The following is a 57,671-nucleotide window of genomic DNA, read 5'->3' as shown; positions in this document are numbered from 1 at the left end:
TAATGATTGATACAAGCCAAAGGTGTACGCATTCATAAGTAGCTGAACTATGGTCACAAAGCCTGCAATAATCATTACAAATACCGGAATACGAATGTCTTTAGGCACCCAATTACGCACAACTGAAACAGTAATATTAGAGCCTACTAAAACTAATAAAGTGGCTAACCCTAGGCCGAGCGCGTTGGTTACAGTTGATGTTACAGCTAAAAGCGGGCATAAACCGAGTAGCTGCACTAGCGCGGGGTTATTAGCCCATACGCCTTCTTTGTATAAGGTTTTTAACTCACTCATTGTGTTACCTCTTGGCAAGCATTAGGCTGTTTAAAAATGGCGTCAAAGTTAGTTTTTGCAAATAATACGGCATTTTTTACCGAGCCTACCACGGCGCGAGGGGTAATTGTTGCGCCGGTAAATTGGTCAAACTGGCCGCCATCCTTTTTTACCGCCCAACGGGCATCGTCTTCACTTTGAACCGTTAAATCGTTAAATGTAGTGATCCACAGCGACTTTTTAACTTCTACTTTATCGCCTAAGCCGGGCGTTTCTTCGTGCTTAGTAGTACGAACGCCGGCAATGGTGCCATCAGCAAGTACGGCGGTTAATAAGTTAATATCGCCACTGTAACCACTAGGTGTTACGTGTCTTATTACAAGTGCAACAGGTTGCTGATTTTTATAAGCGCGGTAAATAACTTGCTCGGGGTATGGACCAAGTTGTTCGTCGCTCATACTTACGCAATTTGTATTGAGCTGATTATCGTAGCTGCTTGGGTTTAATACCTCTTGTAATTGTGAGGTTAATTGCAAGCGTTCTTGCTCGGCAATTTTATCGGCGGTAAAGGCATCAATTGAGGCAACTAAGCCTGTTGTTATCAGTGCAAAGGCGGTTAATATCGCGCCATTTTTAGCCATTGATGAAATAATCATTTTACTGCTCCGTGGCCATAAGTGCGTGGTTGGGTGTAGTAATCAATCAGCGGTACAGCAATATTAATTAATAATACACTAAAGGCTACCGCATCAGGGAAGCCACCAAAGGTGCGAATTAAATACACCAACAAGCCAATTAACGCGCCATAAATTAAGCGCCCTTTATTGGTAGTTGCAGCCGAGACAGGATCGGTGGCGATAAAAAATGCGCCCATCATGGTCGCGCCACTTAATAAGTGAAATACCATACCCGGCTCGATACCCGGTGCGGCAATATAGCCAATGGCACTGCACAGCGCTAGTGAGCCTATAAAGCTTACTGGAATATGCCAGTTTATAATTTTAGCTTTTAAAAGGTATAAACCACCGGCTAAAAAGCCTAGGTTAACCCATAGCCAACCAAGCCCAGCCCATTGAGAAAAAATCGGTTTTTGCATGCTTTCGCTAACAGTTAGACCATGTGCTACATCGGTTTTAACTGTATCAAGCGGTGTGGCCATGGTGAGGCCATCAACGCCGGCACGGACTTGATCAACACTAAAGCCCAGAGCGGTAAAATCGGTAAATATAAGGCGTAATTGGTCAATAAAGCCAATTGGGGCATTAAGTAAATCGGTAACGGGTAACCAAGCGGTCATTTGCACCGGAAACGAGACTAAAAGTAGTACGTATGCGGCCATTGCTGGGTTAAATAAGTTAAAGCCAAGCCCACCATAAAGTTGCTTTACAATCACAATGGCAAATAAACAGCCAATAATAATGACCCACCAAGGCGCCAGCGGCGGAATACTCAGTGCTAACAGCACACCAGTAAGCCAAGCACTACCATCACTCAATGCAGGCCAAACAGGGCGTTTACGCATTAACATAATGGCTGCTTCAAATATGCTTACAGCAACAAGTGCCAGTACTAACTGAATAAGTACGCCAGTCCCAAAAAATACCACTTGCGCTATTAGCCCAGGAATACACGCAGCAATTACGGTTAGCATTAATCGCGTTAACGACTTATGGCTATGGTTGTGCGGCGAACTGGCCATGCTTAATTTCATGACTGATCATTTCCTTCTTTTTGTAACTTTTTAGCTTTGGCGCGCGCTATTGCGGCGGCCACGGCGGCTTTTTTCTTCTCTGCTGCAGTTTGCTCAGAGGCCGTTTTCTCAGAGTTTGAACCGCTGCTGGTTTGTGGCTCATTGCTGTGTTCAGCTGTGCTGTGTTCACTTGCTGCTGATTGCTCTGCTTCTTTAGCGGCTTTTTTTGCTTTAGCACGGGCAATAGCAGCAGCTACGGCCGCTTTTTTGTCATCAGCAGGAGAGCGTGTTTGTGAGTTTTCAGGCTCAACTTCACCTGTTTGCTCAGCAGCACTTGGTTCATCTGATTGCTGGGCTTGCGCAGCCGCTTTAGCGGTTTTTTTAGCTTTAGCACGCGCAATAGCAGCAGCTACCGCTGCTTTTTTATCATCTGCGGGCGCGGGGGCTTCATTGCTTTGTGGCTCTGCATTTTGCTCAGCTTGCGCCGCTTTTTTAGCTTTAGCACGCGCAATAGCAGCAGCTACTGCTGCTTTTTTGTCATCAGCTGGGGTGGGAGCTTCATCGCTTTGTGGCTCTGCACTTTGCTCAGCTTGCGCCGCTTTTTTAGCTTTAGCGCGAGCAATAGCAGCAGCTACCGCAGCTTTTTTATCATCAGCTGGGGCGGTTGCTTCATCGTTTTGTGGCTCAGCATTTTGCTCAGCTTGCGCCGCTTTTTTCGCTTTAGCGCGGGCAATAGCAGCAGCTACGGCTGACTTTTTATCATCAGGTGCTGGTGATGACTCGCCCTCGGCAGCTTTTTGTTCTTTATATTTACGTGCTTTTTCTTTACGTAGTGCACGCTCTTTAGCTACTTCACTGTTATCTGGCTCTAGCTCTTCACCTTGCTGTTTTTTTGCTTTGGCGCGGGCAATTGCAGCGGCTACAGCTGATTTTTCATCGCCATCCGATGATTTGCTCTTAACGCGGGCAAGGGCATCCGCTACTTTTTGCTTTTCATCTGATGTTTTTGCCGCTGGTTTACGTTTATGGCGGTTTTGACGTTCTTGTTGCTCGCGCTCTAGGCGTTCTTTACGGGCGTCAAAGCGCTCTTTTGCTCTATCGGCTTTAATTTTTTCGGCTTGTTGCTCTTTTATTTCTACTTTTGCTACGCGGTAATACTGCACCAGTGGAATTTCGCTTGGGCATACATACGCACACGCACCACATTCAATACAATCAAATAAGTTGTGCTCTTGTAATTTGTCGTATTCTTTTGATTTTGCAAACCATTGTAATTGCTGTGGTAATAACGAAGCAGGGCAGGCATCTGCACAGGCACTACAACGTATACAGGCTTTTTCAGGCCCAGGCTCAGCCAGCTCTTTATGATCGGGAGCTAAAATACAGTTGGTGGTTTTAATTACCCCAATACGCACAGTCGGTAAGGTAAAGCCCATCATCGGCCCGCCCATTACAACGCGCTGCTGGGGTACGGGTGAAAAACCTTGGCAATCAAGCAGGTGCTTAACTTCGGTGCCTAATAATGCCCATACATTACCCGCATTATGAATGGTGTTACCTGTTACTGTAACAACGCGTTCAATAAGCGGTTTACCTTCGTACACTGCCTGCTGCACAGCAAACAAAGTTCCTGTGTTGTGTACTAAAATACCAATATCGGCAGGAATACCGCCACTGGGTACTTCACGGTTTGTAAGTAATTTAATTAATTGTTTTTCGCCACCCGATGGATAAACAGTAGGCACCGTTTGAATAACAATATTGGCGTTGTGCTCTGCGGCACTTTTCATAGCCGCTATGGCTTCGGGCTTATTATCTTCAATGCCAACAATACACAGTGTCGGATTTAAAATTTGTTGCATTAACTCAATGCCTTGCACTACTTGCTTGGCATGTTCACGCATTAACACATCGTCGGCTGTTATGTATGGTTCGCACTCAACAGCATTAACAATTAAAAACTCAATAGGTTGTTTAATATCGGCTTTTACATAAGTAGGAAAGCCTGCTCCACCCATACCACTTATACCTGCTTGATGAATTATATCGACTAATTCATCGTGGCTAAGCTCACTTGGGTTAGGTGTTGGGGTTAGTTCGCACCATTGATCTTTGCCATCAGGCTCAATAATAATACTTAGCTCAGGTAAAGCCGATGGATGCGCCGAAGGCATAGAGGCAATGTCTGTTATGGTGCCAGAGCTGGGCGCATGTACAGGCACAGACCAATTCGCAACGGGCACGGTAAGTGCTTGGCCTTTTAATACCTGTTGGCCTTTTTCTACAATTAATTTACCGTTAGCACCAATGTGCTGTTTAATTGGTACAACTAACTTATCAGGTAGAGGAAGCCTAGCAATACGCGCACTGTTAGAGAGTGTTTTTTGTTGTGGTGGATGCACGCCGCCCGGGAATGCCCAAACAGTGCCTTTTTTAATTTGTTCAAGTAACTTTTCCACTCAAACCTCTAATCTATTTGCGTGACAGGAATAGCATCAAGTTGCCATTTCCAGTTTTGTTTTGTTTCGGCTACAGGCAGCATATCAATGCAATCTACAGGGCAGGGCTCTACACATAAATCGCAGCCGGTACATTCTTCTATTAGTACAGTGTGCATTTGGCGTGTAGCACCGACAATGGCATCCACAGGGCATGCCTGAATACACTTAGTACAGCCTATGCACTCGTCTTCGCGAATATAGGCCACTGTTTTTATCGGCTCTGCTTGTTCGCCACCGGCAAGCGGTTTAGGCTCTACGCCCATTAAATCGGCCAGCTTTTTAACCGTTGCTTCACCGCCTGGTGGGCATTTATTAATTTCATCCCCGTTGGCAATTGCCTCAGCGTAGGGGCGACAGCCCGGATAGCCACACTGGCCACACTGGGTTTGCGGTAAAATGGTATCTATTTGCTCAACAATTGGGTCGCCTTCTACACGAAAGCGAATAGCTGCAAAGCCTAAAATAAGTCCAAAAACAAGCGCTAGCGAGCCAAGCGCTATCAAGGCATACATTAAGGTCATATTAAAACTTCACTAATCCGGTAAAACCCATAAACGCCATCGACATTAAGCCGGCGGTGATCATGGCTATTGAGGCGCCTTTAAACGGGGTAGGAACATCTGCAGCAGCAAGGCGTTCGCGCAGCGCTGCAAATAATACAAGTACTAATGAAAAGCCAACGGCTGCGCCAAAACCATACACGGCCGATTGTAAAAAGGTGTGATCTTCTTTTATGTTAAGAAGCGCAACACCTAATACCGCACAGTTAGTGGTGATCAGCGGTAAAAATATACCCAGTAAACGGTATAGAGTCGGGCTAGTTTTACGCACAACCATTTCGGTAAATTGCACCACAACGGCAATCACTAAAATAAAGCTCATGGTGCGTAAAAATTCGATATCTAGCGGCGCTAAAATATATTGATTAACTAAATAGCTTGTAACAGAGGCAAGAGTAAGCACAAACGTGGTTGCTAAAGACATACCAATAGCGGTATCAAGCTTGCCTGATACACCCATAAATGGACATAAGCCTAAAAATTGTACTAATACAAAGTTATTAACTAGAACTGTTCCAATCAATAACAAGACATATTCTGTCATGTGTGCCTCGCGCTATTAAAATCCTGTGTATTATCCTTTTTTCTGCCCCGATAAACAACATATGCGAGTCGTTATCAGTTAAATAAACACAGTAAAATAATTAAGCGATCACAAAGCTGTAAAATTTATGTGATTTTAAAGTAAGCGAAAAATTAAACAGTTAAATGCAAAAAAGAGCACATGTGCTCTTTTTTACTTTCATTAAGGGGAGGTGCTAAATATCTTTAGGTTTTTCTATGTAATAACCTTGTACGCCGTCTAGGCAAAGCGTTTCTACTATGTGTTTTTCTTCTTGGCTTTCAACGCCCTCTGCAAACACACTCACACCAATGCGGTGGGCTAAATCAACCATTAGGCGCATAAAGTATTGATTGTTTTTATCATCCTCGAGGCCGCGGGTGTAACTGGCATCCATTTTAATAAAGTCTGGTTTTAAATCACGGAAAAACTTAAACGACGTTAGTCCTACACCAAAACGTTCAACCGTTACGCGGGAACCTACGCGATGCACCATATCAATAAAACGTTTACTTGCTTTAATATTTTGCTGTAGGCCAAACTCACTTACTTCAAATACTAATTTAGAGGCTATATGTGTATCTTTTAATAAGCGGCGTTCTAACCAAATAACAAATTGATCGTTATGTGCACTTGAGGCGGTTACATTCAGGCCAAAAAACTTTTCAGAGAGGTTACGGCTTTTAATTTTTTCAAGTGACGAGTCAATAATTAAGCGGTCAATTTCTATGGCCATATCGAGTTTTTCAGCCATGGCTAAAAACGAGGCCGTAGGGAGCACTTGGTTATCTTCGGTTTTAAAGCGCACTTGTATCTCTGCATACGCCTTAATGCTTTTACCCAGCGGCATAATATTTTGCATTACTAAGTGAACACGTTTTGATTCAATCACTTCGTTAATCACTTTACGCCAGTTTTGGTTACCAAACCCAGCACTTACATTATTAACTAAATCGGTTTCACGCTGCACATGCCATGCATTTACTTGCTTAGATTGCGCCATGCTCATTGCGTTATCGACAACCGATAATAACTCACCCAGCGGTTTGCCTTTTTCGTAGCCCACAATACCTGTGTTAGCCACAGAGCTTAGCTCTTGATTTTGTTGGTATTGAGTAAAGCGCGATTGCAGGTTTTCACCAAAACGCTCTGCTTCTTTAAGTGGGGTATTGGGTAGTACAATGGCAAAGTCTGAGCTATTTAGCCTAAATACTTGGCTGCCAGTGTAAGTGCCGCTTATATGCTTAATTATATCCGCCACACCTTTAACGTAGTCATCACCTTTTTGGTAGCCACGGCTTTGGTTTATAGTTTGCAGCTCACTACAGCGTACAAGCGCTAACGAACCAAACGTACTGCGCTCACTGTTTTCGATGTGTTTTTCGTAATATTCAACAAACATATTACGGTTACCTAATTCGGTAATTACATCTTTATAGGCTTCTTGTTTGATACTTAGGGCAGCGTTTTGAATATCATCATTTTTATTTTTTAAAAAATGAGAAAGGCGATTAAAGCTCGGGACTAAATCTTTTCCAAGCTTTTTCATTTTACTGGCATCAAGTGCGGTGTCTAAGTCGTCGCCAATTTGATTTTGGTTAATATAAATGTCTATTACATCGGCAACGGTCATGCTGATATTTTTATTTAAGCTATGAAAAATAGACTTCATTAATATGATAGGAATAATCACTAAAAAAGCAGAAATAAATATAACTATAAATAAAGAGGTTTGTAGCTGCTGCGCTAAACGTTTAATGTTGAGGGTAAATTCTACTTTTATATCTGCAGCGTCGTTAACGGCAAACTGTGGGCGAACCGAATTAAAGCTAGATTGAATAAATTCAGCAAACATGGGCAGCTGGGTAGGGGAGTTAACTGAAAATACCTCAGCCCCTTGGTAATCTCTTAGTATAAAGCTTGAAAACGTTTTACCATCGCCAATCGCTTTTTTTATACTTTCAGGCGAAAGCTCATCACTTGTTAAGCTGTTAATGTAACGTGTTACGCTGGTTTGCGCTGAAGTTTGTGCTTCACTTACCGCATTATTAAAGCTTACAGATATGAAGTAGCTTCCAGCCGCAACACATACAAGCCAAGACAGGATTTGTATAAAAATAAGTTTTTTAAAGCCAGCCATGTTATCAATCTTTTAATAGTTCTAAAGGAAAGGAATCAGGTCCTTGATCATTCAACTAATAGCAACACATTAGAATAGATATATGTTTTAGTTATAAAGCAGAAGAGTAGTGGAAAATTACTGAAATGTCTATGAAATTCTTATGATTGGCTCCCCCTCCCCGACTCGAACGGGGGACCTGCGGATTAACAGTCCGTCGCTCTAACCAACTGAGCTAAGGGGGAACAAATAGAGATGTAATTTTATGATTTGGCTCCCCCTCCCCGACTCGAACGGGGGACCTGCGGATTAACAGTCCGTCGCTCTAACCAACTGAGCTAAGGGGGAACTACATCATAAACATAAACTTGGCTCCCCCTCCCCGACTCGAACGGGGGACCTGCGGATTAACAGTCCGTCGCTCTAACCAACTGAGCTAAGGGGGAATCGTTTATGATTGAAAAACTTGGCTCCCCCTCCCCGACTCGAACGGGGGACCTGCGGATTAACAGTCCGTCGCTCTAACCAACTGAGCTAAGGGGGAAGCGTCATGCCTTTCAACGGGGCGAAATATTAATGATGGAGCCGCAAAGTGTCAACATATAAAAGTCATAAATTTAAAAAAGAAGTTTATTCGTTGTTTTTATGTTCGATCTGCGCATTTTATAACTCTATTTATGCAAAACACGGCGGTAAATCTCTATTTAGACTCACACCAATGTGAAAAAAACAGCGCCGATAAAATAGCCATTGTTTAATTTATGTGTAAAAAATGCCGCTGAGACAAAATTTATCGCGGCAAATCAGTAAATTTGTATTTAACCTGGTTGTCATAAAACCGAGTATAAATTTAGCTAGCAGATCTTTTTAAAAAATCCAGCAGGGTAGTTTTTTCGTATTACGGTATTTAAGAGGGGTTAAACTAATAAAGCCGTGGCTGAAAACTTTATTTTAAAAAGCTGTACAAAAACAAAACAATCAATAAGTTGCTAAATATTTCCGTTAACTAATTAAGTCACTTATAGCTGTATTAGGCACAAAGATTTGGCTTAGCTTAATTTTTTGTTTGCAAGCATTGATAAGTTTTTAACTTTAACTTTGAGTAAAGGTTGGACCTGAGCTGAATTTTAGCCAGCGCGCAAGCCTTTATAAATGCGGGCTGAGCTGAGTTATCCACGGTTTCTGTGGATAACTCTGTTTATGAAACTTTAAGAACACTGTCCCGACCAGAGTTTTAGGGCGCTACAACGATTTCAAGCTTTTAAAACGATTTTTTTATTACTATAAAAAACATAGGGTTATAAATGCATGCTGAATTACCATGCAACGATGAGTAAATTAATTCGTTACGATAAAGATTAATACCGCGCTGTGTAAAAATTCAGCGAATTTGCAGGGGTTAAATGTTAAAAAAGTAATAAAAATGTTCACTTATTGTTTTTTGGCGCTCTAAGGGCGTATTTGTGCACAAATGCTTAAAAATTCAACTTTAGCTATTTTTTTAATTGTTGCTTTATTATTAGTATGAAATCCATTGATAAATCCGTGGCTTGAATTGCTATGATGCTTTAAAATGGCTCGCTCAGTAAAAGAGGCTTATTTATTCCATGCGCGAAACTTCACATTCTCAATCACGCCCAGATTTACTTAACGATCCCATCTTGCCTACATTGAAAAAAATGACCATCCCGATGATATTTGGCATGGTCACGCTAATGATGTTCAATATAGTCGATACATTTTTTATCAGTATGTTGGGCACAGAGCCCCTTGCGGCGGTAAGCTTTACGTTTCCGGTAACCTTTACGGTAATAAGCCTAGCCATAGGTTTAGGTATTGGTACATCAGCGGTGATAGCGAAAGCCTTAGGCAGTAATAAAATAGAAGAGGCGCGTTTTGATGCCAGTGTGTCGCTTATTGTGGCGCTACTATTAGTTATTTTACTTTCGTTTATTGGATATTTACTAATCGACCCAATATTCACTTTATTAGGGGCCGGACAATTAGTGCTGCCACTTATTCATGAGTATATGAATATTTGGTTTATTGGTAGCGTATTTTTAATTACCCCCATGATAGGTAATTCGGTATTACGAGCCAGTGGCGATACTAAAACACCCAGCATAGTAATGGGTGGGGCAGGGCTTATTAATGCCATACTCGATCCTATTTTAATATTTGGCTGGGGCCCAGTACCGGCATTAGGCATTCAAGGTGCCGCTATTGCCAGTGTTATTGCCTGGGGCGTAGCGGTTATTATTATTTTATATGTGCTGGGCGTTAAAAAGCGGCTATTAAGCTTAAAAGCCGGTAATCAAACTGCGGCAAGTGCAATTAAAAAAGTACTTAAAATAGGTTTACCCGCAGCGGGGGCTAACATGCTTACCCCAGTAGCAATGGCTGTGATGACCGCACTCGTTGCCAATCATGGACCCGAAGCGGTTGCCGCTTTTGGTGTGGGCAGCCGTATTGAATCAATTGCCAGTATTTTAGTGCTGGCCTTGTCGATGACATTGCCTCCTTTTGTTAGCCAAAACTTTGGGGCGGGTAAATTAGGCCGCGTAAAAGAGGCGTACATTGGTACGCTTAAATTTGTGATGATATGGCAATTTGCTATTTATATTTTACTCATTGCGCTGTCAGGGGTAATAAGCCAATTATTTGGTAAAGAACAAGCTGTAATCGATGTTATAAAGCTCTTTATATACACCATACCGCTAAGTTATGGTTTTCAAGGGGTGATCATTTTATCAAATTCATCGTTTAATGCTTTACACAAACCGATGAATGCATTGTTTTTAAGTATTATTCGTTTGTTTGTGTTTTATCTGCCTTTTGCTTATGTAGGCAGTATGCTAGGTGGCTTGATTGGTTTATTTATAGGCGCTGCAATCGGTAATGTATTCACAGGGTTAGTCGCGTACAAATGGTTTGTAAAAGAGCTAGATGCAATATGCAGTAACACGGTAACGGAGTAAATGAATGAGTGATCACTTTGAGCTAAAGTCACAATTTAAACCCGCGGGCGACCAACCCACAGCGATTAAACAGCTTGAAGAAGGCTTAGAAGCCGGGCTTGCGCATCAAACCTTACTCGGTGCCACAGGTACAGGTAAAACGTTTACCATGGCCAATATTATTAGCGATTTAAATCGCCCAACAATAATAATGGCGCATAATAAAACACTTGCCGCGCAGTTATATGGAGAAATGAAAGAGTTTTTTCCTAATAATGCAGTTGAGTATTTTGTATCTTACTACGATTACTACCAGCCAGAAGCCTACGTGGTTGCCAGCGATACGTTTATAGAAAAAGATGCCTCTATTAATGAGCACATAGAGCAAATGCGTTTAAGTGCTACTAAGGCATTGCTTGAGCGCCGCGATACCATAATAGTGGCTTCTGTGTCGGCTATTTATGGTTTGGGCGACCCCGACTCATACATGAAAATGATGCTGCTTTTAAAAGTAGGCGAACAGGTCGACCAACGCGATATGCTGCGCCGCTTAGCGGAGCTGCAATATACCCGTAACGACATTGACTTTAGCCGTGGTACTTACCGTGTACGTGGCGAAGTTGTTGATATATTTCCTGCCGAGTCAGACACCTATGCAGTACGCGTAGAAATGTTTGATGACGAAATAGAGCGCCTTAGTATTTTTGATCCCCTTACTGGTGCGGTAGAAAAACACATAGTTCGTGCCACTATTTACCCTAAAACGCACTATGTAACGCCACGCGAAAAAATTCTTGATGCCATAGAAAAAATAAAAGCCGAGCTTAAAGAACGCAGAGCGCAATTATTAAGTGCCAATAAATTAGTAGAAGAGCAGCGCATAGCGCAGCGTACTCAATACGACATAGAAATGATGACCGAGCTTGGTTATTGCTCGGGCATAGAAAACTACAGCCGTTATTTGTCGGGGCGTACACCGGGCGATCCACCACCCACATTACTCGATTATCTTCCTGATGATGCATTGATGATCATCGATGAATCGCACGTAACCGTATCGCAAATTGGTGCCATGTATAAAGGCGATAGAAGCCGTAAAGAAAACCTAGTTGAATATGGCTTTAGAATGCCATCGGCGATGGATAACCGCCCATTGCGCTTTGAAGAATTTGAAGCCATAGCACCGCAAACGATTTATGTATCGGCAACGCCGGGTGATTTTGAGTTAGAGCGCAGCGCAGGCGAAGTAGCAGAGCAAGTTATACGCCCAACTGGCCTGTTAGACCCAGAAATAGAAATACGCCCAGTAGGCACTCAAGTAGATGATTTACTCTCAGAAATTTATAAATGTGTAGAAAAAGGTGAGCGAGTACTGGTTACTACGCTTACCAAGCGCATGTCTGAGGATTTAACCGATTACTTAAGCGAGCACAATGTAAAAGTACGTTACCTGCACTCAGACATAGACACAGTAGAACGCGTTGAAATAATTCGTGATTTACGCGCCGGTGTGTTTGATGTGTTAGTGGGTATTAACTTATTGCGAGAAGGCTTAGATATGCCAGAAGTGGCGCTAGTTGCCATTTTAGATGCCGATAAAGAAGGCTTTTTACGATCAGCACGTTCGCTTATTCAAACCATTGGCCGAGCTGCTCGCCACCTCGATGGGCGCGCCATTTTATATGCCGATAAAGTAACTAAATCGATGGAAAAAGCGATTAGCGAAACCCAGCGCCGCCGCGAAATACAACACGCCTTTAATATAGATCACGGCATTGAGCCGCAAGCCTTGGTTAAAAAGATCACCGATATTATGGATGTGGGCGAAGAAGCAGCACCACAAGATAACCTTAAGCTGGTACGTAAAGAGTCTAAAAAAATACTCAGTGCGAAAGAAATTGCCACACAAATTAAACAGCTTGAAAGCAAAATGCATGCTTATGCTAGCGATCTTGAATTTGAAAAAGCCGCGTCTGTACGCGACGAAATACACGAACTACAACAACAGTTGATTAACTAAATGACACCCGATTTTTCGCCCCTAATAAGCGCGCTTGAAGATGCGCCATTACTACAAAACGAACTATGCCGCGTATTTCATGGCCGCGGCCATAGCGTGGCATCGCTAAGCCATATTAATTTAGACTTTTATCCGCCAAGCTTGTTTTTAATTTCGTACGATGAAATTGACGAAGCCACGTTAAATACACTGACCAGTACCCTTTGGGCGTGGGCGCAGCAGCATCACCCTGAATTAATATCTGCATTGGTGTATCAACAGCGCGCGGGTGTACAAAGCAGTAATCGTTTAGTGCATGGTAATCTTCCCTCGCCACATGTGGTAAAAGAAAACGGCATTGGTTTTTTAGTGGATTTAACAAGCCGCCAAAACACCGGAATATTCCCCGATATGCGAAGTGGGCGTGAGTTTGTCTCTGCCAATAGTAAACATGCAAAAGTACTTAATTTGTTTTCATACACGTGTGGTTTTTCGCTTGCGGCAATGCAAGGCGGGGCTGATCACGTTATGAACATGGATATGAGCAAAGGCGTACTTAAAGTAGGTAAGCAAAACCACCAACTTAATGGTTTTGAGCGCGGAGTGAGTTTTTTACCGCACGATATTTTAAAGTCGTTTGGTAAATTAAAAAAAGCAGCGCCGTTTGATTTAATTATTGTAGACCCGCCAAGCTTTCAAAAGGGCAGCTTTATTCTAACTAAAGATTATCAAAAGGTGCTGCGCAGATTGCCCGAACTACTGTGCGATACCACACAGCTTTTATTATGCGCTAATAGCCCAGAGCTTAGCGAAGATGCGTTTAAAGCTTTAATAAACGAGCACACCCAAGGAGCAATAGAATTTGTTGAGCGCCTTGCACCAACGGCCCGTTTTGTAGAAGTAGACAGCAATAAAAGCTTAAAAGCGTTAGTGTATAAAACGGCGCATACCGCAACTTATACCAATTCGCAATAATACTTAATCATTTTAAGGGGCTAAACGTGTCGCTATGTGTTAAAAAACTCTCATTTAGAACAACTAAATAGCGACTTTTTTGCCTAGCTATCAACACGTTTTTCCAGCCTCAAAATAGATCACTTAATTAAGCTAATTGGTATTAAATGAAACTGAGTAAGCGTTTAAACGCAATTAATGCGTTAATTACTGACCCCGTTGATGTTATTTGGGATTGCTGCTGCGATCATGGTTACTTAGGCATTGCACTATTAAAGCGCCGCGCTGCAAAACAGGTTAATTTTGTAGATGTGGTAGATAAAATAATGACCGAGCTGAGCGAGCACCTTACAAATATTAGCCAAACACTGCCAAGTAATGCGCAATATAAAGTACATTGCCAAGATGTAAGAGAAATAAAGCTCGTTCCAAATGCGTTAAATACTGTAGTTATTGCAGGTGTTGGCGGCGAGCTGTTACTAAAACTTGTTACTGGCATTATTAAAAACAATTGCGCTGCATCTGTAGCAAGCACCCGCTTTATAGTTTGCTCTATACACCATACTTATCATTTGCGCAGTGGTTTAGCCAAATTAGGCTTAGGCCTTGAAAGCGAGCAATTAATCACTGAAAATAACCGCTATTATGAGCTTATAGAGGTAAGTCAACGTAGCACGGCGTTGCTCACATCTACCGGTAACAGCATGTGGGATTTAAATAATGCATCGCACAAGCAATACCTTAAACAGTTACTCACTCATTATAATAAAATGCTTAATAAAGATGAGCTTTATTATCAAAAAGTTATAACAGATTATAAAAAACTCAGCGACGCTTAAAAATGGCTTAATTAGCGCTGATAGTGTGATCTAATGCAAGGCGCAAAAACGTAACATCAACATAGATTATATCGCCTTGCGCGAGTTTATTTGGTTTATGTATGTCAGATAAAAAAAGTCGCATTGAGCCGCTGCTCAGTGCAGAGCAAAAATGGCAAAATAGCTACGAGCAGCCAATTTCGTATGCTCCATTAGTGCAACTTGCTAATAACAGCTGGATAGTTCCACAGCACTTTTTACGCTATAAACACACCTTACAAAGCGTTAATCAAGTGCTTCAAAATATTAATTTTTCAGCGCACTTTAGAGTGCTTGCTGCACAAAAAGATGAGCAACTTTATTTACAAGTTGCCGTACTCAGCCCCGATAATTACAAAACCAGTAGTTACGCGGGTGAGGGCACAGCAAAAAAATTACTGTTTGGCAGACGCTGGATAGTAGAGGAAAACTTACCAACCTCCGAGCTTATTCAAACAGCGTTTTTAGCGCTTAAAATAGCGCGAGAGCACGAGGTAAGAGAGCTGTTTCAACTTACTCACAGCAATAATACAACCAGCACGCCATTTAATAATCATCATGATTTACCGGTTATGGCACAAAATGCAGAGCTTGTTATTGCACACGCGGCGCAGGGCAATGAGGAGCGTCATACTATTGAGCAGTTATTAAAACGGGTGGTATTTGCAGGTGCTAAGGTATCGCTAAGTGCTATGCAGCAAATAAGCTCGCAGCAGTGGTTATACACCTTAAAATTACACTGCAATACTTGCCAGCTTACAGAATTTAATAATAAAACCTTTGCATTTTTAACCAGTGATAGCAGCGCAAATAGCTTTTTACATGGCTTTATTAATGCCCTGGTTGATATTAGTAATGAGTATGTGAGTGAGCAATTTAAATACCAAGGGTTTGCCCGATTTAGTAAACACAATTGCGTAGAAAAAATAGGTGCACTTAGTGTAGCAATGCGCTCGCCAAAAGTATTGGAGCTGTGCTCACTTGGCAAGCAACATGCAAATAAGCTTAATTTTGAAATTGATAGTTCGCGTGCGCCACAAGGTTGCGGCCAAGCTATAGATGGGTTTTTAGCTGCCCACGGTATAGAGCAGCCAGAAAATGCACATTTATATCGTTTTTAAAGGCGGTTAATTTCTTCTTTTGTGGTGTAGCTTGAGTCTGTCACTATGGCCTCAAGCGTTTGCACGCGCTCTTTTAAAGCAACCACTTGGGCACTTACCTCGGCCAGTTGTTTATTTGCATCTTGGTTGCTATCTTGCATTTTGTGTTTAAATTCAAGGTGCTTTTTGTACATATCGTAAATAACCCCAGAGCCAACCGATATAAGCACAATAAGTACTATCATTGTAGTGCCTGACATAACCACTTCCTTTTTATATTTTTAACTGTTGCATAAAGTATAACCATATTTAGCAGCGGTTAAACCTGACAATTGTAACTTTATTTGTCGATTGCAGCGTGGAGTTGTGTTCATCATTGATACACCTGCGTTATTGTTTAATAACTAATGGCATAATTAATAAGTCTATTTGAGATTAAACCGTGTGACTTTAAAGCCAACATTTTTATTGTGTTGCTTTAATCAGCAGTTTTAACGTGCTCTATGCCAGCGTTAACTTTGTATTTAATTGTGTATTAATGCAAACGGGTATAGTGTTTACAGACTTATAGAACTTTATTTTATAATCAATACAGTGAGTTGCTATGTTAAATAATAAAATACCTCCGGTTATTGTCGTGCTCGTTTTTGCAGGCATTATGGCGTTAATAGCGCATTACAGTGTGATTGATTTTACAGCGTTTATTGCCTACTTAGCAGCAAGCTTAGTCATTATAGGGTGCGCATTTTGTATAGCCGCAGTGGTAAGCTTTAAACTTGCACGTACCACAGTTAATCCAAATAAGCCTGAGCAAGCATCAAAGTTGGTAACCAGTGGCGTATATAAAATTTCACGTAACCCTATGTATGTGGGCTTTGCGTTTATTTTAGCAGGCTGGGGTATTTGGCTTAGTTCGTTGTGGGCACTTTTATGTGTTGTTGGGTTTATTGCTTATTTAACGTTTTTTCAAATAATTCCTGAGGAGCGGGCGCTTAGCAAATTATTTGGCCAAGAATTCACAGAGTATAAAAACAAAGTAAAACGCTGGTTGTAATTTACAAGCAAATACAAAAAAGGCTATCGAGATGATAGCCTTTTTGCGTTTAGCGCTAATAAATTAACCGTGTTTTCACTGAAAACCCCGCAACTAGCGGTTATTCGTATTCGATTGGATCAGTGACGTTATTAAGCGAAAATGCCTCTAAACGTTCTTGGCAGGCGCCACATTTACCACAGGCTTTTTCGCGTCCGTTATAACAAGTCCATGTTTGGCTGTAGTCTAAGCCCATTTTTATGCCATCGGTTAAAATATCAATTTTGGTGTTATTTAGGTACGGGCTAAAAATTTCTACAGCGTCGTAATTAGCAATACGACATACATCATCCATTTTTTGCACAAACTCAGGACGGCAATCAGGGTAAATAGCATGATCGCCCGAATGCGCGCCATAATATACTTTGCTCGCTTTTAAAGACACAGCGTAACCAACCGCCAGCGAAAGCAAAATCATATTACGATTAGGCACTATGGTGCTTTTCATGCTTTCTTCTTCGTAATGACCTTCTGGTACATCAATATCATCAGTCAGTGATGAGCCACCAATAAGCTGGTTAATAGCTGATATATCTACAATTTTATGTGGAACATTAAGTTTTTCACACACGTTTGCAGCCACTTCAAGCTCTTTAACATGACGCTGACCATAGTCAAATGAAAGGGCATAAACATCATGGCCTTGTTGTAAGGCTTTATTTAATACGGTAAACGAATCCATACCGCCGGAATAAATAACAACTACTTTTTGCGTCATATCTGGATTGCTCTTTAGTTTTAATAGAGGTTTATATCAGGGCGCGATATACTACACGGCCGCAGCTTAAATAACAATTTTTGGGCAGCGCTTTTTCGTCTTTTATAGTAGCAATTTTGCAGCTAGGCAGTAAGTGAGATCTCTTTTGTACAAAATTAATGAAGTGTTTGAAACCATCCAAGGTGAAGCAAGTTTTACCGGCACACCCTCAATATTTTTGCGTTTGCAAGGCTGCCCAGTGGGCTGCGCATGGTGTGATACTAAACAAACTTGGGAAGTCGATAACGTGTACAAAGTATCGCTTGATGAAACGGTAGAAAAAAAAGCCGATTCAGATCATTGGGCCGATGCCAGCGCCGAGCAAGTACTTGAGCTGTTTAAATCACGTGGCTATACAGCAAAGCATGTTGTAATTACCGGCGGCGAGCCGTGTATGTACGATTTAAACCCAGTGTGTAAGCTATTGCACGATAACGGCTTTACAACACAAATAGAAACCAGCGGCACCTTTGAAATACTTGCCCCTGAGCAAACCTGGGTTACCGTATCGCCTAAAATTAACATGCGCGGCGGCTACGAAGTACTTACCAGCGCTATGAAGCGCGCCAACGAGATAAAGCACCCCGTAGCGATGCAAAAGCACGTAGAAGAGCTAGAAGCGCTATTTGCCAAAACAGGTGTTAATCCTAAGCTTGTTTACTTACAGCCAATCAGCCAAAAAGTGTCAGCCACCAAATTAGCCATCGACACTTGTATTGCCAAAAACTGGCGCTTATCGGTGCAAGTACATAAGTATTTAGGGATTAGCTAAAGCGAAAGAGCAGCTGTAAGTGCTTAGCTGTAAGCGATAAGCTGCTCGGCGTTAAGTTATATTACGTAGATACAAGGTTGGGTTGAGTGAAACGAAACCCAACACCATAACCCCATTACTCACTCTTTATATAAACCACCACACCAGCTTATTTAAACACGTAGGTCGGATAAGCGAAGCGCCATCCGACACAGTAACTTATTTAAGTTTCGGCGAATATAAATGGCTAATTAATTTATGATGTATGAAGTCAAGATTTGACCCCTCAGGTTCTCTATAACCCCATTACTCACTCTTTATGTAAACCACCACAACAGCTTATTTAAACACGTAGGTCGGATAAGCGAAGCGCCATCCGACACCGTAACTTATTTAAGTTTCGGCGAATATCAATAGCTAATTAATTTATGATGTATGAAGTCAAGGTTTGACCCCTCTAGCTCCAGTTCTCTCTAGTTCTGCGCGCTTATAACGTTGGTAGTGAATCACTAGAATTTGGAACAAACATGGAGTACAGGCTATTCATCAATTTGGTAGTAAAAGCGATATGCCCCTGTTTAGCCGCAATAACTGTACGGCTATTTTAGGATTATCAAGCGATGACGAGAAAGAAGTGGTTGAGATATTGAGTGACTTTTTAGTTTAATCTATAAGAAGTTATGTAGAATAGATGTAAACTTACAATAAAAATAATCAGGAATGGACTCATGCTAGTAAAAGAAATTTTTGAAATAGTAAATTCAATTAATAATGACTTTACCGAAATTAAAAAATATATAAATAAAACAAACTCATATTCTAAAATTAGCAGCGTAGTTAAGCAACTGACTATTATTGATAATGATCTTCAGAATATTACCGGTGAACTTTCCGAGTTAGCAAATGTTGCGGACGATAATTTCTTAAGTAAATTTGAAGTGGGTTCATATCGCATACAGGGCTATATAAGTAAACCCGAGTTACTATTAGCTACTATTTCAAATCACCTACACAGTTTAGATGTTAACTTTGATAATTTTTTACAGACAGCTCAGGAGCTCTCAGAAGTTAATGATCACGTATCATTATTGATACAAACTGTATCTAAAAAAGTAAATCAGCTCATACAAGCTTTTAATGCTACTAAAGTTGGAACACTAGAGCTAGAGGACGCTAGGTCGTTTGACTACTCTAAAGTTCAAAAGAAAATTATCGATGAGTCCTTAAAGGTTATAGGTAAAGAATTAGATTCTCAATTAAGTGATCATAAACAGCAAACAGACAAAATGGTTCAAAAACTCCAAAGTAAAACAAATGAGATTGAAATTGCAACAGACAATAATCTCGAGGTATTACGGACTAAGGCTAATGTAATTGAAGAACTATTCGAAACCACTTTAGCTGAGCTGGAAGAGAAAAAAGAGCAAATGGATGAAGTTCTAGGGCAGACTGCTAATAGGGTAATGGCACAAGATTATGACTATAGTGCAGCAGACGAGAAAAAAGCGGCTAATTGGTTAAGAGTTGGGTCAATATCTTGTATGGCGATTATTATATATATCGTCTGCTATTCATTTTATGATTCAACTCATTCAGGTTTTAGCTGGGAAAGTTCTATTTTTCGAACTGTATTAGTTTTTATTCTATCAATCCCAGCTGCTTATTTGTCTAGAGAATCAACAAAGCACCGCGAGCAACAATATAATTACCACCATACAGCATTAGATTTAAAAGCAATTACACCTTATATTGCTTCACTCCCAGAAGCAGATCAAAATAGAATTAAAATTTCAATTGCTGAACGGATCTTTGCTTCTAGGCAAACAAATGTAGCTCAACAAGACAGTTTCCCTTTAAATACACAAGAACTGATGATGGAGCTTATTAAAAAAGTAAATATTAGTAGTAAGAAGGAAGAACAATCAAAATCAAAGGATGCGAACTAAAATGTTAAGGAAAATAGGTAAATATTTAGATGATGTAGTCTCTCCATACTGGGAGGTTCTTATGTATTTTTTGCTAGGACTTTTCATGTTGACGGGGCTAATTGTTACTTTTTTTTGTGATGAATCGTTAGCTGGTAAGTTTTCTAGTTTCGGAAGTTTTGCTAGCTTTTTAATAGCAACTGCTGCTTTCATGTATGCAAGGAGGGAGTACTTAAGGCAGAGAGGCTTGAATGAACGAATTGGAATGCAAGTAGTGACGTTACCGAAGTTAAGGAATTACTTAGCAAGTAACGTTGTTATGATTGCTTCAAACTACCACTCAGTCACAACAGGGTTTAAGAACAAAGATGGAGAGCAGGCGGGAGGTTTTAATGAATTGGATGATGAAGATAAGGATGATATAAGATTTGAAAATAATAGATTAGAAAAAGAATTGCATGAAATCTGGCAGGAGTTTATGGCTCAAAGAGAAAAAGCCTTTTTCCATGAAGCTAAATTCAGATATAGTTTCACAGATAAATATAAAGAACTAGAAAAATTGATATTAAGCCTCCAAGACGTCCTATTTCTAATTTCCATTAAACTCGAAAAATTACAATTTCGTAGCAATCAATCTAAACTGCTAGCAGAACGCATAACTGAAAATACGTATTATAAGCTGTTTATCGAAGGTAAGTTCGACACTTGGGATCAGCTAGATAAAGTAGATTATTATGAATTACAGAAAAAGCTACGCCTGATTGTTGATGAGGTTATAGGGTCTCTTAAGTTTTAGTTACCCTTTTGCTGCTAAACTTGTGAAAAGCCTTAACAGCTCTTTTTAAAGAGCCTTTAAACAGGGTTGTATTAGTAATGACGACCCCTGTTTTAACCGGGTAGACTAAATTATCTTATTAGTCCGTTAGATTCCCGAAACACCGCATGGCCAACCAATTTAATTCTAAACCCATACTGAGCACAGATTTTTCAAACTGTGCTTTGTCATGCCAAAACCATCAAACACATTTATCTTCCTTGAACTAAAGGGTCTGAACTAAAGGGTCAAATCTTGACTTCATACATCAAAACTATTGACTGCCTATTCATACCTTGAGCATACTTTACTTAAACAAAGTATATAGCAGTTAACACAAAAAAAGCGTTGCCCTAGAGCAACGCTTTTGTATATTTTTTACAGCTTACAGCTTACAGCTTACAGCTTACAGCTTACAGCTTACAGCTTACAGCTTACAGCTTACAGCTTACAGCTTACAGCTTACAGCTAACTTATTCCGCCGCTAAGTAATCTAAAACCACTTGGTGGTGATCTTTGGTTTTAAACTTATCAAATAAGTGTTTAATTTTACCGTCTTGGCCTACTAAAAAGGTTAAGCGGTGAATACCGTCATACTCTTTACCCATAAACTTTTTGTAGCCCCATACGCCAAATGCTTCAGCAATGGCGTGATCTTCATCGGCGAGTAAATCAAAGTTAAGCTCTTTTTTAGTTTCAAAGTTTTTAAGGCGCTTAATAGGATCTGGGCTAATACCTACAACACGGGTGTTAAATTGAGCAAGCTGCGCTTGTTGGTCACGTAAGTTTTCGGCTTGAACCGTACAACCCGGTGTAGAGGCTTTAGGGTAAAAGTACACCAGTACTTGTTGCTCTTTTAACAGCTCACTTAGGGTGACTGTTTCGTCGTTTTGATTTTGTAAGCTAAATTCTGGTGCTGTATTACCGGCTTGTAATGGACTAATTTTGTTCATGCTGTGCTCCTTAGCGAATACGTTTAAAAATATAATCTACGTTAAGACTGTGCGAAAGGTTTTCAAAGGTCACTTTAAATTGGTCTATATCAACCTCTACTGGGATATTAAACTCAATTTCGCAGCGCATTTTAGTGTCGGTTTCTTCATCGTAAGTGTCTGACTTTAATGAGCAGATACTAATGTGGTGATCGGCAAAAAAACGCGTTACTTTACTCAGTGTACCTGGGGTGTCTATCCCTGTGTATTCAAGGGTATAGCCTGCGCAAAATTCACTTTCGGTGTGGCGAGTGGTGCTGCGCTTCATCATGGTGAGTAGGCCTAGCTCCATGCCTTTAGTAGGCAAGGTGTGCTCTATGCGGCTAATGGCCGACATATCGCCACTTAGCAGCATGGTAAAGGTAAATTCGCTGCCTAAAATAGCTATTCGGCTATCTATAATGTTGCAATGACAATCACTTACAAGCTGTGTAAGTTCGCTTACAATTCCCGGTCTATCTTCGCCAATAGCGGTTAAAACAATTTGATGATTTGAAAATGCAGTCATGAAGTTTAATACCTACGTTTTTTGAAATATAACAACCGAGTTGGTATAGCCCGCTGCGCATACACTACGTTGCACGGCGGCGAAGTTTAACACAAAAAGCACCCTAAACTACATAGGCGCTTAATTAAAGGCGCTTTAAAGCGTTGTGTTCCTTGTTTTTACTGGCACAGGAAAGTACCATAGCTAAAATTTGTCTTTTTGTTGTGATTGATTTTATAACACTTAGGTGTGAACTTTATTGCAATTAGACAGCCAAATAATAAATGTAAAGTTAATGTTGATTTTACACTGAACCAAATTCGGTATTACCCACTCATATACGTGTAAAACAATTAAAGGGTATGCTAAGGAGAAATATCTGTGCAGTATTGGATCCCAAAAGCACTTGCAGTGAGTGTATTGGTAAGTTTATCAGGGTGTAATGTTTTTATTAATGAAGCGCACAACGAACGCAATTATCGTACGCATGAAGGTGTTAAAACCCCGCCATCGTTATCTCAACCAGCGCAAGATCCGGTTTATAAAATGGATGTGGGCCAATACGATAACAACCCTGAGGCAACAAACTATCGTCCACCAGCACAGGTTTTAACTGTTGCTAAAGGTAGCTGGGTAGAAGAGGGCGATAAACAAGCGCGTATTTACTTTGATAAAAACGATGGCATTGTTGATTTAGATGAATTTGTTTGGGACTCAATTAAAGCGGTTATTGCCGAAAATAATGCAACAACCACAAAAGAAGATAAGCTACTTGGTATTATCGAAACCGACTGGTACTCAATAATTAAAGCTGAAGAGAGCTGGTTATGGGGCGATGAGGTAAGCGAAAACCAAGAGCGCTTTAGATTCACAATTGAAGAAAAATCGCATCAGCGTACTGCTTCGTTACGCGCTGAACTTATTGACTTTAAAGGTGATGATACGTTAACCGATTTACTTAAGCAGCAATTAGAAGTACGCGCGCTTAACCAAGTTGTGGCTGAATTTGATTATCGCTATCGTCAGTTAGAAGTAGAAAACCGCAAGCGCCAAGGTATTATTTCTTTAGAAATGGGCTTTGATAACAAAGGCAATGCTGCACTTGTTACTGAGCAATCATACGATGCAGTATTCGATCGCTTCTCGGGCTTTTTAGAGCGCCTATCGTTTACCATTGTTGAGATTAAAACCGATACCGGCTTAATAACTGCCGACTACAACAAGCCAGAAAGCAGTGTATGGGATTCTATTTGGGGCGACGAAGTTGCGCAGCTTCCAATTGAAGAAGGCCAATACCAAATTTTAGTGAGCAAAACTAAAGAAGGCGGTACAAGCTTAACCTGGATGGATGACAAAGGTGAAACACTTGAGCCTGGCACCATGAATGGTTTACAACAAGCGTTAGAAGCAGCACTTATTCAGCGCGGCATCAAAATTTAATAATTAATAATAAGTTTTTACTACAAAAAGAGCGCTTTGCTCTTTTTGTAGTTTTTATGGATTAAAAAATATGTCTCAGTTACCTCCTCGCGGGCACTATACGTGGCGCACTTGGTTTACTTTTTTAGTACCGTCGTTAATTGGTGTGTTTTTATTTATGACACCCATTCCTACCGCAGACGGGATGACCATTCCTATTGCGTTAATGGCTAAAGGCGTGCAAGCGTTGATGTCTGGCTCTGCGCAAGCAATTATTACCCTTATTATTTGTATTACTGGCGTTATGTCGGTGATCACCAAAGTATTTAAACCCGCCGCTATTTGCCAATCACCCCTGTTAAAGCATTTATTTGATGTAAGTGTAGTGTGGTTAGTGGTGCGTTTATTTGGTATGGCGTTTGTGCTAATGACCCATTTAGGGTTAGGTAGCGAGGCAATTACCTCTGCAAACACAGGCGCTTTGGTATTAAACGACTTATTACCTGTTTTGTTTTCGGTATTTATACTGGCCGGTTTATTACTGCCTTTACTAATTAACTTTGGGTTATTAGAGCTTGCAGGCACTATGCTAACCAAGGTAATGCGCCCTGTATTTGGCGTACCTGGGCGAAGTGCAGTTGACTGTACTGCGTCGTGGTTAGGTGATGGCAGTGTTGGTATTTTAATGACCGCAAGGCAGTACGACCAAAAGCACTACACGCAGCGCGAAGCCGCTATTATTGGTACTACGTTTTCGGCGGTTTCTATTACCTTTAGCTTGGTGGTTTTAGGCCAAGTGAAATTAGAGCACTTATTTGCCCCATTTTATGCCACCGTATGTTTAGCCGGTGTGGTTGCCGCTATTATTGTGCCGCGCTTACCGCCACTTCGCTTTAAAAAAGATTTGCTTATTGATGGCAGTGAGCCAAATCGCGATGCTGAGGCTATCCCAACGGGTAAAAGCTTAGTAGGGCACTCACTTGATGTAGCATTAGCTAAAGCCAATAACTCGTCGGGCTTTAAAGGTACCTTAAAAGAGGGTGTACACAATGCGCTTGATATGGTGTTTGGTGTACTACCTGTTGTAATGGCCGTAGGAACATTTGCACTTATTATTGCTGAGCACACGCCGGTATTTCAATATTTAGGTATGCCGTTTGTGCCATTTTTAGAGTGGTTACAAGTACCCGAAGCACAGGCCGCGGCACAAACTATTATGGTGGGATTTGCCGATATGTTTATTCCGTCAATTTTAGCTGCGGGCACCATTGAAAGTGATGTAACTCGCTTTATTATTGCCGCAATGAGCGTAACTCAGCTAATTTACATGTCTGAGGTTGGCGCACTTTTACTGGGTAGTAAAATACCGGTAAACATTGTTGAGCTGTTCGTTATATTTATTTTACGTACACTTATTACGCTGCCGGTTATTGCCTTAATGGCGCACTGGTTAGTTGGCTAGTAGTGTATTTTAATTATAAAAAAGCCCTGATTTATCAGGGCTTTTTTGTGACTAGTTATTTCAATTTACCCTGATGCTTAACATTCTTAAGTGGCAAATTGATACTAAATACGAATGAAGATTAAAAACGCCTTGCCACTGAAAGAGTTAAAAAGTTTAAACCTGGGTTAGGCTCTTTAAATCCAGCGTTTGAGTAATGAATAACTCTTAACGCTACGTTAGTGTGGCCAAAGTCTGCAACTAGGCCGATACGGTCTTCAAATTGGTAGTGAGTACTAATATTTTTGCCCGCAAATTTAGTTTCATCAATAAGCGATACGCCAATACCTGCTTCAATATAAAACGGGGTATTATGAAAACTAAAAGCAGGAAACTGCAGTACGGGCGACATAGCCAAAACAAGATTAGATTGCGAGTTGTCACCATGGCGGTATTCCCACATATTAACGCTGGTTTCAAAATAAAAGCGCGCATCGCCCACTAAGTTTTGTAAGCTAGGGGCATGATATTGATAAGCCAGCTTAACGCCATTCACGTTGCCTTCGCCTTTGAGAACATCTACGGCGTAACCATGATTAGACTGCGCAAACGCCGTGTTACCCCATACAGAAATAACTAAAAATAGAATAAGTGTGAAAGTTTTATATACCGTTTTCATAACTGCCAAATTGATGTGTGAGTCGAATGAGTAAATAAATGATAAGGGCGGGCCATTCACATTTTCAATGAGGACAAAATGCCGCTTGTTTATGGGGTGTTAACAGGGAAGGCTTAACTAATTGAAAATAAATAGTTTATTTAATTGGTGCTGTTTTGGCATTAATAAGGTGCATTTTTGTGTCTGTTTTTGTGGCTTAAAATCGCGTAATTTAGCCACATCTTAATCACACACATGGTCACGCTCATGAAACTTTTTAACACTATTTTTATTGCTGCTGCCTTTTTTAGCAGCGCGTTATTTGCGCAAACGGCGCAGTCGCCTCAAAATATGCTTGAGGGCGTTGCCGATACGCTTTTTAGCGATATTGCAAAAGTAAATGCACAAGGCGATGCAAGCAAAGCCGATATGGCGCGCATTGTAGAGACGCGTTTAATGCCAAACATAGATATTAAGTTTGTGTCGTTTAAATTGCTAGGTAAGCACATTAAAGGCATTGAGCGCGAGCAAGCTGTACGTTTTATTGATGCTGTAGAGCATTATTTAACAGGTACTTACGCAGGTGCGCTAATGAAATACACCGGCCAGCAAGTAGTATTTGAACAAGATACCGCTAAAAGCGACTCTGAGTACGCGACGGTTAAAACGCAAATTATTGAGCCAAACGCGCCCGTCATTGATCTGCATTTTAAGCTGCGCCAAGGTAAAGACCAGCAATGGAAAGTATACGACATTGTTGCCGAAGGTATTTCGCTTTTAAGCGCTAAGCAAAAAGAGATCATTCAACGTATTTCTGATGTAGGCTTAGAGCAAGTAATTACCGAACTAAAAAATAAATAGTTCACTTCCTGATTAAGACCCTCTCCAACCACAAAAGCAGCCGCACTAAAGTGTATTGGCTGCTTTTATATTTTCTTAATATTCATCTACTTTAAGCTCGCAGCAAAAAAAAGGTGTGATAGAATATCAGCACGTCGATTAAGCGTGGTGTCAGCTAAAAACTGCTATAACTGACGCCTCATCAAGCTACACTGGAGTTGTGCTGTTTTAATGGAAAATGTACTGATTTGGCCAAAGGAATACCCATTACTTATTAAAGGACTTGTAGAACAAAACGGTGCCTTTATTTTAGATGCTTTAGAAGCTTGGCCTGCATGTCGTTCTACTATTGAAGATGACGGTGTATGCACCACTGTGCTACCACCCATTTACTATTTGATATGGTTAACCCCGCTTGAACCCTTTGAAGAGTGTTATTTTCAGCATATTAGTGAATATGACGAAGATGCGCACGCTTACATTGCTGCTGTTAAAAATCATTATTTAGATAACGAATACACCAGCGAATCAATGGCGCTAATGCTGTGCCAGCGCTTAGAAAAATACGCCAGTGTGGCGGCGCAAAACGCACTTGATACGCCGCTTTCGTTGTTTAGCTTATTATTTAGTAAACGCTATTTTTCGTTAATTGAACATGCCTTAAATAGTGGCAGCAAATTAAGTGCACACGATACGCTAGCACTGTGGCAAGAAGTTGATTTTAGAGAGCGTTTAAGTGCTTTTTTACCTGAATCGGTCGCTGATTTAAACGAACTTACAGAGCTTGCCAGTCAAAAAGTAGCAAACGGTAAAGACTATTTTACGCTGTTAACGCAAGTATCGCCGGATGTTGATTCTATTGTATTGCTTGAAAAAGCATTACTTGCTCATTTAAGCCAAAAAAGCGCAAAGCAAACCATGGCAATGCGTTTTATAGAGCAAGGTGCCACTGGTACATTGGCTGATGAAAACAATAAAACAGCGTTTATGTGGGCAGCCGAAAAAGGCTATGTAAATGTGATAGAAACCCTGTTGGCTAAACAGGATCAAAAAGCGCAAGACACCTTAGGCAATACTGCACTGCATTATGCAGTGTTAGCTAAAAACGAAACCCTTATGGTGCTATTACTAAAAGCAGGTTACGACTTTAGAGCACGTAATAACGAGGGCTTAAGCTGTTACCGGTTAGCAGTAAGTATTAAAGCAAGCAATTTAGTTAAATGCCTTGAGCGCGATTTTGGTATAAAAGAGCTTTCGCCAGAAGGGCAGTTTAACCGCATTAAAAAGGTGCACGCCTTACACGCAATTGTCACTATTTTATTGCCATTGCAGCTGTATTTCTTTTTTGATGAAAGTATTGCTATAAAAAGTGAGCTGACTTTAATTTTTACATTGATTGCATCGGTGTGTTTTTTCTTTGCGGCGAGCTTAAAGCGCTGTGCGCTCTATCCACATATAAAGCACCCGTGGGGATTATTTGTGTTACGTGTTTTTTCGTTGTTAAGCTTAATAGCTCAGCTTGGATTAGCCAGCATAGTTGCACTGGCTGCACTGAGCGAATTAGTGTAGCGACTGCCATGGCAAACTAAAAGCCTAAAAAAACGCGCTTACATTGTTATGTTAAGCGCGTTTTTTGTATGTATAAGCTGTTATACCAATCCGCAATAATATCTAATCATTTTGCGGGGCTAAACGTGTCGCTATCTGCGTTAAAAAACTCTCATTTAGAACAACTAAATAGCGAATTTTTTGCCTTGCTATCAACACGTTTTTCCATCCTCAAAATAGATTACTTACTTATGCGGATTGGTATTATTTCAACTTTCAACTTAAATAATTTATTTTGCGAATTAGTATTATTTATTGTATTCGTTAGCGGCTTTTTCCTCTGCTAGCTCTTCTTTAAGCTTACGTATTTTTAAGCCTTGCTCTTGCCCACGGTGCCTTGCGTAATACGTGCAGCCAATAAACATGGCTGAGGCAAAAACAAGCTCTAATAACACCCATATTAGCTCATCAGGCGCAGCCCATAGCATGGTTAAGCCGTGTATAAAGTACAACATAACAACAAAGTTAGCCCAGGCGTAAGTGTAAGTGTTGTCTTTAATAAAGCCTCTTAAGGGCAACAGTAACGGGATTATAGGCACAAACAAGGATACAAAACTTGCGTTGCCATTTAGCGGAGGTACAAAGTACATCCACAGAGGAAATAAAAGTAATAAACCCACATAGCCAAAAATAGCGGTGCGCTGAAATTTTACAGTAATTGGCTTTTTAGCAGGGGTGTCAGCGGTATTCATTGAAGTTTTCTCGCAATGTGAGTGAGGCGTTTACCAACGCTTTGGCATATTTTAATTTCGTCTTTACTTAAAGTATTCGTATTACTACTGCCGGCTACATGTGTTGCCCCGTAAGGTGTGCCGCCGGTTTGCGTAGCTAGTAACTCTGGTACTTCGTAAGGTACCCCTAATAACATCATGCCGTGGTGTAGTAGCGGTAATGATAAATTAAGTAAGGTGGCTTCATTTCCGCCATGCATACTGCTTGACGATGAAAACACACAGGCCGGTTTATCTATTAACTGGCCTTTTAGCCAGAGATCGCTGGTGGTTTCCCAAAACGTTTTTGCTTGCGATGCCATCATGCCAAATCGGGTAGGTGTGCCAAAAGCAAGGCCGTCGCAATTTATTAAATCATCTTTTGTAATTACTATATCGTGCGGATTTTTAGCAACAAAGGTACGCAATACGGCTGTGGCTCCCTGTTGCTCTATAGATTCGGCTATTTCGTGCGCCATAGCCTCAACCGAGCCATGGCTTGAGTGATACAGTACAACAATGCGAGTCGTCATTATAATACGCTTAATACGTTTTCAGGCGGACGGCCAAGGGCTGCTTTACCGTTGTTTTGTACAATAGGGCGTTCAATAAGTTTAGGGTTGTCTACCATGGCGTTTATTAGCGCTGACTCGTTGGTTTCTTCTTTTAGGTTAAGCGCTTTGTATGCATCTTCTTTTGTGCGCATTAGCTGGCGAGCTGAGCTAAACCCTAATTGTTCTAAAAGTTGGCTTATTTGCTCATGGTTAAGCGGTGTTTTTAAATACTCTACTACGCTTGGTGTTACGTTGTTCTGCTCTAGTAATGCGAGGGTTTCACGCGATTTAGAACAACGTGGATTATGATAAATAGTAACTGACATACAATTAGTTCCAAAATGTAATTTGCCGCTATTTTAGGGCAAGCGCTGACAGACTTAAAGCCTTGCCAGCTCTTTTTGTAAACGGCGATACTGAGTAAGCAAGGCTTTTAGGCGTTGCTGTTTAACCAGCTCTGTGGGTTCTACGAAGTTAAGCGCTTTTTGGATTTCGTCTGCGGCTTTAATATACGCGCCATATTGCGATAACACATCAGCATTGGCCTCGTGATAAGCGGCAAGCTTGTCTTGCTTTTTATAGGCATCGGCTAATAGCTGTTTACCTAAGTTGTGGTCGGGTTTTTCAAGTAAAAAGCTTTTTAAAATGTTTTCAGCTAATTCAAACTGCTCAGCCTCTAATGCCGCATTTGCATAGTTTAAAGTTATAACTTGGTTGTTAGGGCGATAGTTATTTAGTTCAGCCAAAAAATTTACCGCTTCGTCGGCTTTTTTTTGCGCTATTAGTAAATCGGTATGGGTATCGATATAAAATAAATTTTTAGGACTTTGCGCTAATAGCGGCTCTAAAATTTCGGCGGCTTCATCTAGTTTATCTTGATCAAGTAAGCTTATACCCAAGCCATATTTAAGCGCGGTGTTGTTGTAACTGTTTTCGCGCATTAATTTTTTAAATAACGCTTCGGCATTTTCGGGCTTATTGGCATAACGGGCAAGTACACGGCTTTTTGCTAAATTAAACTCAAGGCTTGGGTTTAAATGGCGCACAGGGAATTGCTCTGCACGTAGGCGTACGTCAGATACACGGCTCTCTGGCAATGGGTGAGTCAGTAAAAAAGCGGGTGGTTTGTACTTATATCTTATTTGCGCTGAAAGTTTAGTTAAAAATTCACTCGATGCACGGGCGTCAAAACCGGCGTTATTAAGGGTTTGCATACCAATTCTGTCGGCTTCTTGCTCGGCAGCACGGCTGTGAGTTAATTGGCTAAACGCAGCCTGGGTTTGGTTAGCCGAAATAATAGCAATACCTGCGTCGGGAGCAACAACGGTGGCTAATATACCGGCTATCATGCCTGCAATAGTCAGTGCGCTGTTGTCTTGTTGTTGCTGAATACGACGAGCTAAATGGCGCTGAGTTACGTGCGCTATTTCGTGCCCAAGTACAGAGGCAAATTGGCTTTCGTTATCTGATTGCGCAATAAGCCCCGTATGCACACCAACATGCCCGCCGTAAAAAGCAAAGGCATTAATTTCGTTGTTATTTACCCAAAAAAACGAAAAAGGAAAACGCACGTCGTTAGCATTAGCCACAAGTTTTCGGCCAAGTGTGGTTAAGTATTCGTCTAAAACGGGGTCGTTTACTACCGGTGATGAGCCTCTTATTTGCATCATCATCACTTCGCCAATGGCTTGCTCTTTTTCAAGTGGCAACACTTGTAGCGCAGACGTGCCTAAATCGGGTAGCGTAAAGTTTGTTTGTGCCTTTAACGGCTCACTAACCAGTAGGCTAAAGGTAAGCGCGGCACTGCATAAAGTGATAAAGGCTGATTTTAGCTGCATTTTATTCCTTGTTAATTTGTTCACCAATGGCAATTTTTGCTATGTCAATTTCATCGCTGCTTGCACGGCTGTCTTTTTCGCACAATTGGTAGAGTTCTTTTATTGTGACTCCATCAAGCTTTACAACGTTCAATTCCTGCTGCAAAAATTTAATAATTTTATGTACTACCTTATGTGCATGTAAAATAATGGCTTTATCGGCCTTGTCGCCGCGCTCAAAATAAAAGCCAATAAACTTATGGAGCTGATTTATGCGGATCAGGTTTTTCATAGAATGCGGATCCCATACTTTAAACTCCATAAAGCGGTTATCTTTAACGTATTGATCAATAATTATGTCTTTAGCATAAGGTTGCGCCCAGAGCTCAAAGCCTCGGTCGGTAAATACTTGGTGTAGCGCTATACGCGGCTTATGCTTGGTGTGTATTTCACCAAAATCATCTTCATAGCCATCAAGTAAGTCTAAGTTCCAATTGCGTTTATTGATCAGGCTTTTTACAGCATTATCAAATCCGTGCTCCAATATTCCTTCAGATTCGCTGACCGAAGAAGCAACAAGATGATAAAAAGGCGGGAGTTCTCCCCAGTTTATCTGCTTTTTATACCAATTAATCTCTTTGAGAGTTGGATTACTAGGTAGTTGCGCTTTATTATGCGTGCCAGGCATTAACTTATCCTTACTGCTAATTATGTTATAAGGATAAACCATTGCTGGAATGGTTTTAAGAAAAAGTTACTGCTGTTCACATTTTATAAATAGAATGACCGACAATATGCGACTTATTATTCATTTTACTTAGCGAGTAAAGTAGTTATGTTAGAGTGCGATTTAAAAAAATTTAAATGCCCACAACAGTTTGTACAATTTAAATTAGCGCTTCGTAATGCGCAGTCATCTAATAAGGCAATAACGTTTAGTATAAATAACGACGAAAGCGCAGATGATATTACGCGTTTTTTAAGCAAAAATGCATATACATATAAATTTGATCAACACCTAGGACTATTACTAGTGGAGCCACTGCATGTTTGAATACGTTAAAACATGGTACGAAAGAAAGTTCTCAGATCCTCATTCAGTCACCTTACTTTTTTTACTCATTGCCTCTGTGGCATTACTGTACTTTTTTGGCTCGTTAATTGTTCCTGTGTTAGTGGCATTGGTGATTGCTTATTTACTTGATTGGCCGGTCGTGCACTTAGAGCGCTTTGGGTTAAAACGCTTTAGCGCCACAGTAATTGTAATGCTGATATTTACCGGGGTTATGCTTACCCTTATTTTGGTTATTGGCCCCGTGCTTTGGAAGCAAACCAGTAATTTAGTACAAGAAACCCCGCACATGGTAGAGCAAGGTAAGTCATTTTTAATGGCCTTACCGCAGCAATACCCCAGTTTAATTAATGCCGAGCAGGTCCAAGCTATCGTGGCAAGTGTAGAGGCAAAGGCGCTCGAATTTGGCCAAGTTATTGTCTCGTTTTCACTTACTTCTCTAAAAGATGTTGTGGCATGGCTTATTTATTTGGTGCTTGTACCCTTACTTGTATTTTTTATGCTTAAAGACAAGCTTGAGCTTACGAGTAGTGCCGCTACGCTTATTCCGCAACAGAGACGGTTAATTTTGCAAGTGTGGCACGAAATGAACCAGCAAATAATGAATTATATTCGAGGCAAAGTATTCGAAATTTTAATTGTGGGTGGCACCTCGTTTATTGCCTTTACTGTACTAGATTTGCGTTATGCAGCTTTACTTGGCGTGTTGGTTGGGTTTTCGGTGTTAATTCCGTTTGTGGGTGCGGCATTGGTTACCATACCGGTTGCGGCGGTGGCGCTGTTTCAATTTGGTATCGAAACGCAGTTTTGGACCATATTAATAATTTACGGGGTCATTCAGGCGCTCGATGGCAACGTATTAGTGCCCTTGTTGTTTTCTGAGGCCGTTGATTTAAATCCCGTATTTATTATTGTTGCAGTGCTATTTTTTGGTGGCTTATGGGGTTTTTGGGGCGTGTTTTTTGCCATTCCGCTCGCATCGCTTGTTAAAGCGCTAATAAATGCCTGGTCATCAACCCATGGAGAAATAACAAAAGAGCGGGCAGAGTAACGTACTTTTAGTTTAAAAAAGCATAGTAAACGCACCTAAGTTACTAATTGATTATTACCCAACGTGAACAAACTTATGTACTATTGGGTATAAGATATATTTTTTAGTAATAAAGGTGCGTTTTTAATGTCTGAGTTTTTATTGCACGATGAACAAGCAGCCCAAGTTTATCTTGATGCAAACGCTACAACACCTGTTTTACCCTGTATTGCCGATGTGGTGTCGCATACCATGCAAATTTGTTTTGGCAACCCTTCAAGCCCCCATATTAGCGGCATACAAGCTAAGTATTTATTAGAACAAACAAGACAAAATGCACGCCATGTTATTGGTGCGCCCGATGGCGATATTCTTTTTACCTCAGGTGCCACAGAGGGCATACAAACAGCCATTGTTTCAACGCTCATTCATGCTAAAAATCATACGATTAAAAACCCTGTATTATTGTACGGGGCAACTGAGCACAAAGCGGTGCCTAACACGTTAAAACATTGGAATAGCGTTTTAGGCATTAACGCCCAATTACTGGCTATTCCTGTTGATAGTAAAGGGGTTTTAGATTTAGCGTTTATTAGTGAGCACATAAATAACGCGCTAATGATTTGCACCATGGCGGTTAATAACGAAACCGGTGTTTATCAAGACCTAAACGCTATAGAACATACTATTCGCAGCCGTAATAAATCAGTGTCTTGGATGGTTGATTGTGTACAAGCTTTAGGTAAACAAGCGCTAGCGCTTAGTAGTACCAGCATAGATTATGCCCCGTTTTCGGGCCATAAACTCTATGCACCAAAAGGTATTGGTTTTTTATACATTAAAAATGGCAGTGCCTATACGCCATTTATTGCGGGGGGCGGGCAAGAGAGCGGCATGCGCTCTGGCACCGAAAACCTACCAGGCATAGCAGGGCTTAATAAACTGTTTAACTTGCTGCTAGATAAAAACGACGACACGTTTAAGTCGGTTGAGGTATTAAATAGCTACAGAGCGCAACTGCTTAATGCGCTGCAAAGTACCTTTGGTGATATAACCTTTAATCACGATCTTTCACATTCTGTACCTACCACCCTTAATTTTGCTGTTGATACGCTTACCTCCAAAGAGGTTATTGATTTATTTGACGCAGCAGGCATTAGAGTGAGCGGTGGTTCGGCATGCAGTACAGGTGCAACGCGCAGTTTTGTGCTTGATGCAATGGGGGCAACTAATTGGCAAAGTGAAAACGCCATTAGGCTGTCTTTTGGGCCTGCTGCAACCGAGCAGCAAATTAGCCAAGCATGCAAGCGTATATGCTCGTTAAAGGCGGTATTAGAGGCCAATTGCTTAATTGTTTCTGACAGTGCGTCGCCAAAGCAAGAAGTGTGCGCGCTGGGGTTAACACAATTTAGGCATAAAGGGGCGTGTAGCTGGCTGTATGTTAGTGACGACGACAGTGCCGTTATCATTGACCCCGTATTAGAGCTTATTCCGCGCTTTGAAAAAATAGTGAGCACACAACAGCTCAACGTAAAAGCAATTTTAGATACCCACCAGCACCAAGACCATCCAAGCGCAGTGGCTTTGTTAAATGAAGTACTAGGCACAACGCATGCGATGCAAAATAGCATTGAGCTTGGTACAAAAACGCTAACCATAGAGCCAACCCCAGGGCACAGCAAAGACAGCGTTAGTTATTTATTAAAAGAGCGCACCACAGGCCATATTGATTATTGTTTTTGCGGTGATTTAATTTTACCTGCAGGACTTGGCAATACCTCGCTTGAAGGGGGCAGTGCAACGCAAATGGCACACTCACTTATTACCCTTGCTGAGCAAATAAGTGACGATACGGTTATTTGTTCGGGGCATGACTATCAGCAATGCTTTGCCATTAACTGGCGTACTGTACGTGCACAAACGCCTTTGCTTAGCCCGTTATTAAATGGAGAAATAAGTACGGCGCAATTTGCACAGCTAAAAGCACAACACGATCAGCTGCATAGGCAAACCAGTGACCAACTGTGTGGCTATGTACAGGCGGCGGTGCAAACAGACACTAAGCAGCTAGACTTTGGACAAGCTAAAGCGTTACTAACGCAAAAAAATGTGTATTTAATTGATACCCGTGAGCCGTATGAACATGGCGCAATTAATGTGGCGGAGCTTTTTGCCGCGCCTTTAGCTAATACGCTTAATATTTCACTTAGCCGTATGGCTAACGCCATAGTACAAAATCAATTAAACCCGCAGCACACCTATATATTACTGTGTAGAAGCGGCAATCGTTCTAAAATTGCAGCGGCAAATTTGCAGCAATTAGGCTTTGCGAATATTTATAACGTAGCGGGTGGCTTGGCGTTGGTGAGCTAATTATGGGCCTAGATTTGAGGATGTTTTAACCATCTATAAAGCTAGGCGAGTGCATACGATGCATTTTATGCTTTGGGCCTATAATGTTTCGAAGTTTAATTTGCAGCAGTGTGTTTGGTATTTTTACATGGATGTAAGCCACTAGCGTAACGTAGGAGCCGTTAATGAGCCCACTAGAGAACAAACCTCGCGCAGAATTAAATTGTTCCTAGTTTGTACAAATTTTAATCCTAAAAGGTCAACAGACCCTAATTCATGAATATTTAATAAATGTTGTTTAAACTATTAAATGCTTAAAATTTGTGGGTAATTAATTCATAAAATTTTTATGATACCGGTGTCAAAAGTAAAAAATTGCGTTATTATCTGCATCATAAATTATAAAAACAGCATTTTTATTGCTTTTTTCGTTATACTAAGCGCTTGCTTTTTTACTAGCACTACGCGCAATTAGCGAAGTCTTTTTAACTAAAACTGTTTTTAAATCATTAATTTAAATATTTTAGAGGATATTTACATGTCTAATCGTTCGCAATTAGCAAGTTGGCAAGCACTGCAAAATAGTGCCGCGCAGATGAAACAAACCCATCTAAAAACGTTATTTGCACAAGATGATACACGATTTGATGCATTCTCTACTCAGATTCCGGGTGTGTTGTTTGATTATTCAAAGCAGCGTATTGATAAAACTATTTTTGCACAACTCATCGAGCTTGCTAAAGAGTGTGACATTGCCTCTTGGCGCGACAAGATGTTTAGCGGTGAAAAAATCAATATTACAGAAGAGCGTGCTGTTCTTCATACAGCTTTACGTAATCGTGCCCATACACCTTTAGTTGTTGACGGCGAAGACGTAACACAAGCGGTTGATAACGAATTAGCTAAAATTAAAACCTTTGTAGAAAAAGTACGCAGTGGGCAATGGGTAGGCTACACAGGTAAAGCAGTAAAAGATGTGGTAAGCATTGGTGTAGGTGGTTCAAACCTAGGCCCGCAAATGGCAACCGAAGCGCTAAAAGCACTTGCTGATGACACTTTAAATGTTCATTACGTATCTAATGCTGACGGTGTTCAAATTGCCTCTGTGTTAAAAGCAATTGACCCAGAAACAACCTTGTTTGTTATTTCATCGAAAACATTTACCACATCAGAAACCATGACCAACGCCAAAACGGCCGTTGATTGGTTTTTACAAACAGCAAAAGATGACAGCGCTATTGCTAAGCATTTTGTTGCTGTTAGCACAAACTTAGAAAAAACCGCAGCCTTTGGTATTAGCGATGAAAACGTATTCACTATGTGGGATTGGGTAGGGGGTCGCTTTTCACTTTGGAGTGCGATAGGCTTACCTATTGCGTTATACCTAGGTTATGACGCGTTTGAAGCCATTTTAGAAGGCGCATTTGAAGTAGATGAGCACTTTAAAGCAGCCCCATTTGAGCAAAATATTCCGCTTATAATGGCACTACTCAGTGTATGGAATACCAGCTTTTTAGGCTTTACGTCGCAAGCTATTTTACCGTACGACCAAGCGCTTCATATGTTACCTGCGTATTTACAACAAGGTGAGATGGAAAGTAACGGTAAACACGTAAACTTTGCAGGCGAAACCGTACCTTATACAACGGTTCCTATTATTTGGGGTATGACTGGTATTAACGGCCAACATGCGTTTTATCAGTGCTTACACCAAGGTAATGTAATTGTACCTGCTGATTTTATAGCCTCAGTTAAGCCGCAGGTAGCCGTAGATAAGCATCACGATATTTTATTATCTAACTTTTTAGCGCAAACAGAAGCAATGATGAGCGGTGTAGATGCACAGCAAGTCACAGAAGATTTAGCCGCTAAAGGTAAAACACAAGCGCAAATTGATGAGTTACTAAATCATAAAATTCATCAGGGTAATCGCCCTACAACATCTATACTGCTAGATACAGTTGATGCAAAAACAGTAGGACGCTTAATTGCGCTGTACGAACATAAAATTTTCTGCCAAGGCATAATTTTAGAAATTTGCTCATTTGATCAATGGGGTGTTGAGCTTGGTAAAGGCCTAGCCTCTAAAATTGAAAGCGAACTAACCGATGACAGCGTAAAACACGCCCACGATAGTTCAACAAATGGCTTAATTGCGTACTACAAGCAACACCGTACGCAGTAATATATTCGCTTATGTAAATAAGCAAACCGAGTACCTTTGAACGGGTAGCGCTGGAGTTCTTAGGGCCTGTATTTTTGTGAGAGGATTTACAGGACTCCTAAGACTCATTTAATTGTGCGAACAGTCAAATAATAAATAAAACGCCATAGCGTAAAACATTCAATAGGCTTTTATTAACACTAAGAGCCACTGTCATTCAAGCACTAAACCTGCATACCAAGCGGCTTATGGAAGTCGCTTTTAGGTATTACAAACGTAGAGAGTAACTATGCTTAATCCTTTTGATATTATAATTTTTGGGGGCGGTGGTGATCTTGCGTTACGCAAATTGCTACCTGCAATGTACAGAGCATATCAAGAAGGCAACTTACCAGAAGGCTCGCGTATTCTGCCTACAGTGCGTGAAGAAAGTAAGCGTGCTGACTACATAGAAACAGCACACAACGCACTGAAAGAGTTTTTAAGTAAAGGCGAATTTAACGCTAAAGATTGGAAAGCATTTTCTACTTACTTAGTGCCTGTAGTAAGCAACGTAACCGAAGCTGACGACAACTGGGATGTACTAAAAGGCATTTTAGATGAGCACGACAGCAATAAATCTCGCGTATTTTATTTATCACTTCCGCCTGCTGTTTACGGCACATGTTGTGAAATTTTATCAACGAAAGGTTTAATCACACCCACTTCACGTGTGGTTGTTGAAAAGCCAATTGGTTACTGCGGCGAATCAGCAGAGGCTATCAATGGTAAAATTGCAGAGTTTTTTGACGAAGAGCAAATTTTCCGTATTGACCACTACTTAGGTAAAGAGACAGTACAAAACCTAATGGCACTGCGTTTTTCAAATTCACTGTTTGAAAACATGTGGGATGCTAAATCTATTGATAATATTCAAATTAGTTTATCTGAAACGGTAGGCCTTGAAAGCCGTGCTGGTTTTTACGATAAAGCCGGTGCACTGCGCGACATGGTGCAAAACCACCTATTACAGTTATTGTGCTTAGTGGCAATGGAATCACCAAATAAACTAAACGCAAATAGCATCCGTACTGAAAAACTTAAAGTATTAGAAGCACTTCGTCCGTTACTCGAAGGTGACGTAGATGAAAATATCGTTCGCGGTCAATACGTACCAGGGGATTTAAACGGTAAAATTGTACCAGGTTACTTAGAAGAGCTTAACGAAGGCTCAAGCAAAACAGAAACCTTTGTGGCTATTCGTGCACACATTGATAACTGGCGCTGGGCGGGGGTACCTTTTTACCTTCGTACTGGTAAGCGTATGGCTAAACGTTGTGCAGAAATTGTGGTTGAGTACAAAAAAGTATCGCACAATATTTATGAAGAAAACGTGGGTAATATTGAGCCAAACCGCCTTGTTATTCGTTTGCAGCCGGAAGAGACGATTCAATTAACGCTTATGTCTAAGCGCCTTGATAATCTTGAAATGCAATTAGAGCCGGTAACGATGAATATTGAGCTTTCTCAAGCATACAGCAATGGTTTCCATTCTGATGCATACAAACGCTTAATGCTTGATGCTGCAGCTAATAACCCATCGTTATTTATACACCGTGACGAAGTTCGTCAAGCGTGGAAATGGATAGATCCAATTATTGAGCGCTGGCAAACCAAAGGCAAACCTGCACTTTACCGTGCTGGTAGCTGGGGACCGGATGATGCTGATGAATTATTAGCTGAAAACAACCACGTGTGGTTTAACACAGGCGATAAGGCGTAAGGTATGGCAACACTTGTTGAAAAATTTTTTGACTCAGAAGATGAGTTAACCGCTGAGCTATCACACACGCTTGAGCAATCTTTACGTGATGGCATAAAAAGTGATGGCCGTGCTGTGCTAATGGTATCGGGCGGTTCGTCTCCGGCGCCGGCGTACAAGCACTTATCAACGCTTGATTTAGATTGGCAAAATATAGATGTAGCCATGGTTGATGAGCGCTGGGTTGAGCCAAGCCACGAAAAAAGTAACGAAGCGTTTATAAAAAGCACCTTGTTACAAAATTACGGCAGTGCCGCTAATTTTATTACCATGAAAAACGATGCTGCAACGGCCGAGCAAGGTACACAAGTATGTGAAGCCGCTTATGGCGCTTTAAAAGCACCGTATGATGTAACAATTTTAGGCATGGGTCCAGATGGCCATACAGCGTCATTGTTCCCACATGCAAAGGGCCTTGAGCATGGTTTAACAACACAGCAAACTGTGTGCGCTATTAATGCAATAGAAAGTGACGTGACAGGCAGCATTACTGAGCGCATGACACTGACTTTAAATGCAATAGCAAACTCTAAAGTGGTTAAACTTCTGATCAGTGGTGAAGAAAAGCTAGCGGTTTACAAGCAAGCTAAAGCGGGTGGTGATGTAAACGATATGCCACTTCGCGCTGTGCTAAACCACCCAAGCATAAATATTGAAGTGTATTGGGCGCCTTAATTTAGCCGCTCATTTACAGTTTAAAAAGGCAGCTTAATTAAGCTGCCTTTTTATTTGGCTAAATAACATGCTAAACCTATTCAAAAAATACCGTCAAACTGTTAACCAATGTTAATGGTTTTTATGGTGCTGTATTAAAATCACCCGTTATTTGTACTGTTTTTGAGCGTATTAGTTGCGTTTTTATTGTCTGTTTTTTAGCAACGCCCAGATTTAGTTAAACTTTATTTTTTCATGACGGTTGTCATAAAACTTTCCCTTCCTTTTTTCGTTCAAAAGCATTAGCCTAAAGGCATTAACAATGAAACATATATATTAAAAATAAACGGAGCAGTAACATGGCGGAGCAACAAGTACAGCCTTTACACAACGAAAAACATGCCAACACTAAAATTCAAAACGGCATCAACGTTGAATTTATGAAAACTCAACATTTAGTGCCAGTAGTTGCACATGAGTTTGCACGCGTAGCAAATGAATTTCCAATGTCTTTTGTTAAAAACAACGAAAGCGGTACTTTCCAAGCAGTTGCAATGTTTGGCCTAGAGCCAGGCGAAAACCTGTTTGTAGAAGATGGTAAATGGACAGCAGCTTTTGCTCCTATGGCATCAACGCGTTACCCATTAGGTCTAGTAAAGCACCCTGAGCAAGATCAGTACGGTATTGTGATTGACGAAGCAAGCTCGCTTGTAGGTGAAGAAGAAGGCAACGCATTATTTGAAAACGGCGAAGAAACTGACTACTTAAAGCGTCGTAAAGAGTCTTTAGTGTCTTTCATTGAGTTTTCTCAAGTAACAGAAGCATTCACTAAATACTTAGCTGATAAAGAGCTACTAGTAGCGCAAACGCTAACTGTAGACATTAAAGGCGAGAAAAAAGACATCAACGGTATTTACCTTATCGATGAGAAAAAACTTAACTCGCTTAGCGATGAAGAGTTTTTAGAGCTTCGTAAGCGCGGTTACTTAGCACCTATTTATTCTTTCTTAACATCTACTCACCAAGTAGCACGTTTAGCACGTTTAAAAGCTAAGCAAGACGCGTAATTACATACACGTTTAGTAAAAAGCGCCTGATGGCGCTTTTTTTGTGCCATTAAACTTACTCTATGCCAATTGGGTTAAAAAGTAGGGGTGATGAAGGGAAATAACGCCCTCGTATTTCGCTTTGTTATTAGGCTGTTTATTGGCTGCTTAAATAAAGTGCTAACTTAATACCGTTGATATTAGTTGAAAAAATACGCGTAAACATTCAAAGTAAATTCAATACTAAATTTAAAAAAGAGCGCACTATGAAAAAAACATTCTTATTGTCAGTTTTAGCCAGCGGCTGCTTAACATTAAGCACGCAAGCATTAAGTGAACAAGCCCCGTTTGCTATAGCGATTCATGGTGGAGCAGGCACAATTGAAAAAGCAAAATTTACCCCAGAGCAAGAAAAAGCCTACCGAGCAAAACTAGCCGAAGCTGTTGAAGCAGGTTACAGCGTACTTGAAAAGGGCGGCGAAAGTTTAGATGCAATCACCACTGCTATTGAAGTGTTAGAGCAGTCGTCTTATTTTAATGCTGGGCGCGGTGCAGTGTACACCTATGATGGCAGCCATGAACTTGATGCCTCAATAATGGATGGGCGAAACCGTCAAGCGGGTGCGGTCGCTGGCGTAAAGCACATAGAAAGCCCAATTCAATTAGCCCGCTTAGTAATGGATAACTCAGTACACGTAATGCTTAGTGGTCAAGGCGCTGAAGAATTTGCAAAAGAGCAGGGCGTTGCGCTGATAGAAAATAATATATTTGATACTAAGCACCGTTATGAAGCACTTTTAAAAGCAAAGCAAAAATTAGAAAAAGCAACCAGCAAAGACTACCAAGCTGCGCATAAAGCCCTGCCTACAAATTATAAAATGGGCACCGTAGGCGCAGTGGCACTTGATAAAAACGGCAATTTAGCCGCAGGTACATCTACAGGTGGCATGACCGCAAAACGCTTTGGCCGCATTGGTGATTCCCCTGTTATTGGCGCGGGTACATTTGCTGAAAACGATTCGTGTGCGGTGTCGGCCACCGGTCACGGCGAGTATTTTATTCGCTACAGTGTTGCCAGTGATATTTGCGCACGCGTTAAATATCAAAATAAAACCATTGAACAAGCTGGGGATGAGGTTATTAACCAGGTGCTTGCGCCTATAGGTGGTACAGGTGGGGTTATTATTGTGGATGCTAAAGGTCATATTAGTATGCCATTTAATACCTCGGGCATGTACCGAGCGAGCAAATCGAACACGCAAGCAACCTTTGTAGGAATTTTTAAAAACCAATAGCGTGATATATAAGCCTTATAGGGATTGTAGGATTAACGCTGCGCGTTTATTTTGATACTATTAGCCCTCATTTATTAAATTTATAAGGTGTGCGGGTGGTAAACCTAGGTCAGTTGTTTGGCGAGCTTAAAACGTGCTTAAAAAAAGATCAGTTTATATTTAAAAAACGCTTACATGGCGTAAAAAAAATACAAGACGAGACTAAGCAGGCCAATGCCCTTGAAAAAATAGCGGCTGATATTACCCGCAGCCAGCAGCTACGTGAAAAACGTTTAGCTGAGCTGCCCGCTGTCACGTACCCTGAGCAATTACCGGTAAGTCAAAAAAAGGACGTCATTAAAGACGCCATTGCGAATAATCAAGTGGTGATTATTGCCGGTGAAACAGGCTCAGGTAAAACCACGCAAATACCAAAAATGTGTTTAGAGCTTGGCCGTGGGGTTGATGGCTTTATTGGCCATACCCAGCCAAGACGTTTAGCCGCGCGCAGCGTAGCTAACCGCATTGCTGAGGAAATGAAATGTGAGCTTGGCCAACAAATCGGTTTTAAAATACGCTTTAGTGATCAGGTTTCTAATAATACGTATGTAAAACTGATGACCGACGGTATTTTGCTCGCCGAAATACAACAAGACCGTTTTTTAAATCAGTACGACACCATCATTATTGATGAAGCCCATGAGCGCAGCTTAAATATCGATTTTATTTTGGGGTATTTAAAAAACTTACTGCCAAAGCGCCCCGACTTAAAAGTTATTATTACCTCGGCGACCATTGATCCTGAACGTTTTTCAAAGCACTTTGATGATGCGCCAATTATTGAAGTATCGGGACGTACATTCCCCGTTGAGGTGCGCTATAACCCTATAAGCGATATAAATAAAGACGCTATGGAAGCCGAAGGCGACCAACTGCAAGGTATTTTTGATGCGGTAGATGAGCTGTGCGCTGAAGGGCCAGGGGACATTCTCATATTTTTAAATGGCGAGCGCGAAATACGCGATACCGCAGAGGCGCTCTCTAAACGTAATTTAAAACACACCGACGTATTACCACTTTATTCGCGCTTATCTAACGCAGAGCAAAATCGTATATTTGCCCCGCATTCGCGCCGCCATATTATTTTATCAACCAACGTAGCCGAAACTTCATTAACGGTGCCGGGTATTCGTTATGTAATAGACCCAGGTACAGCGCGTATTAGCCGTTACAGCTATCGTACTAAAGTACAGCGTTTACCTATTGAGCCTATTTCTCAGGCAAGTGCGAACCAACGTATGGGACGTTGCGGCCGTGTTGAAGCGGGTATTTGTATACGTTTATACTCGCAAGATGACTTTATATCTCGCCCTGAATTTACAGACCCAGAAATACTGCGCACTAATTTAGCCTCTGTTATTTTGCAAATGTTGGCATTAGAGCTTGGCGATATGAGCGAGTTTCCGTTTGTACAAGCGCCAGATAGTCGCAATATTAACGATGGTTTAACCCTACTTGAAGAACTTCAGGCGATTAAGCCGAGTAAAAAGCGCCATCAAACGAGTTTAACGCAATCAGGGCGTGAGCTTAGCCGCTTACCGGTCGACCCGCGTTTAGCTAAAATGGTGTTGACGGCTAATAAGCTCGGTGCACTACGAGAAGTTATTATTATTGTGGCAGCGCTGTCGATTCAAGACCCCCGAGAGCGCCCGCAAGAAAAACGCGCCGCAGCGAACGAAAAACACAGTCGCTTTGATGACCCTGACTCGGATTTTATTGCTTTTTTAAATCTTTGGAATTACCTAGAAGAGCAGCAAAGTGAGCTGACAAATAGCCAGTTTAGAAAGTTGTGCCAAAAAGACTTTTTAGCTTATATGCGTATTCGGGAGTGGCAAGACATTGTTTATCAAATAAGCACTGTGTGCAACGAAATGAAAATTAAAGCCACCACGCAAGTGGCTGACTCTGAGCTAATACACAAAGCGCTACTGAGCGGCATGTTAAGTCACATAGGCTTTAAAGACGAAAAGCAAATATATAAAGGCGCTCGCAACAGCCAGTTTCATATTTTTCCGGGTTCTGGATTATTTAAAAAGAGGCCCAAATGGATTATGTCGGCAGAGCTGGTAGAGACCAGTAAACTATACGCACGCATTAATGCCAAAATAGATATTAATTGGGTAGAGCCCCTTGCACAGCACTTAGTAAAACGAAGCTATTCTGAGCCGCATTGGGAGAAAAAACCAGGCGCTGTTATCGCGTTCGAGCAACAAACCTTGTACGGCTTATTGGTGGTTAATAAACGCCGCTGTGTGTATAGCAATATAGACCCTAAAGTTAGCCGTGAGCTGTTTGTACGCACCGCCCTTGTAGAGCAAGAGCTTGGCTTAAATGAGCAATTTTTAGCGTACAACCGCGAGCTAATAGAAGATATTCAGGTACTTGAGCATAAATCGCGACGTCGCGATATTTTGGTTGATGAGCAAACGTTATTTGAATTTTACGATAAAAAAATACCTAAAGAAATCAACAACCGTGCAGCCTTTATAAAGTGGTATAAAACCCAAAAGCAAAAAGATAAACGCTACCTATACATGACCCGTGAAGAGCTTATGCAACACGGTGCAAGTAATATTACTGAGTTTGATTACCCTGATACATGGCAGCAAGATAATATTATTTTGCCGCTGAGCTATCATTTTGATCCAGGACAAGCTGTTGATGGGGTGGCTGTACAAATACCGGTAGCACTTTTAAACCAAGTGCAAGAAACCGGGTTTGATTGGCACATACCTGCCTTTAGGCATGAGCTAATAAGTGGTTTAATTAAATCGTTACCTAAGTCGTTACGTCGTAACTTTGTACCTGCTCCCAATTACGCTGATGCTGTACTGGCAGCCATTGAGCCTATGCAAGGCAGCTTACTTGATGCACTTACTACACGCTTACTAAGAATGACAGGCGTAAAAGTAGATATAGAAGCGTGGGATTTAAACGCACTGGCGCCTCATTTAAGGTTGCAGTTTGAGGTGCGTGATGAGCACGATAAATTGCTTGCACGCGGGCTAGATTTAGCAAAACTAAAAGCACAGCTGCAAGGCAAAGTAACCGATACGCTATCAAAGGTAGCCGATAAAGGCATTGAAAAAGCTGATTTAACACAATGGGACTTTGGCGCTTTGCCTGCCTCGTACGTTAAAAAGCAAGGCCAATACGAAATAAAAGCTTACCCAGCGCTGGTAGATAAAAAATCCACAGCGGCAATTGAGCTCTTTGATAGTGAAGAAAAAGCCCAGCAAGCGCATCAGCAAGGTTTACGGCGTTTAGTATTATTAAATGTGCCGTCGCCAATAAAGTACCTTCAGCAAAACTTGCCTAATAAAGCCAAACTGGGCTTGTACTTTAATCCGTTTGGGAAAATTGCAGATTTAATTGACGATTGTATTGCCGCCGGCGTAGACAGCTTATTAATAAAGCATGGTGATATACGCGATGAAAACGCTTTTGATAAAGTTAAAGAGCAAATTAGGGGCGAACTAGGCGATGCTGTGGTAGAAATTGCCACACAGGTTGAACAAGTTTTAAGCATTGCCCACGCGTTACATAAAAAAATGAAAGGGCGTGTCGATTTAACTATGATAACTGCCCATGGCGATATAAAATCGCAGCTTGAGTCACTTATCTTTAAAGGGTTTGTGAGCGCTCACGGTGCGAATAAAATGCCCGACCTAATTCGTTATTTAAAAGCGATTCAAAAACGTTTAGAAAAATTACCTGTTGATCCTAACCGCGATAGACTGTGTGTTTTAGAACTTGAAAAAGTAGCGCAAGAGTACAAAAAGCTCGCAAATAAAATTCCAAAAGGCTTACCTATTCCGCAACAAGTAAACGCTATTTTTTGGATGCAGCAGGAGCTTAGGGTGTCACTGTTTGCGCAAACCTTAGGTACCCCATATCCTATTTCTGCAAAACGCGTTATGAATGCGATAAAAGAGATAGAATAAAACTTGCATTTTCTATTAAGCTTAGTACCTTAATAGAAGGATTTATTTTTGGTTGAGAAGGAAGCGACATACCTATGTCCTCATCGGTTGAACATAAGATTAAGCGATTGTTAGTTGTAGATGACGAGTATTTTAATTATGAAATGCTTAAATCTGCCCTGACTTCAAAATTTGATGTTAGTTATGCTGACTCGGGGAAAAGCTGTTTGGCGTCTGCCATTGCTAACCCGCCGGATATTATTTTGCTTGATGTATGTATGCCTGGCCTAGATGGGTATGATACATGTCGGATGCTTAAGCACACGCCTGAAACTAAAAATATACCTGTTGTTATGGTTTCGGGCTTAGAGTCGCCCTCGGAAAAGCAAGCTGGCTTTGATGCAGGGTGTGATGCCTATGTAGTAAAACCGTTTTCGATGGGTACTTTATTTGAGCAAATAAACACGGTTGTTTAAAGGTGATGCATGTTTACTGAAGATAAGCGCAATTTTAGACGTATGCAGGTTAATACGCCTGCGCAATTAACAACAATAGAGCCAGTTGCTGGGCTAAATTATACCGCAGAATGTGTTGATTTAAGTGCCACTGGGTTATCACTTCATTTAGATGACTTGCTTGAGCTCGATACTTTGTTACAGGTTAATATAGAGTCGACTCACCCAAGTATTGCCTCTTTAAATGCAACGGCTAAAGTTATACGTGCTAGCAAAGAAGACGATGGCACCATTACCGCAGGATTAGAAATAGTTCAGTTTAATTAAATTGAATAAACACCAAGCGGGTGGCTTTTGCTATCGCGGGTGTTAAATAGTTCGATTTTATTACCTACGTCCTTGTAGGTAATAACAATAATTTTTAGTAAACCTTACAAATCAAGCCTTTTAAATAAAAGCCTTCAGGGTAACTGCCAGCAATAGGGTGATCGGCCGCTTGATTTAAACGCTCCATAACCAATAGCTCTTTACCTGCATCTAGCGCAGCGTCTGCTACCACTTTTTGAAACAAGTTTTGCTCCATTAATCCAGAGCACGAGAAGGTAAGTAATGTACCGCCTGGTTTTAATATTTGCATAGCAATCATGTTTATATCTTTATAACCACGACATGCACCGGTTAACTGCGCTTTGTTGTCTGCAAATTTTGGTGGGTCCATCACAATAGTGTCAAACTGTTTGCCTTCCTCACGGTATTGGCGTAATAGCTTAAACACATCTTGTTTTACAAAATCGACTTTATTTAAATCTAAGTTATTGTGCTCTACGTTACGCTTAGCGGTATCCAGTGCTGGTTGTGATACATCAACATTAGTGACGTGTTTACAGCCACCACGTAGTGCGTAAAGTGAGAAAGTACCTGTGTAGCTAAAGCAATTTAATACGGTTTTATCTTTTGAAAAGCGCTCAAGTGCTGCGCGGCTATCACGCTGATCCAGGTAAAAGCCTGTTTTATGACCTTCTAAAATGTCTACTTCAAGCTTTAAGCCATTTTCTTCAATAACCACAGGCTCTGAAGGTTCGTTGCCCCACAGTACACCTTTAATAGGTTCTAAGCCTTCTTTGGTGCGCACGTCTACATCTGAGCGCTCATAAATATTCGCACCAGGAAAAATAGCCATTAACGCGCCTACAATTTCACCTTTATGGCGCTCAGCGCCGGCACTTAGTAATTGGCAAACTAAGGTGTTATCAAACTTATCAATGGTTACACCTGGCAAGTAGTCAGACTCAGCAGCACACAACCTAAAGCCAGTTAAACCGCCTTCGGCTATCGCATGCTCGCGGGCATGTAAAGCACGGCGTAAGCGACGCTCAAAAAAGTGTTGGTCTATTACTTCTTTTTCATCAAAGCTCCACACTCGCGCTCTTATTTGTGAGTGAGGGCTATAAGCTGCGGTGGCTAAAAATTTACCTTCGCTGTCGTGAATGGTAACCGTATCACCTAGGCCTGGTTTACCTTTAATTTTTTTGATGGCTTTTGAAAATAACCAAGGGTGTTTTCTTTTTAATGATTTTTCGCGACCAGCTTGTAGGTAAACGGCAGATGACATAAGGCTTCTCAGTTGTAATAAATAAGCGCTGTATTTTAGTCAAGCATAGGGCAACATACAATGAATGTTTTGCAAGGGAGGTGTAAAGCACGTTAAAGTACGGATAATTCTCATATAAATTAGTTTTTTGGAACATCACTGTGGCCAACACTGCTTTAAGCCCTGAGTTACAACAGCTTGATTCTCAATGTCGCTCATTTATTACTTCGTTAATACATGCCGATGTAGCACACGACATAACGCATATTGAACGCGTAGTGCGTGTTGCCATTCAATTATGTCACGCCGAGCAAGCCAATATGAATATTGTTTTGCCGGCGGCGTGGATGCACGATTGTGTCGCGGTGGCAAAAAACCACCCCGATAGAGCAAAAGCATCTACTATGGCGGCAGATAAAGCCATTGCGTTTTTAAAATCAATTAACTACGACGCATGTTTGTTTGATGATATTCATCATGCTATCGCAGCCCATAGCTTTAGCGCCAATATAGCGGTTAAAACTGTAGAAGCGCAAATCGTGCAAGATGCCGATAGAATGGATGCACTCGGTGCAATAGGCGTTAGCCGTTGTATGAAAGTAGGGGGCTCTATTAGCCGCTTACTGTATAACCCTGATGACCCATTTTGTGTTAACCGCGAAGCAGATGATAAAACCTATACCCTTGATCATTTTTTTATTAAATTGCTTCATATTGCTAAGAGCATGAATACGCCCTCAGCTAAAGCCGAGGCAGAGCGACGCACAGAGTATATGTATGCGTTTTTAGAGCAGCTAAAATCAGAAATTGGTCAATAATATGAGCGCTCCGTTATTATCGGGCATTGATCATTGCCACCTTAATGTTGAAAACATCCAAGAAGCGCTAAAGTGGTACAAGCAGGTACTAGGCTTTAGCGTAGTTGAAGAGCTTGCCTTTTGGGATGAAAATGGCAAAGGGCCACTCACACTTGAAGATAGCGCAAAAACAACGCGTTTAGCGTTATTTGAAGGGCAAGGGCGAAGCAAAGGTATTGCGTTTGCAGCCACCGGTGCACAGTTTATTGGTTGGGTTGATTATTTAAATGGCTTAAACATAAAAACTGTACTGGCCGATCACGGTGTAACGTTTTCGCTTTATTTTAAAGATAACAGTGGGAATAGCCACGAAATAAACTCTCATGACTACCCGCACATAAAAGCGGTATATGGTGATGTAAAACAAGGCTCGCGCACGCGCAATACTTAGTGTTGCTCTTGATATGCGTTTTTAATTGCGATTATAGCATCGAGCTTATTTACAAATAAATTGATGAGGTGGGGGTCAAAGTGTTTACCCGCTTGTGCTTGCATATGCTCAAGCGCCTCTTCTACACCCCAAGCCTCTTTATACGGGCGTTTAGAGGTAAGGGCATCAAATACATCTGCAATAGCCACAATACGCCCTTCAACCGATATTTGTTCGCCTTTTAAACCATTAGGGTAGCCACTGCCATCCCACTTTTCGTGGTGCTCTATAGCCAGTTTATGGGCAAGTTGTAATAGCGCTGATGAGGAATTTGCTAAAATTTGCGCGCCAATAGCCGCATGCTGTTTCATGTGGTCAAATTCGTCAGGGGTTAATCGCCCAGGCTTTAATAAAATAGCATCCGGAATACCTATTTTACCTACATCGTGCATGGGGGCTGCTTGGCGAAGTAGCTCTGCTTGTTGCTCACCCATGCCAAATTCTAATGCTAATAATTTACTGTATTGGCTCATCCTAGCAATGTGCTCGCCAGTGTCTGTGTCTTTGTACTCTGCAGCGCGGCCTAATCGATGTACTAAATCAACATGGGCTTGCTTTAATTGCTCGGCTTGTACAAGCGATAAATGCGTTTTAACACGTGCGCGCACAATCGCAGGGCTAATAGGTTTAGTAATGTAATCAACAGCGCCGAGTTCAAAGCCTTTAAACTCATCGCTTTCATCACCCAAAGCCGTTACAAAAATAATTGGGATATGCGAAAGTGCGGGTGTGCTTTTAAGTATTTCGCAGACCTCAAAGCCATTCATATCGGGCATCATGATATCGAGTAATATAAGTTTAGGCTGTTCTTTTTCTAGTAGCGCAAGTGCTGCAGCGCCCGATTTAGCAAAAGACATACGGTATTGATTACCTAATACTTCTCGCATGACTTTTAAGTTAGCAGGTTCATCGTCAACGATTAATATACGTGGTTTGTCGTTGCTAAAATCCATTCAATATTCTCATTCTTGGGTAAATTCTTTAATTAGACCGTCTAGCACGTGTTGCACCTGATCAAAGTCAAATTCATCAAATGCGTTTACAACCTCATTTATTTGAGTTTGTAAGTGTGCAGGGGCGTTATTTTCAAGCTGCGCAAGCAAATCATCGTTGAGCTCGGCGCTTTGCGCTTCATGGTGCAGCGTTTCACACAGTGACTTTAATTCAGCCGCGTTTAGCGTGCTTTTTTGCTCAGTATTTTCACTCTCAGCAGGCGTGATTTGTGCGCACTCATCGCCTGATATTAATTGCGTTATTGTCTCTAACTCGTCTTTTATTTGTGTTACTAACGCTGTAGATTGCTCAGAAGTTTGCTCGCGCTCTAAATTGGCTAATAAAGTCATTAATGTTGTTAGGCCTAAATTACCGGCGACCCCTTTAAAGGTATGTATCAGGCTATTGGCGTCTTTAATCTCAGATAACTTACTGTTAAATAAAATATCAAATCGTTTATTGCTGTCATTTATAAATTTGGCAATTTCGGTTAACTGCTTACATTTATTACCCCAAAGCATCACACCTTTTTCAAAGTCGATGTGTTTAGCCTCAGGGTCTGATTGGCTAATAACCATATCTTTAGCAATACCTAAGCCAAGCACCTGGACAATTTCTTGGTTAAGCTGATTTATATCTATCGGCTTATTAGCAAAGCCGTTCATGCCGGCACGTTTAGCTGTGAGTTTATCTTGCTGTAGGACGCTTGCCGTTAACGCAATAATGGGGGTAAATTTAAGCTGCCTTTGCTTTTCTATGGCTCTAATTTTTGTGGTTGCTTCTATGCCATCACACTCAGGCATATGAATATCCATTAAGATGACATCAAAATCTTGTTTCTCGAATATTGCAATAGCTTCTAAACCGTTGCTTGCTTTGCTTACCAAATGTTGATCTTTAGAAAGTAATAACGAAAGCAGCTCGGTGTTTTGCTCAATATCATCCACCACAAGTACCCTTAGCGATGGTAATTGAGTGTGCAGGCCATCGAAATGGTCTATTTTTTCTGAATCGCCTTGTATAAGCGGTAAAGAGAAGTAAAAGCAGGTGCCTTTGTTTTCTTCACTGACTAGGTTTATGGTGCCGCCCATCAGCTCTACTAATTGTTTACTAATGGTTGTTCCAAGGCCTGTACCGCCAAAGCGACGAGTAGTGGTGCCATCGGCCTGAACAAACGGCTGAAATATAGCTTTAACGCGGTCTTTGGCAATACCTATACCGGTATCTTGGACTTCAAAAAAGAGCTGATCGGTTTGCGTAGTACTTACAGTGAGCTCAACCGAACCTTGCTCGGTAAATTTAATGGCGTTACCGATGAGGTTAGTTAAAATTTGCCTTAACCTATCTGGGTCGCCATAGTAAGTTGTGGCAACAGAATCTTTAATGTTCAACTTTAAACGCAAGTCTTTCTTTTTTGCTTCAAGCCAAAATGTCGAAATAATGCTATCGAGTACTTGTTTTAAACTAAAGTGAACGGGTTCAATAGTTAGCTTTCCGCGCTCAAGTTTTGCGGTATCAAGCACTTCGTTAAGTAACCTTAATAATGAACGCGCCGCATTATTAACTGTAACCAAGTGTTTTTGCTGTTCTTGGTTTAGCGGAGTGTCCATCAGTAGGTCGCTAAAACCGATAATAGAATTCATCGGCGTGCGGATCTCATGGCTCATATTAGCCATAAAAGATTGCTTAGCGTGCGCTGCTTCTTCAGCTTGCAATTTTGCCTTTTCAAGTTTGTCTTCGTATTCTTTTTGTTCTGTAATATCAACCAATACCCCATCTATCCACTGCGGGTTATTATCTTTATCACAGGTAATACTGCCTTTATCTAATACCCAGGCAACTTTGCCGTTACGGTGGCGAATACGATACTCTACCGAGTACTTTAAACTTGAGGTCATGGCTTGCGCTACGGTTTCGTTTACCGTTGGCTGATCTGTTTTTAAAATAAGGTCGTTAAGTTCTATGCAGCTTTCTGTGAACTCTTCTGGCGTGTACCCTGTTAGTTCAGCCACTGTTGGGCTGATAAATAACATGCTCCAGTTTTCGTCGTACTTACAGCGAAAAGCAGCGCCAGGCATATTATCCATTAAAGAGCGGTACTTTTGCTCTTTTTCAATAAGGCTTTGCTGCATAGCGCGTTGTTCGGTTAAATCGGTGATAAAGCCAACATATAACGGCATATGGCCTGGCTGATTAACTTCCCCTATACCTAAGCGAATAGGAAAAAGGTGGCCATCTTTGTGTTTGGCAGACACATCCCTATTTATACCAATTACTTTTCCTAGATCTACATTTTTGGCGTGAGACAAATAGCCATCATGGTGGCGAGCGATTTCATCGGCCATCAGCATTTTTACATTATGACCTTGAACTTCGTTTTCTCGCCAACCAAAAATTTTGCTGGCAGCTTCGTTAAAGCTCAAAATAATGCCGGTGTGATCTATAGTCACAATGCCATCAATAGCAGTGCCTAAAATAGCATTTAGTCGAGATTCATCCGCCGATTTTTCCTCAAGCAGTAAGCGGTATCTAACCATGCCATTTATAACTGCAATGACACAGGTTATAGCAACGGTCGCGGTAGCTACGGCAATAGCCACAAAAGCAAGCTCAGTGGTTGACTCTTCGTAATCGGGTAAAAGCGGAGAGGTTGCAACAAAGCGGGTAGCAGCCATACCCATATAGTGCATACCAGCCACCGCTGAGCCTAAAATAACAGCGGTAATAGAGCGGGCTTGCAGTTGTGATAAATTAGGTAGCAAACGCGTTAAATGATAACGCGTAAAAAGTGCTATGAACGATAAACCAACAGCGACCACAATTGATAAAGCAAATATGATTGCATCGTAACGTAGTAACGGGGCCAGCTCCATTGCTGCCATGCCGCTGTAGTGCATTGTACCAATGCCTGAGCCTAGTAAAATAGAGCAAATAATAAGGTGTTTGTATGACCCTTGCGATTTTACTAAAATCGAAAAAGCGTACTGACATGCAATAAACGCCGGTAAAAAAGACAACACGGTAATGATTGGGTCGTAGTGTATTTCTGTGCATAACGAAAAGGCCAACATACCTATAAAATGCATACTCCAAATACCGGCCGATAAAACAGTGGCACCGGTCACATTGGCTAAGCGTTTATAGCTTTCGAATTGCGTTTGCTTTGCTACATCAACCAACCAGATCGTAAAAAAGGCAGCAAAAATAGCGGTAATGACCGATAAACTAACCAGTATAGGGTTATATGCACCGTTGATAATGAGGCTCGGATCGTGGTCGGTTATAAAAAATGCAGACAGCATAGTGGCTCAAATTAGTATCTTTATTGAACTAGTTTAATAGATTTATTTTATAAATAAACTGTTAATCTAATAATTTATATTATAAATCAGCGAGGTTACTTTTTGGCATTAAAGTATTAACATGCGTAGCGTACTTTATTAATAAGACGTGATTTTTCGTAAATAAAAATAATAATAAACACTGAGCCCATTTATTTATCGCTAAATAACTGCATTGATTAAATAAGGCTTTATAATACGCTTTTATTTATATTTAGAGCATACACCTTGTTTGAGTATCAGCTAAAACGCAGTGCAAGGCGTAAAACAGTGGCAATAAAAGTTAGCCAAAAATTAGTTACTGTTTATGCGCCTACACACGTGCCAAAACTACAAATAGAACAATGGCTGTTTAGTAAAAATGAGTGGGTAACTGCGCAATTGCATAAACAACTTAACGCCATTGATACTCAACAACACCCGTTTAAAAACCAGCAAATAATGGTTTTTGCTAAGCCATATACTATTACTTTTGCAAAAGGGACACGCTCACATGTTCAGCAATCCGATAGCGTATTTACTATTTACACTTCTAATCGAGTAAAAAAACAGCCTGAAAAACGCAAGCAGTTACTTTGCCTTGCCCTTGAAGAAACGCTAACAAACTACATTGAAATGCGTTTAGCTTATTATTGCCAAAAGATGTCAGAAGCATTACCGACTAAATTGACGATTGGAAGTTATAAACGTAAGTGGGGGAGTTGTAATTCTCGGCGAGAGCTAACCTTTAGCCTTAACCTTGTTGGGGCGCCTCATCATATAATTGATTATGTTATTGTGCACGAATTGGCTCATTTAAAGTATTTGAACCACAGCAGTGCTTTTTGGAAGCACGTAGCTAATTTTTATCCCGATTATAAATCTGCATCAGCATGGCTTAAAAACCACGGGGCAACATTACAGTGGGTATTTGATAATTAGTCTAAAAATGAAGTTTTAAATAGTGATGAAAAAGACATAGAAAAGGATACTGAAGATAAGAAGTGGTGGAGGGAGCTGGATTCGAACCAGCGAAGGCTGAGCCGTCAGATTTACAGTCTGATCCCTTTGGCCGCTCGGGAACCCCTCCACACTATTTTGTTACATTTGGCCCCACTTAACTTAGCGGTAAGAAAAGTGGTGGAGGGAGCTGGATTCGAACCAGCGAAGGCTGAGCCGTCAGATTTACAGTCTGATCCCTTTGGCCGCTCGGGAACCCCTCCAATGCAACGGCGCTGATAATAGCAAACTGCGTATTTAAGTAAAGAAAAAAGCTAAAGAAATTTGAAATAAAGCCGATAAATATCTATCAGTTATCATAATCGGCTAAAGACTATGCAAATCGATGATTTGTTAATCACAGAGAGTCAACTAAAGACCAGGCTAAATAAAAGTGTGCATGAAAATCGCAGAGGCGAATTCTCACTTTTATTAGCGATGCTATCGCACGATGCGCTGGATTTTAGTCAATTTCACTTGCCAAAAATTGAAACGCATAGTGCTTATGTAGACGAAAAACAGTTAAGAGAGCGCTTTGGTGCTGGACCAAAGCAATTATTAGCTCCCGAAAAATTTGATATGACCATAGGGCAAAAGCACGCGTCGGTGATTGTTCAACAAGGCGAACAAGCAGGCATGAAAGCAATAAAATTAAGCCACTGCTTAAACCCTGAGCCACTAGCGATTAGAGATGACAAGTTACATATTCCTTTAACAGTAATCGATAATTGTGAACTATCAGTACGCAGGCGCTTAAATGACACGCACACCGCGCTTGCAAGTCCACAAATGGACGCCGCAGCATTTTATGACGATTTAACTAATGAGGCTATACATAAGCCATTGCTTGTTGCTAACGCATAAAAATAATTTAACACTTGTGCGTTTTAAAAGCTTAAAACACCTTATATTTAATAATCGGTTATGCAATAAAATAGAACAATTCTTTTTTTGTTTAAAAAAAGCATCCACAAATTAAATGCAATTGCTATAATGGCTGCAAATGGTATGACTTGAGTGCCATTATCATTAAATCAAGGTAATTAGGAACGTAATGAAGAAAACATTCACGCTAAATCATGAGAAAATCAAATACCCTCGTATGGTTGATGCTGCAAAGCATGAAGTGAAAAAATATTTGAAAAGAGAGCGCAATAAAACGCTACCTGTTGAAGCTGATTACTGGGCGTTTGACTGTAAGTTTGGCACAAGTGCCGATGATGCCGAAGTTGTTCACGTAGCTGAAATTAACAACAAGATCAGCGAAATCGAAAAGCAGGCGCTTACTTCATTCTATGTTGAGATTTTAGCTAGACCTGCGCAGCGTGAATCGTTCGATCTAGATGATGATGAATAACCAATAGCAATATTGTAGAAAATGGACCTAGATGGTCCATTTTTTGTTTATGGCAGTTATTAACATGTTTAGTGGTATAGAGTAGCGCTTAAATAAAAAGCTATTTTTATGCTAAGTGTTTAGCTTTTTTTATACACTGTGACACTTTTTATATTTTTTACCGCTTGCACATGGGCAGGGGTCGTTTCTGGCAACTTTTATATCGGCGACCGGATTAATAATACCCTCTAAATAACGCCATTCACCGTCCTCTTTTATAAAGTCTGATTTCTCATCCAACTCACAATATAAGTTTTGGTAAAAATAATACGCGTTAAAGGCAACATAACCTCGCTCATCACTTTGCTGCGTATCGCGCACAACTAATTTTACAAAGCGGCAGCTATTGGCAAAGTCAGCAATTTCATTTACTGGGTTTTGTGCTTGTTTTTCTTTGGCGTAAGTTTTAAATATATAAGATGCATTTTTTAATGCATAAGCACTAAAGCGCGAACGCATTAGTTGCTCAGGTGTGGCTGGGGTTTTTATATCAAGATGATAAGGCTGGCAACAGTCGCCATAATTAAGCTGACTGTTGCATAAGCAAGCGCTAGTACTGGTTACACTCATAAAATACTAGGGCGTGTTGATCTTTGTGGTATGAAAAACAAACAGCATGAAGATAAGGTATAATTGAATTCGCCAGAAAACTTTACACCGAACCTACATGCCAAGATTAATGTTAACATACGGGACATGGAATGTCTTATCAAAAGTAATGTACTTAAGTGGTCGAATTTATAATAAGCCCGACCATAGAAAAACGCTCGAAGGCATACTGTATAAGATGCGCACAGGTATTCCATGGCGAGATTT

51 protein-coding genes and 6 tRNA genes (1 of these 57 running past the window's edge) are annotated in these 57,671 nt (G+C 40.9%); 30 read left to right on the top strand and 27 right to left on the bottom strand.

All coding sequences use genetic code 11. From position 1 onward, the window contains the following. The 11 genes from PSI06_RS11405 to PSI06_RS11355 form a co-directional block, all read right to left on the bottom strand. On the bottom strand, positions 1-294 hold the start of the coding sequence (locus tag PSI06_RS11405; protein WP_004589483.1) for an electron transport complex subunit E. Its footprint begins 405 nt before the window's first position; 294 of the gene's 699 nt are visible here — the first part of the coding sequence; the start codon lies at positions 292-294; its stop codon lies beyond the left edge, outside the window. Continuing rightward, entirely contained in the window at positions 291-929 is a 639-nt protein-coding gene (gene rsxG / locus PSI06_RS11400) for an electron transport complex subunit RsxG (protein WP_273603768.1), read from the bottom strand. Before rsxG ends, PSI06_RS11405 begins: the two co-directional genes overlap by 4 nt. Further along, positions 926-1,984 carry an electron transport complex subunit RsxD gene (rsxD, locus tag PSI06_RS11395; protein ID WP_273603769.1) on the bottom strand — a complete coding sequence of 353 codons (1,059 nt, stop codon included), beginning with the start codon at positions 1,982-1,984 and terminating at the stop codon, positions 926-928. The genes rsxG and rsxD overlap by 4 nt, the downstream gene beginning before the upstream one ends. Next, a complete protein-coding gene (gene rsxC, locus PSI06_RS11390) occupies positions 1,981-4,422 on the bottom strand; it encodes an electron transport complex subunit RsxC (RefSeq protein ID WP_273603770.1) in 2,442 nt (813 codons plus the stop codon). The genes rsxD and rsxC overlap by 4 nt, the downstream gene beginning before the upstream one ends. Before the next feature lie 8 nt (positions 4,423-4,430). Then, positions 4,431-4,985 (bottom strand): electron transport complex subunit RsxB, encoded by a 555-nt coding sequence (gene rsxB / locus PSI06_RS11385; protein ID WP_004589479.1) that lies wholly within the window; start codon positions 4,983-4,985, stop codon positions 4,431-4,433. A gap of 1 nt (position 4,986) precedes the next feature. Beyond that, positions 4,987-5,568, bottom strand: a complete 582-nt coding sequence (rsxA, locus tag PSI06_RS11380) for an electron transport complex subunit RsxA (protein ID WP_004589478.1) — start codon at positions 5,566-5,568, stop codon at positions 4,987-4,989. Between the two features lie 214 nt (positions 5,569-5,782). Further along, on the bottom strand, positions 5,783-7,726 hold the full coding sequence (locus PSI06_RS11375; protein ID WP_273603771.1) for an EAL domain-containing protein: 1,944 nt from the start codon (positions 7,724-7,726) through the stop codon (positions 5,783-5,785). A 147-nt stretch (positions 7,727-7,873) separates the two neighbouring features. Next, positions 7,874-7,950 (bottom strand) — tRNA-Asn (locus PSI06_RS11370). A 26-nt stretch (positions 7,951-7,976) separates the two neighbouring features. Next, positions 7,977-8,053, bottom strand: a tRNA-Asn gene (locus PSI06_RS11365). Positions 8,054-8,074: 21 nt separating this feature from the next. After that, a tRNA-Asn gene (locus tag PSI06_RS11360) sits at positions 8,075-8,151 on the bottom strand. 21 nt (positions 8,152-8,172) lie between these two features. Further along, a tRNA-Asn gene (locus PSI06_RS11355) sits at positions 8,173-8,249 on the bottom strand. Between the two features lie 1,063 nt (positions 8,250-9,312). Between PSI06_RS11355 and PSI06_RS11350 the strand changes: the two genes are divergently transcribed. From PSI06_RS11350 to PSI06_RS11330, 5 genes are all read left to right on the top strand, one after another. Further along, positions 9,313-10,683, top strand: a complete 1,371-nt coding sequence (locus tag PSI06_RS11350; RefSeq protein ID WP_096739369.1) for an MATE family efflux transporter — start codon at positions 9,313-9,315, stop codon at positions 10,681-10,683. 4 nt (positions 10,684-10,687) lie between these two features. Then, entirely contained in the window at positions 10,688-12,682 is a 1,995-nt protein-coding gene (gene uvrB / locus PSI06_RS11345; RefSeq protein WP_273603772.1) for an excinuclease ABC subunit UvrB, read from the top strand. Then, positions 12,683-13,636, top strand: coding sequence for a class I SAM-dependent methyltransferase (locus PSI06_RS11340; RefSeq protein WP_064386656.1), 954 nt, complete (start codon positions 12,683-12,685; stop codon positions 13,634-13,636). 146 nt (positions 13,637-13,782) lie between these two features. Next, on the top strand, positions 13,783-14,454 hold the full coding sequence (locus tag PSI06_RS11335; protein WP_273603773.1) for a tRNA (adenine(22)-N(1))-methyltransferase TrmK: 672 nt from the start codon (positions 13,783-13,785) through the stop codon (positions 14,452-14,454). Between the two features lie 101 nt (positions 14,455-14,555). Next, positions 14,556-15,593, top strand: a complete 1,038-nt coding sequence (locus PSI06_RS11330; RefSeq protein WP_273603774.1) for a hypothetical protein — start codon at positions 14,556-14,558, stop codon at positions 15,591-15,593. On the opposite strand, the gene PSI06_RS11325 is transcribed toward PSI06_RS11330, so the two are convergent. Then, complete coding sequence (locus tag PSI06_RS11325; protein ID WP_024034198.1) at positions 15,590-15,832, bottom strand: hypothetical protein; 243 nt, start codon at positions 15,830-15,832, stop codon at positions 15,590-15,592. The two genes, PSI06_RS11330 and PSI06_RS11325, sit on opposite strands and share 4 nt — an antisense overlap. A 344-nt stretch (positions 15,833-16,176) precedes the next feature. Between PSI06_RS11325 and PSI06_RS11320 the strand changes: the two genes are divergently transcribed. Continuing rightward, positions 16,177-16,626: a methyltransferase family protein gene (locus PSI06_RS11320; protein WP_064386658.1), complete on the top strand. Its 450-nt coding sequence runs from the start codon at positions 16,177-16,179 to the stop codon at positions 16,624-16,626. 100 nt (positions 16,627-16,726) lie between these two features. Here the strand turns inward: PSI06_RS11320 and queC are convergent, their stop codons facing one another. Further along, a complete protein-coding gene (queC, locus tag PSI06_RS11315; protein WP_004589469.1) occupies positions 16,727-17,383 on the bottom strand; it encodes a 7-cyano-7-deazaguanine synthase QueC in 657 nt (218 codons plus the stop codon). A gap of 145 nt (positions 17,384-17,528) precedes the next feature. On the opposite strand from queC, the gene queE reads away from it, so the two are divergent. From queE to PSI06_RS11300, 3 genes are all read left to right on the top strand, one after another. Then, positions 17,529-18,194, top strand: coding sequence for a 7-carboxy-7-deazaguanine synthase QueE (gene queE / locus PSI06_RS11310; protein WP_004589468.1), 666 nt, complete (start codon positions 17,529-17,531; stop codon positions 18,192-18,194). Positions 18,195-18,901: 707 nt separating this feature from the next. Beyond that, positions 18,902-20,119, top strand: a complete 1,218-nt coding sequence (locus tag PSI06_RS11305; RefSeq protein ID WP_273603775.1) for a hypothetical protein — start codon at positions 18,902-18,904, stop codon at positions 20,117-20,119. A 1-nt stretch (position 20,120) separates the two neighbouring features. Continuing rightward, entirely contained in the window at positions 20,121-20,894 is a 774-nt protein-coding gene (locus PSI06_RS11300; RefSeq protein WP_273603776.1) for a hypothetical protein, read from the top strand. A 491-nt stretch (positions 20,895-21,385) separates the two neighbouring features. Here the strand turns inward: PSI06_RS11300 and bcp are convergent, their stop codons facing one another. Further along, entirely contained in the window at positions 21,386-21,865 is a 480-nt protein-coding gene (bcp, locus tag PSI06_RS11295; protein ID WP_273603777.1) for a thioredoxin-dependent thiol peroxidase, read from the bottom strand. 10 nt (positions 21,866-21,875) lie between these two features. Next, positions 21,876-22,412 carry a glycine cleavage system protein R gene (locus tag PSI06_RS11290; RefSeq protein WP_029774547.1) on the bottom strand — a complete coding sequence of 179 codons (537 nt, stop codon included), beginning with the start codon at positions 22,410-22,412 and terminating at the stop codon, positions 21,876-21,878. Positions 22,413-22,772: 360 nt separating this feature from the next. Here PSI06_RS11290 and bamC point away from each other — a divergent pair, with 360 nt between their 5' ends. Further along, positions 22,773-23,831 carry an outer membrane protein assembly factor BamC gene (gene bamC, locus PSI06_RS11285; RefSeq protein WP_029772477.1) on the top strand — a complete coding sequence of 353 codons (1,059 nt, stop codon included), beginning with the start codon at positions 22,773-22,775 and terminating at the stop codon, positions 23,829-23,831. A gap of 70 nt (positions 23,832-23,901) precedes the next feature. Then, positions 23,902-25,272 (top strand): YjiH family protein, encoded by a 1,371-nt coding sequence (locus PSI06_RS11280; protein ID WP_029772478.1) that lies wholly within the window; start codon positions 23,902-23,904, stop codon positions 25,270-25,272. Positions 25,273-25,393: 121 nt separating this feature from the next. On the opposite strand, the gene PSI06_RS11275 is transcribed toward PSI06_RS11280, so the two are convergent. Then, positions 25,394-25,930: an acyloxyacyl hydrolase gene (locus tag PSI06_RS11275; RefSeq protein ID WP_029772479.1), complete on the bottom strand. Its 537-nt coding sequence runs from the start codon at positions 25,928-25,930 to the stop codon at positions 25,394-25,396. Between the two features lie 246 nt (positions 25,931-26,176). Between PSI06_RS11275 and PSI06_RS11270 the strand changes: the two genes are divergently transcribed. Continuing rightward, positions 26,177-26,770, top strand: a complete 594-nt coding sequence (locus tag PSI06_RS11270) for an MlaC/ttg2D family ABC transporter substrate-binding protein (protein ID WP_029772481.1) — start codon at positions 26,177-26,179, stop codon at positions 26,768-26,770. A gap of 210 nt (positions 26,771-26,980) precedes the next feature. After that, positions 26,981-28,318 (top strand): ankyrin repeat domain-containing protein, encoded by a 1,338-nt coding sequence (locus PSI06_RS11265; RefSeq protein ID WP_004589168.1) that lies wholly within the window; start codon positions 26,981-26,983, stop codon positions 28,316-28,318. A gap of 287 nt (positions 28,319-28,605) precedes the next feature. On the opposite strand, the gene PSI06_RS11260 is transcribed toward PSI06_RS11265, so the two are convergent. From PSI06_RS11260 to PSI06_RS11240, 5 genes are read right to left on the bottom strand one after another with little or no spacing between them, the layout of a single operon-like run. Beyond that, entirely contained in the window at positions 28,606-29,049 is a 444-nt protein-coding gene (locus PSI06_RS11260; protein ID WP_004589169.1) for a DUF2069 domain-containing protein, read from the bottom strand. Then, positions 29,046-29,600, bottom strand: coding sequence for an NAD(P)H:quinone oxidoreductase (gene wrbA, locus PSI06_RS11255; RefSeq protein ID WP_004589170.1), 555 nt, complete (start codon positions 29,598-29,600; stop codon positions 29,046-29,048). Before wrbA ends, PSI06_RS11260 begins: the two co-directional genes overlap by 4 nt. After that, positions 29,600-29,947, bottom strand: a complete 348-nt coding sequence (gene arsC, locus PSI06_RS11250) for an arsenate reductase (glutaredoxin) (RefSeq protein WP_029772483.1) — start codon at positions 29,945-29,947, stop codon at positions 29,600-29,602. Before arsC ends, wrbA begins: the two co-directional genes overlap by 1 nt. 54 nt (positions 29,948-30,001) lie before the next feature. Beyond that, positions 30,002-31,459, bottom strand: coding sequence for a M48 family metalloprotease (locus PSI06_RS11245; RefSeq protein ID WP_004589172.1), 1,458 nt, complete (start codon positions 31,457-31,459; stop codon positions 30,002-30,004). 1 nt (position 31,460) lies between these two features. Continuing rightward, positions 31,461-32,126 carry a hypothetical protein gene (locus PSI06_RS11240; protein ID WP_004589173.1) on the bottom strand — a complete coding sequence of 222 codons (666 nt, stop codon included), beginning with the start codon at positions 32,124-32,126 and terminating at the stop codon, positions 31,461-31,463. A gap of 147 nt (positions 32,127-32,273) precedes the next feature. Between PSI06_RS11240 and PSI06_RS11235 the strand changes: the two genes are divergently transcribed. The 11 genes from PSI06_RS11235 to PSI06_RS11185 all read left to right on the top strand — a co-directional run bounded on the left by PSI06_RS11235 (position 32,274) and on the right by PSI06_RS11185 (position 47,596). Beyond that, positions 32,274-32,492 carry a hypothetical protein gene (locus PSI06_RS11235; RefSeq protein ID WP_004589174.1) on the top strand — a complete coding sequence of 73 codons (219 nt, stop codon included), beginning with the start codon at positions 32,274-32,276 and terminating at the stop codon, positions 32,490-32,492. Next, positions 32,485-33,561 (top strand): AI-2E family transporter, encoded by a 1,077-nt coding sequence (locus PSI06_RS11230; RefSeq protein ID WP_004589175.1) that lies wholly within the window; start codon positions 32,485-32,487, stop codon positions 33,559-33,561. The genes PSI06_RS11235 and PSI06_RS11230 overlap by 8 nt, the downstream gene beginning before the upstream one ends. A 126-nt stretch (positions 33,562-33,687) precedes the next feature. After that, complete coding sequence (locus PSI06_RS11225) at positions 33,688-35,913, top strand: aminotransferase class V-fold PLP-dependent enzyme (protein ID WP_273603778.1); 2,226 nt, start codon at positions 33,688-33,690, stop codon at positions 35,911-35,913. 517 nt (positions 35,914-36,430) lie between these two features. Then, positions 36,431-38,077 (top strand): glucose-6-phosphate isomerase, encoded by a 1,647-nt coding sequence (gene pgi / locus PSI06_RS11220; protein ID WP_004589177.1) that lies wholly within the window; start codon positions 36,431-36,433, stop codon positions 38,075-38,077. 268 nt (positions 38,078-38,345) lie between these two features. Then, positions 38,346-39,818, top strand: a complete 1,473-nt coding sequence (gene zwf, locus PSI06_RS11215) for a glucose-6-phosphate dehydrogenase (protein ID WP_004589178.1) — start codon at positions 38,346-38,348, stop codon at positions 39,816-39,818. Between the two features lie 3 nt (positions 39,819-39,821). Next, positions 39,822-40,532 carry a 6-phosphogluconolactonase gene (pgl, locus tag PSI06_RS11210; protein WP_273603779.1) on the top strand — a complete coding sequence of 237 codons (711 nt, stop codon included), beginning with the start codon at positions 39,822-39,824 and terminating at the stop codon, positions 40,530-40,532. A gap of 338 nt (positions 40,533-40,870) precedes the next feature. After that, positions 40,871-41,578, top strand: coding sequence for a SapC family protein (locus PSI06_RS11205; RefSeq protein WP_004589180.1), 708 nt, complete (start codon positions 40,871-40,873; stop codon positions 41,576-41,578). A gap of 245 nt (positions 41,579-41,823) precedes the next feature. After that, entirely contained in the window at positions 41,824-42,852 is a 1,029-nt protein-coding gene (locus PSI06_RS11200) for an isoaspartyl peptidase/L-asparaginase family protein (protein WP_273603780.1), read from the top strand. A gap of 95 nt (positions 42,853-42,947) precedes the next feature. Next, a complete protein-coding gene (hrpA, locus tag PSI06_RS11195) occupies positions 42,948-46,835 on the top strand; it encodes an ATP-dependent RNA helicase HrpA (RefSeq protein WP_273603781.1) in 3,888 nt (1,295 codons plus the stop codon). Positions 46,836-46,909: 74 nt separating this feature from the next. Then, positions 46,910-47,290: a response regulator gene (locus tag PSI06_RS11190; protein ID WP_024034218.1), complete on the top strand. Its 381-nt coding sequence runs from the start codon at positions 46,910-46,912 to the stop codon at positions 47,288-47,290. Between the two features lie 9 nt (positions 47,291-47,299). Beyond that, positions 47,300-47,596, top strand: a complete 297-nt coding sequence (locus PSI06_RS11185; protein WP_004589184.1) for a PilZ domain-containing protein — start codon at positions 47,300-47,302, stop codon at positions 47,594-47,596. Between the two features lie 94 nt (positions 47,597-47,690). Here PSI06_RS11185 and PSI06_RS11180 read toward each other — a convergent pair whose 3' ends face one another. Continuing rightward, entirely contained in the window at positions 47,691-48,881 is a 1,191-nt protein-coding gene (locus PSI06_RS11180; RefSeq protein ID WP_273603782.1) for a class I SAM-dependent methyltransferase, read from the bottom strand. A 140-nt stretch (positions 48,882-49,021) separates the two neighbouring features. Here PSI06_RS11180 and PSI06_RS11175 point away from each other — a divergent pair, with 140 nt between their 5' ends. Together PSI06_RS11175 and PSI06_RS11170 are read left to right on the top strand one after the other, a co-directional pair. After that, the gene (locus tag PSI06_RS11175; protein WP_004589186.1) at positions 49,022-49,678 is read left to right on the top strand and encodes an HD domain-containing protein; all 657 of its coding nucleotides are present in this window, start codon (positions 49,022-49,024) and stop codon (positions 49,676-49,678) included. Position 49,679: 1 nt separating this feature from the next. Further along, positions 49,680-50,108: a VOC family protein gene (locus PSI06_RS11170; RefSeq protein WP_273603783.1), complete on the top strand. Its 429-nt coding sequence runs from the start codon at positions 49,680-49,682 to the stop codon at positions 50,106-50,108. Here the strand turns inward: PSI06_RS11170 and PSI06_RS11165 are convergent. Both PSI06_RS11165 and PSI06_RS11160 read right to left on the bottom strand, forming a co-directional pair. Continuing rightward, entirely contained in the window at positions 50,105-51,100 is a 996-nt protein-coding gene (locus PSI06_RS11165) for a response regulator (protein WP_273603784.1), read from the bottom strand. The genes PSI06_RS11170 and PSI06_RS11165 overlap by 4 nt on opposite strands. A gap of 9 nt (positions 51,101-51,109) precedes the next feature. Further along, a complete protein-coding gene (locus PSI06_RS11160) occupies positions 51,110-54,442 on the bottom strand; it encodes an MHYT domain-containing protein (protein ID WP_273603785.1) in 3,333 nt (1,110 codons plus the stop codon). Positions 54,443-54,751: 309 nt separating this feature from the next. Here PSI06_RS11160 and PSI06_RS11155 point away from each other — a divergent pair, with 309 nt between their 5' ends. Next, complete coding sequence (locus PSI06_RS11155; protein ID WP_273603786.1) at positions 54,752-55,402, top strand: M48 family metallopeptidase; 651 nt, start codon at positions 54,752-54,754, stop codon at positions 55,400-55,402. A 63-nt stretch (positions 55,403-55,465) separates the two neighbouring features. Here the strand turns inward: PSI06_RS11155 and PSI06_RS11150 are convergent. Together PSI06_RS11150 and PSI06_RS11145 are read right to left on the bottom strand one after the other, a co-directional pair. Next, positions 55,466-55,550 (bottom strand) — tRNA-Tyr (locus PSI06_RS11150). A gap of 48 nt (positions 55,551-55,598) precedes the next feature. Then, positions 55,599-55,683: transfer RNA gene (locus tag PSI06_RS11145), tRNA-Tyr, on the bottom strand. Between the two features lie 112 nt (positions 55,684-55,795). Between PSI06_RS11145 and PSI06_RS11140 the strand changes: the two genes are divergently transcribed. After that, entirely contained in the window at positions 55,796-56,323 is a 528-nt protein-coding gene (locus tag PSI06_RS11140; RefSeq protein WP_273603787.1) for a VC2046/SO_2500 family protein, read from the top strand. Positions 56,324-56,513: 190 nt separating this feature from the next. Next, the gene (locus tag PSI06_RS11135; RefSeq protein ID WP_004589192.1) at positions 56,514-56,816 is read left to right on the top strand and encodes a DUF6172 family protein; all 303 of its coding nucleotides are present in this window, start codon (positions 56,514-56,516) and stop codon (positions 56,814-56,816) included. A gap of 129 nt (positions 56,817-56,945) precedes the next feature. Here the strand turns inward: PSI06_RS11135 and PSI06_RS11130 are convergent, their stop codons facing one another. Beyond that, entirely contained in the window at positions 56,946-57,425 is a 480-nt protein-coding gene (locus PSI06_RS11130) for a YchJ family protein (RefSeq protein ID WP_273603788.1), read from the bottom strand. A 97-nt stretch (positions 57,426-57,522) separates the two neighbouring features. On the opposite strand from PSI06_RS11130, the gene PSI06_RS11125 reads away from it, so the two are divergent. After that, positions 57,523-57,671: transposase (locus tag PSI06_RS11125; RefSeq protein ID WP_273603789.1), on the top strand; the 149-nt coding region annotated here is incomplete at its 3' end.

The sequence above is a fragment of the Pseudoalteromonas sp. GABNS16E genome, assembly GCF_028598715.1.
GTDB lineage: Bacteria > Pseudomonadota > Gammaproteobacteria > Enterobacterales > Alteromonadaceae > Pseudoalteromonas > Pseudoalteromonas atlantica.
Note: the sequence above shows the minus strand (reverse complement) of the source record. Positions and strands in the feature narration are given on the sequence as shown.

What these genes read in the sequence shown, in the direction of transcription:
- rsxG (WP_273603768.1), bottom strand. Translation starts at nt 929, where the DNA reads ATGATTATTTCATCAATGGCTAAAAATGGCGCGATATTAACCGCCTTT.
- rsxD (WP_273603769.1), bottom strand. Translation starts at nt 1,984, where the DNA reads ATGAAATTAAGCATGGCCAGTTCGCCGCACAACCATAGCCATAAGTCG.
- rsxB (WP_004589479.1), bottom strand. Translation starts at nt 4,985, where the DNA reads ATGACCTTAATGTATGCCTTGATAGCGCTTGGCTCGCTAGCGCTTGTT.
- rsxA (WP_004589478.1), bottom strand. Translation starts at nt 5,568, where the DNA reads ATGACAGAATATGTCTTGTTATTGATTGGAACAGTTCTAGTTAATAAC.
- PSI06_RS11375 (WP_273603771.1), bottom strand. Translation starts at nt 7,726, where the DNA reads ATGGCTGGCTTTAAAAAACTTATTTTTATACAAATCCTGTCTTGGCTT.
- PSI06_RS11350 (WP_096739369.1), top strand. Translation starts at nt 9,313, where the DNA reads ATGCGCGAAACTTCACATTCTCAATCACGCCCAGATTTACTTAACGAT.
- uvrB (WP_273603772.1), top strand. Translation starts at nt 10,688, where the DNA reads ATGAGTGATCACTTTGAGCTAAAGTCACAATTTAAACCCGCGGGCGAC.
- PSI06_RS11340 (WP_064386656.1), top strand. Translation starts at nt 12,683, where the DNA reads ATGACACCCGATTTTTCGCCCCTAATAAGCGCGCTTGAAGATGCGCCA.
- PSI06_RS11335 (WP_273603773.1), top strand. Translation starts at nt 13,783, where the DNA reads ATGAAACTGAGTAAGCGTTTAAACGCAATTAATGCGTTAATTACTGAC.
- PSI06_RS11330 (WP_273603774.1), top strand. Translation starts at nt 14,556, where the DNA reads ATGTCAGATAAAAAAAGTCGCATTGAGCCGCTGCTCAGTGCAGAGCAA.
- PSI06_RS11325 (WP_024034198.1), bottom strand. Translation starts at nt 15,832, where the DNA reads ATGTCAGGCACTACAATGATAGTACTTATTGTGCTTATATCGGTTGGC.
- PSI06_RS11320 (WP_064386658.1), top strand. Translation starts at nt 16,177, where the DNA reads ATGTTAAATAATAAAATACCTCCGGTTATTGTCGTGCTCGTTTTTGCA.
- queC (WP_004589469.1), bottom strand. Translation starts at nt 17,383, where the DNA reads ATGACGCAAAAAGTAGTTGTTATTTATTCCGGCGGTATGGATTCGTTT.
- PSI06_RS11305 (WP_273603775.1), top strand. Translation starts at nt 18,902, where the DNA reads ATGCTAGTAAAAGAAATTTTTGAAATAGTAAATTCAATTAATAATGAC.
- PSI06_RS11300 (WP_273603776.1), top strand. Translation starts at nt 20,121, where the DNA reads ATGTTAAGGAAAATAGGTAAATATTTAGATGATGTAGTCTCTCCATAC.
- bcp (WP_273603777.1), bottom strand. Translation starts at nt 21,865, where the DNA reads ATGAACAAAATTAGTCCATTACAAGCCGGTAATACAGCACCAGAATTT.
- PSI06_RS11290 (WP_029774547.1), bottom strand. Translation starts at nt 22,412, where the DNA reads ATGACTGCATTTTCAAATCATCAAATTGTTTTAACCGCTATTGGCGAA.
- PSI06_RS11280 (WP_029772478.1), top strand. Translation starts at nt 23,902, where the DNA reads ATGTCTCAGTTACCTCCTCGCGGGCACTATACGTGGCGCACTTGGTTT.
- PSI06_RS11275 (WP_029772479.1), bottom strand. Translation starts at nt 25,930, where the DNA reads ATGAAAACGGTATATAAAACTTTCACACTTATTCTATTTTTAGTTATT.
- PSI06_RS11270 (WP_029772481.1), top strand. Translation starts at nt 26,177, where the DNA reads ATGAAACTTTTTAACACTATTTTTATTGCTGCTGCCTTTTTTAGCAGC.
- PSI06_RS11265 (WP_004589168.1), top strand. Translation starts at nt 26,981, where the DNA reads ATGGAAAATGTACTGATTTGGCCAAAGGAATACCCATTACTTATTAAA.
- PSI06_RS11260 (WP_004589169.1), bottom strand. Translation starts at nt 29,049, where the DNA reads ATGAATACCGCTGACACCCCTGCTAAAAAGCCAATTACTGTAAAATTT.
- wrbA (WP_004589170.1), bottom strand. Translation starts at nt 29,600, where the DNA reads ATGACGACTCGCATTGTTGTACTGTATCACTCAAGCCATGGCTCGGTT.
- arsC (WP_029772483.1), bottom strand. Translation starts at nt 29,947, where the DNA reads ATGTCAGTTACTATTTATCATAATCCACGTTGTTCTAAATCGCGTGAA.
- PSI06_RS11245 (WP_004589172.1), bottom strand. Translation starts at nt 31,459, where the DNA reads ATGCAGCTAAAATCAGCCTTTATCACTTTATGCAGTGCCGCGCTTACC.
- PSI06_RS11240 (WP_004589173.1), bottom strand. Translation starts at nt 32,126, where the DNA reads ATGCCTGGCACGCATAATAAAGCGCAACTACCTAGTAATCCAACTCTC.
- PSI06_RS11235 (WP_004589174.1), top strand. Translation starts at nt 32,274, where the DNA reads ATGTTAGAGTGCGATTTAAAAAAATTTAAATGCCCACAACAGTTTGTA.
- PSI06_RS11230 (WP_004589175.1), top strand. Translation starts at nt 32,485, where the DNA reads ATGTTTGAATACGTTAAAACATGGTACGAAAGAAAGTTCTCAGATCCT.
- PSI06_RS11225 (WP_273603778.1), top strand. Translation starts at nt 33,688, where the DNA reads ATGTCTGAGTTTTTATTGCACGATGAACAAGCAGCCCAAGTTTATCTT.
- pgi (WP_004589177.1), top strand. Translation starts at nt 36,431, where the DNA reads ATGTCTAATCGTTCGCAATTAGCAAGTTGGCAAGCACTGCAAAATAGT.
- zwf (WP_004589178.1), top strand. Translation starts at nt 38,346, where the DNA reads ATGCTTAATCCTTTTGATATTATAATTTTTGGGGGCGGTGGTGATCTT.
- pgl (WP_273603779.1), top strand. Translation starts at nt 39,822, where the DNA reads ATGGCAACACTTGTTGAAAAATTTTTTGACTCAGAAGATGAGTTAACC.
- PSI06_RS11205 (WP_004589180.1), top strand. Translation starts at nt 40,871, where the DNA reads ATGGCGGAGCAACAAGTACAGCCTTTACACAACGAAAAACATGCCAAC.
- PSI06_RS11200 (WP_273603780.1), top strand. Translation starts at nt 41,824, where the DNA reads ATGAAAAAAACATTCTTATTGTCAGTTTTAGCCAGCGGCTGCTTAACA.
- PSI06_RS11190 (WP_024034218.1), top strand. Translation starts at nt 46,910, where the DNA reads ATGTCCTCATCGGTTGAACATAAGATTAAGCGATTGTTAGTTGTAGAT.
- PSI06_RS11185 (WP_004589184.1), top strand. Translation starts at nt 47,300, where the DNA reads ATGTTTACTGAAGATAAGCGCAATTTTAGACGTATGCAGGTTAATACG.
- PSI06_RS11180 (WP_273603782.1), bottom strand. Translation starts at nt 48,881, where the DNA reads ATGTCATCTGCCGTTTACCTACAAGCTGGTCGCGAAAAATCATTAAAA.
- PSI06_RS11170 (WP_273603783.1), top strand. Translation starts at nt 49,680, where the DNA reads ATGAGCGCTCCGTTATTATCGGGCATTGATCATTGCCACCTTAATGTT.
- PSI06_RS11165 (WP_273603784.1), bottom strand. Translation starts at nt 51,100, where the DNA reads ATGGATTTTAGCAACGACAAACCACGTATATTAATCGTTGACGATGAA.
- PSI06_RS11160 (WP_273603785.1), bottom strand. Translation starts at nt 54,442, where the DNA reads ATGCTGTCTGCATTTTTTATAACCGACCACGATCCGAGCCTCATTATC.
- PSI06_RS11140 (WP_273603787.1), top strand. Translation starts at nt 55,796, where the DNA reads ATGCAAATCGATGATTTGTTAATCACAGAGAGTCAACTAAAGACCAGG.
- PSI06_RS11135 (WP_004589192.1), top strand. Translation starts at nt 56,514, where the DNA reads ATGAAGAAAACATTCACGCTAAATCATGAGAAAATCAAATACCCTCGT.
- PSI06_RS11130 (WP_273603788.1), bottom strand. Translation starts at nt 57,425, where the DNA reads ATGAGTGTAACCAGTACTAGCGCTTGCTTATGCAACAGTCAGCTTAAT.